The following is a 57,054-nucleotide window of genomic DNA, read 5'->3' on the forward strand; positions in this document are numbered from 1 at the left end:
GGTGGTGGTTGCGGTGGAGCATGCGGTGGCGGGGACGGTGTTGGTTGCTTATCTCACGCCGGGGTCGCTGGAGGTGTCTGGGGAGCAGTTGCGGGCCTGGTTGGGTGCGAGGTTGCCTGCTCATATGGTGCCTACGGCGTTTGTGTGGCTTGAGGTGTTGCCGGTGACGGCGAACGGCAAACTCGATCGCAAGGCACTGCCCGCTGCAGACTTGACGACCGGCGGCACCGGCCGCGGTCGCCCACCCGAAACCCACACCGAACGCACGATCGCCGACCTTGTGGTCGCGGCACTCGGACTCGATCCCGCGACCGACCTCGCCGCGGACGACTCCTGGTTCCGCGTCGGCGGGGACAGCATCACGGCGCTGACGTTGGTGCGGCTGGCCCACGGCGCGGGATTGAGCATCACGAACAGAGACGTGTTCGAATACCAAACCGTCGAACAGTTGGCCAGTCGCGCGGATTCGAACAATCGCGGTCGGGACGAGTCGTCGACGTTCATGACCCCGCTGATCGCGGCGGAGCTATCTGCGAACAAGGCGCCGAATACACTGCGACACAGTTACATCGTCGAGCTCCCCGGTGATGTGGACAGAGAAAGACTAGAGGCCGCGATCAACGCCGTGGTGGCCCGTCACAGCGCTTTCGGGTTGCGCCTGCACCGGGACACGACTTCAGGGGACAAACCTGTTCTGATCGACGTCGGCCTGATACCGCCAGAACCTCTCGACCACGTCGACGTCACCGACCTGCAGTCGATAGAGGACATACTGGAGCTCGAACGTCGCTACGCCGATGAGCTCGACATCACCGATGGCCCTGTGCACCGCTCGGGTCTGATCACGCGCGAGTCGGGACGGCCGCTTCTCGTGTGGACGATCCATCAGTTCGTGGTGGACCGACCGTCTCGAGCCATCCTGCTCGACGAACTCCGGGACACCTACGCGCGGGTGATCAGCGGGGACGCGCCCGCGAGTTCAGACGACACGGTCTTGTCCTGGATGCAGGACCTGTCCGGAGACGCGAGCGGCTCCGAAGTTACCGAAGACAGTTCGGATCGAGGATGTGCGCACGATGCCTACGACACCGTGCTCTGTGTTCCAACGGATCTGGGGACGACAATCGATGCGCTGTGCGGTCGCGCCGGCATCGACATCGGCGTGGCGCTCGGCGGTGCCGCGGCGACAGCCCTGCATCGGGCTCGCGAGGGTGGCGGGAGACCGGTCTCGCCGGACGTGTTGTTGGACGTCGAACGGGACGGTCGCAGAGCACAATCCGAGAATCAGCGCGCGGTGGGTGCGGTCGGTCAGTTCACCGAATTGCATCCCACGCTGATCGCGGTGCCCACCGATGCCGACAGTCGTGGGCTGGACATCGTCGCAGCGGCCTACGCAGGGTGGAACGCGCATCAGCCGGAGAGCGTCCACGCCGACGCGGCGTTCAGCTTCTCGGGCATCACACGGGAAGACAGTGCAACGTGGCCTGGTCTCCACGGCCTACCTGATGTGGTGGGTGCCGGTGACCATGCCGGCCGGTTGCGGCACCGGATCACGATGCGCGGCTCCGGTACGGCAGGAACAGACGGTGTCGCAATCGGTTTCACGATCACCGCGGCGCCGTCGGTCGACAGCCGTGAGATCGAGGCGTTGTGGTCGCGGTTCCTCGACAGTCTCCGCCGGATCGCGGACGATCTCGTAGCGCTGCCGGATGCGGCCGCCGCGGTGTCAGGCGTTGTTCCCGAATCACGCGCGATCGCCCCGCTGCCCACCCATCACCGCCTTCGCGGCCTGCAGGGTTCGGCGGCCGACTTCTCCTACAGCGCGGTCGCCTCGCTGGAGCGTCTGCCGGAACAGGATGTCCTCACCGGGGCGGTCTACGACCTGATGGTCTCGGTCGATGTTGCCCGTCTTCGGCTGACGGCCAAGAACCGCAGATTGTGGATCTGGGATGTACCGCTACCGCAGATCGGCGCCGCGGAGGCGGCTGCCCGGATCCGAGATCAGCTTCCGTCGTCCCGTCCCGAGGTCGATGTCGCCGCCGGGCGAGGGCTTGTGGCCACCGCCGGACACCTCGACGGTCGGCCGCACGTGATGGTGACCGCACACGCGGCGATCGCCGATCGCGCAACAGTTGCGGTGTGGGCCGGTCGACTACGGGACCACCTGAACAGCTCCCCGCAGCAGGCGCACAATTCACTCGCCGACGTCACCAAGGTGTTCGCGACGAAGGCCAAGGATGCCGATCATGCCGCCACGCTGCCGAACTGGGCCGCCGTCCACGCGCTGGCTGCAGCGGCGACAGTACCCACTGGCGCACTGGATCACCGCACACACAGTGCACCGGCCTCGGCTGCAGACGACGTGGTCGCCGGCTTTGCGGCGGCGAGCGCACGGTATTTCGGTGACATCCGATTCGATGTCGATCGTGATCTGCGGGCGGGTGGCGGACTCGTGGGTGCGCACGGCCCACTCACTGCTGCGGTCCCGCATGCAGTCGCGGCAGACACCGCTCCGGCCGCCACGGATGCGCTTGACTGGGCCGTCCTGCGGTATCTGAGTCCGGATGGTCGCAAGGCGCTGGCGCGTACCGCCGAAGCGAACCTCCTGATGACCAGATTGCACGCGCCCATGGTCGACCCGCGGGCCAAGGAGGGCTTCGAAGGTCGCTATGACCTGGTGTTCCGGTACTGGACGGATGATCGTACGACTCATCTCGAGTACGTCGGTCCAACCGGACTGCCCGACTCATTCTTGACTGAGTGGGCCGACTGTATCCACCGAAGTGGTCCACAAGATAGCCTAAGCTAAGGTCCCGGTATTGGGTCGTGCGTCCATGTCGGCGTGGCAGTGAACATCGAGGAGAGGGGCCATGGTGGCCGGGAACGTACGGGAGGCGTCGGTTTTTCCGATTTGCCTACGAGAGTTCGAAGTCGTGCGCGTGTGGGACGTGACGCCAGGGATGCGGCGGGTTGTCGTGGGAGGCCCCGCCATGCGCGAGCACGTGCGCGACGGGATAGCGCTTCCCGCTGTGAAGACGACCGGTTTCGACGACGACATCAAGGTCATGCCCACGGATCCGGTGACCGGCGGCTTCCCGTTCGAGGTTCCACGCAACACCGCCGGCGGCGTGGTGGATTGGACTCCCGGCAGCTTCGACTATCTGCGGACGTATACCGTCCGTGCGTTCGACGCCGATGCCGGTGAGATGACCATCGACTTCGCACTGCACGAGACGGGGCTCGCCTCGACCTGGGCGCGGCGAGTGCAGCCGGGCGACGGTGTGCTGATCGCCGGTCCGAAGCACTCTGCGGGGTTGCCCACTGCCGCTGACTGGATGCTGATCGGCGGCGATGAGACGGCGCTCCCGGCAATCGGGCACTGCCTCGAAAAGTTGCCCCCGTCTCTGCCCGCGACCGTGGTGATCGAGGTGGCCGAACCATCGCATCGACAAGAATTGACCAGCGCCGCGCCCGTGGACATCACCTGGCTCTACCGCAGCGACGTGGGTGGCCGGTCCCGGCTGGTCGAGACCATCCAGGCTGCCCAGTGGCGTGCCGGCCAACCCTTTCTGTGGGTGGGAGGCGAGACGCTGACCATCAAACCGCTGCGCCGGTGGGCGAAGCAGGAGAAGCAGATCCCGAAGGATTTCACCCAGATCATCGGCTACTGGCGTCGGCGCGAGGTGGCCACGGTGGAGGGTCATCCGGAACTCGTCGATGTCGCAGCCGAGGGTCCGGGGGCGTTCGATCGCATCCACGAGTTGTCGGAGTTGCTGCCGCCGTTCGCATTGCGTGTCGCGGTCACGTTGGGGGTGTTCGCGGAGATCGAAGGGGGCACGACGACGGTGGAGGCGATCGCGGCCGCCTGCGGTGCCCAGCCGGAACCCTTGCGTAAGCTACTGCGCCATCTGGCGGTGCTGGGTTTGGTGAACCGCGTCGACGGCGGCTTCTCGCTCACCGAGGACGGGAGTCTGCTCTCAGACCCGGACGGCTGGCTGGCGGAGACGCTGCATCTGGATGGGTTCGCATCTCAGGTGAACATGTCATTCGTGGGTCTGTTGGATGTGATCCGCACAGGGGTTCCCGCGGGTGTCGGTGGACTGCCGGTGGGCGAGTGGCTGAAGGATCCCGTGCGCCTCGGGCAGCTCCACGATGCTCAGGCCGGGGAGGCCTCGTACCTGGCACCTGCGCTCAAGGATGCGATCTCGTTCGACGGCGTGCAGACCGTCGCCATCGTCGGAGAGGGCGGTGGCGCGTATGCGGACGCGCTCCTGCGTGAGTTCGAGTCGCTGAACGTCAGTGTGGTGGGAATGCCCACCCTCACCGCCCGGATGCTCGGTGATGTGGCGCGCCAACGACAATCGCTGGTCAAGCGCATCGATCGCAGCCACACCGCGCCGCTCGGCGAACGGGTAGATCTGCTGATCGTGTCGAACATCGTCGACACATTGCCCGACGAGGACACCGCGGTTGCGCTCGCGGCCTATACGGAGTCGGCTGATCGGATCGTGATCGCGACGACGCTGCTGGACCCGGACACCACCGACGACCACCACACCGAAGACGACCTGAGTCGACTGTGCGTCTTCGGGTCGGGACGGCGCACAGAGGCCGAGCTGCGCGAGATGATCTCCTCGATCGGAGCCGAGGTCGTGCATGTGGGACCGCTCGGGTGGGGTGCCCACGTCGTCGAATACCGGGCCCGGACCTAGTGGTCGGGTTGCCGACCCGCCTGCGCCCGCCGTACTTCGCGGCGGGGGAGCATCCGTCCGCAGTCAAAGCCATCGAGGTCGACGAGCACACCACGCCTCGGAAGATGGTGATGCGCACCATCTTCGCCATGCCACGTCTGACACTGCCCGCCGCGGCATTGATGATCGGGCATCAGGTGGGCGAGGCGATGGTCCCCGTGGTGATGGGCGTGGCGATCGATCGGGCGGTCGCGACCGGTGACACGGGCTCGCTGCTGGTCTGGCTGCTCGTGCTGGCGGTCGTCTTCGCTGCGCTGTCACTGAGCTTCCGTTTCGGGTTGCGCATCGGCTTTCTCGGCATGAACACCATTCAGCACCACCTGCGCACGATGGTCACCGATCGGATCCTCGATCCGCGAGGCATCGGTGGCGCGTCACGTTCGCCGGGCATGCTCTTGTCGATCGCGACCGCCGACGTCACCCGCCTGGCCGGGACGGTCTGGCTCGGTGTCCTGCCGATCGGTGAGGTCGCGGCGATATTCTTCTGCGGCTTCGTCCTGCTGTGGGTGTCGTGGCCACTCGGACTGGCGGTTCTCATCGGCGCCCCGGTCATGTTGTGGCTCATAGACAAAGCGGGTGGGCCCTTGCGTCGGCGCAGCGGACACGAGCAGCAACTCGCGGGTGAGGCTGCCGGGTCGGCTACCGATCTGATGACCGGCTTCCGCGTCGTCAAGGGGATCGATGCGGGGCAGGAAGCGGCCCATCGCTATCAGGGCGCCAGCGGTCGTGCCCTGGTTGCGGTGATCAAAGCGCGCCGCACCGAAGGTGCGTTTGTCGGTGCGATGCAACTGACCTCGGCCATCCTGGTGATCGCGGTCGGTATCGCGGCCGGACTGATGGCTGTCGCGGGGTCGCTCACCATTGGTCAACTGATCTCTGTCGTCGGCGTGACCCAGTTCGTCATCCAACCACTCGGGGCCATGGGCAAGAACTTCGGCGCCGTGTGGGCGGCCGGATTGGCCTCTGCCGAAAGAGTTCTCACAGTTCTGCAGGCCCCGTCGGTCAACCCCGGTGGACAACGTACGGTCAATGGCGACTTCCAGACCTTGCCGCCGCTGCTGCGGATCGACGATCTCTCGGTAGGCCCGATCACCCATCTGTCGTTCACGCTGCCACCCGAAGGAGTCACCGTCCTGAAGGTCGATGGCGCGACCGCGGCCACGCTGGCGGCGGTGCTGTCCCGGGCCAAGAAGCCCGACTCGGGCACCGTGACCGTGGATGGCGTGGACGTGTTCACCCTCGATCAGCCCTCGATGACCCGCCTGGTTCGAGTGGCCCCGCATGGAGCCGACCTGTTCGAGGGCTCCCTCCTCGACAACGTGGTCGCCGCCGACACCACCTCCGCCGACGGCGCGCGCATCGACCAGGCACTGCTGGCGGCGGCGTGCGACGAGGTCATCGACGGCCTGCCCGAGGGCCGGGACACGCTCGTCGGTGAGGCCGGCAGGCTGCTCTCCGGCGGCCAGCGACAACGCGTCGCGCTGGCTCGTGCGCTCGCCTCGGATTCAGACATCTTGGTGTTGGTCGATCCCACCAACGCCGTCGATTCCGTCACCGAATCAGTCATCGCAGGACGAATGTCCCTCGCGCGCGCAGGACGGGCAACGCTCGTGATCTCTTCGTCCCCTGCCTTTCTCGCGGCCGCCGACCACATCATCGACATCGAAGTTCCGGTCCCCTCATGACAGATGCGATCCCGGTCACCACCATGCCCATCGCCGGCGCCCGTCGGGTGCTGGCGGTCATCGGCCAGCACCTGTCCGGCCGCACGTTCATGCTGATATCGGTGATCGGGGCGCTTGTCGCCGCCGCCGCCCTGAGCCTGGTCACGCCGTGGGGCCTGGGACGCATGGTCGATGTGGCAACAGGAGATGTCTCTGGTGGAAGCGGCACGGTGTGGGCGATTGGTGGCGTCATGTTCGGCGCGGCCGTGGGCCTGGCGATCTTCACCGGCCTCGGACTCGCCCTCGTCGGGCAGCTCATGGAAACCGTCCTTGCGCGTATTCGTGAGCGGATGATCACCGCCGGTCTGACGATGCCGCTCGGCCGGGTGGAGGCGGCCGGAACCGGTGACCTGGTGTCGCGGGCGACCGACGACGTCAGCCAGGTGAGCATCGCGATCGGCAGAGCCGTTCCGGCTTTGTCGACCTCGGTGTTCGCCGCGATCCTGACGGTGGCCGGCCTCGGCGTACTGGACTGGCGCTTTCTCGGTGTGGTCGCGGTGACGGTTCCCGTGTACATCGTGGGTGTGCGCATGTACCTGGCGTCGGCCCCGGAGATCTACGCGGCCGAACGTGCGGCGACCGCCGACCGAGCCCACCAATTGCTCGGTGCCATCCGGGGCCTCGAGACGGTCTACGCATTCGGATTGACCAGGCAGATGAGCCTCAAGATCGCCAGTCACTCATGGGCCGTGGTCCGGTGGTCGATGCGGGCCGTGATCGTGCAGAACAGGCTCTTCGGCCGGCTCAACTTTGCCGAATTCCTGGGGATGGCAACGATTCTGATCGTCGGGGTGTGGCTCGTCGACGCCGGTTCGCTCAGTGTCGGTGCCACCACCACGGCAATGCTGCTCTACCTGCAGCTGTTCGGGCCGATCAGGGCGTTGATGTTCGTCGTCGACGACCTGCAGTCGGCCACCGCGTCGATGGGCCGCATCGTCGGCGTCATCGACGAGGCCGAGACGTGTGGCATCGATGCCGAAAGACCTGTCGGTGCGCAGGTGTTGACACCGGAGAAGGGCGGGCCGATCGCAGTACGTGCGGAGAGGGTCGCGTTCGGCTACCGCGCCGATCGGCCGGTCCTCCAGGAGGTGTCGCTGCGTGTCGGGCGCGGAGAGCACGTCGCAGTCGTGGGTAGTTCAGGGGCGGGAAAAACGACGCTGGCATCGCTGATAGCCGGTGTGCATCAACCGGATTCCGGAGTGCTGGAGGTGGGCTCGGAGAGAGTCGCGCTGGTGACTCAGGAGGTACATGTTTTTTCGGGCACGCTGGCCGATGATCTACGGATGGCCGCCCCGGAAGCCGGTGACGACGCACTGAACGCGGCGCTCGACGCCGTTCACGCCGACGAGTGGGTGCGGATGTTGCCTGACGGTCTGCAGACCGCGGTTGGTGCCGAGGGCCGCGAACTGACTCCGATGCAGGCGCAGCAGTTGGCCTTGGCGAGGCTGGTCCTCATGGACCCCGACCTGGTGATACTCGACGAGGCGACTGCAGAAGCCGGCAGTACCGGGGCCGACGCGCTCGAACGCGGCGCCGAAAGCGCGTTGCGTGGACGTTCGGCAATTGTGGTGGCACATCGACTTTCGCAAGCAGCACGCGCGGACCGGGTGGTGGTCCTCGATCACGGCCGCATCGTGGAAGAAGGCACACACGAGGAATTGGTCCGACGTGGCGGGCGCTACGCGGAACTGTGGGAGGCCTGGGCCCGTTATCGGTAACACCTGAGAGTACTTGTCCCAGCTGAAATGTGTTACCGCGGAAGATCGCTGGCGCAGGTGAGTATCGCCATCGGCCGAGTGGTCCCGGCCCTGTCGACGTCGTTGTTCGCGACGATTCTCACCGTGGCCGGCCTTGGCGTTCTGGACTGGCGGTTTCTTGTCGTGGCCGTCGTCACGGTGCCGGTCTACGTCGTCGGGCTGCGGGGTTATCTGGCGAAGGCTCCTGCGATCTACGCTGCGGAACGTGCAGCGATGGCGGGGCGTGCGCACCAACTACTGGGTGCCATTCGCGGGCTCGAATCGGTGTACGCATTCGGTTTGACCGGAGCGCTCTGCAGCCGGATCGCCGACTACTCCTGGGCCGTGGTCCGGTGGTCCATGCGCGCCATGGTCGTCCAGAACCGGCTGTGGAGCAGACTCAACGTCGCCGAGTTCCTCGGTATGGCCGCGATTCTGCTCGTCGGCTTCTCCCTGGTGGGAAAAGGCGGGTTCACCGTGGGTGCCACCACGACCGCGATGCTGCTCTACCTGCAACTGTTCGGTCCCATCAGGTCGGTCTTGCTGGTGGTCGATGATCTGCAGTCTGCGGCGGCGTCGCTCGGACGCATCGTCGGCGTCATCGACGAGGCGGACCGATACGATCTCGACCCCACCGCGAACCGGTCGGTGAACGGCAGCAGCCCGAAGCGGGGCGCGTCATCGGTCGGCCTCGCGCTGCCTGTGCGTGTGGAGAAGCTCGGCTTCGGTTACCGCCCCGACCGCCCCGTGTTGCATGACGTCTCGCTCACCGTACGACAGGGTGAGCATGTTGCGGTCGTGGGAAGTTCCGGCGCCGGGAAGACAACGCTCGCATCGTTGATCGCCGGTGTCCACCAACCTGATTCGGGCGTTCTCGAGGTCAGTGCGCAACGCGTTGCCTTGGTGACGCAGGAGGTGCACGTGTTCTCCGGGACGCTCGCGAGCGATCTCCGTATGGCTGCTCCGGACGCCGTCGACGACGAACTGCTGGCGGTCCTTCGTGCCGTGCGTGCCGACGAGTGGGTGTCGCTGTTGCCGCAGGGGCTGGAGACAGAGGTCGGCGCCGAAGGGCACGAACTGACGCCGATGCGCGCGCAACAGTTGGCGTTGGCGCGGCTCATCTTGATGGATCCGGACCTGGTGATCCTGGACGAGGCGACTGCAGAGGCCGGCAGCGCTGGTGCCGATGCGCTTGAGTTCGGCGCCGAGGCGGCGCTGCGCGGGCGATCGGCGGTCATCGTCGCGCATCGCTTGTCACAGGCCGCCCTCGCCGATCGTGTGATCGTGCTCGAACACGGCCGCGTCGTCGAGGAAGGAACCCACGACGAATTGGCTCGCGGGGGTGGGCACTACGCGCGGTTGTGGGAGGCCTGGGCGCGGTATCGGTAGCTCTGTGCACGTGACGGTCACAGACTCTGGCCATAGAGCGATCGGAGTGTTAGGTTTGACTTACCTTACCTGCGAACCATATCGCGGGCGCACGACATCTCGACTCAGACGAGCACGCGGGGAAGCTAGAACGAGAAGGGGCCTGGCAATGGGTGCAGCGCAGCTGAACACCATGTTGGATGACACCGTCGATCGCCACTACTGCCGTCCGGCGGTGGTCTGCGGTGATCACGAGACCGATTTCGAACGCTTCGACGAGTCGGTGCAGTGGCTCTGCGACGATCTGGCCGCCCGGGGTGTGCAGTCTCATCAGCGCGTCGGGATCTGTCTGCACGGCGGATGGGAGTTCCTCCTCGCCTTCCACGCACTCTTGCGCCTGGGCTCTGTAGCCGTACCCATCGACCCGTTCGACGAGGCGGCTGCCTTCGCTGCCGGAGATCTGGACTTGCATTATCTGATCTCGCACTGCGCTGCGGACTGCTTCCTGGAAGAGACCGTCGAGGTGATCTGCGGCGACTGGGTGTGCCCGATGTTCGACGTCGCTGAGGAGTTCACGCTGATCGCGGTATCGGCGCAGTCGCCACTGCACGTCGAGAGTGGATTGTTCCTGAACGACCTCGGTTACCGCTTCTGGCCGGCGGGTGTGGTCGCCGATCGCGTTGGTGGCCTGCAACAAAACCTCGACCTCGACGCATCTGCATGCGCCGCCGTCTGTGGGCCGTGGAGCTCCCCGTCTGCGGTGCTTCTCGTATTGGCCTGTGCCGCATCCGGTTCCTGCGTGCAGGTCGTGCCTGTGTTCGGTGACTCTGCGATGGTGTGGGACGAGTTGATCGCGGGCGACATCTCGGTGGTGTTCGCCCCGCCGCTGCTCATGCACGACCTCCTGCGGGTCGCCGACTCCGGGGCGTGGGCCTCGGGTCGTCCCCGCATGGTGCTCCCCGACGGCGAGGTGCTGCCCGAGGTGGTCCTGCGACGTCGCGGACTGACGCGGCAGACCCCCGCCGATCCACCTGTCTACGAGTTCGCGTGGGACGACGACTACGCGCCGGCACAGCTGCGACCGGTCAGTTGAGAGCGGCGGTCACCAGAGCTTCGAGCTCGAGTTCCTTGCGGTGGCGCAGCGTGCCGATCACCGTGGCGGAATCGCTGCCCTGAGGCAGGAACAGCGAGCTGACCAGTACTTCGAGGAGTTCGTCCCGGCCGAGCGCGCCTTCGGGCGCCCGGCCGAGACGGGTGAAAATCGCCTCCACCGGGTCGGCGGACGGGTCGGGGTGTTGACGTTTGACGTCGAACCCGCCGGGGGTGAACTCCAGAAAGATCGGATCGCCCAAAGCCAGACCGAGATCTACCGCGAATCGCTTGATCGTTCCCACTCGTGCCTGCACCGACACCCACATCAGGGATTGCGGCCCCAGCCGCGACTGCAGCTTCACGGGATTGCCGGGGCCGACACCGACAAGACCCGCAAGCGCGGAGGGGATGTTGAATGCCGACCCCTTCAGGTGTGCGGCCCCGACGGTGGTCGCCCAGCGCAGGGTGTCGCCGTCGCGGTACAGGCATCGCGTCTTGGCGGGCGATTTCCGGTGGACGTAGCGTTCGTTGCGGCGGCTCACCACGTCGTCGCGCATGACGAACTCGCCGGCGCCCGCATAGGCGCGGATGCTCGATTCGGTCACGTCGTATTTGGCGCTGATCTGGGCCACCAGGTCGGCGATCTCGATCTTGCCGCCCGCGTCGTCGAGGATCCGTCCAATCTGGCGATGGACCGGGAGGTACTTGTCGCCACCCCATCGCCGCAGCCCGTAGGTGGTGCGGTCGGTCTTGACGATGCGATCGTCGGTGACAAGCGCGTTGCGCACGCTCGAGCGTGAGCGCGGTTCGCCGGCCAATCCGGCCAGGATCGCCTCGAAGGTGCGGGGCGCGCCTGCGATCGACAGAACGGCGCAGACCAGATCACCTGTCGACGTCGGGCCGTTGACCACGTGGTCGTCGAGCACGGTGAAGCCACTGTTGGTCAGCCACCGCACGGCCTCGGAATCCGAGAGGTTCAGTCGTGTGGCCACCACGTGGACCGGTACCACTGCTTCGTCGCCTGTGTGGGCGTCGAGGATCTCGCCGACCAGGTCGGCGATCTGTGAGGGCGGCCGGCTCATGATCCAGCCGTTGACACCTGCGAGGTCGTTGGACCCGGCGATCAGCAACTGGCCGACCGCGACGCCCAGTGCGGGAATGTCGGTGGCGAACGAGGGAAGTACTTCCGCGATACGCGCCGCGTCGGCCAGGGGGTCGGCGAGAGCCACGGCTTCGGCGAGCAACCGCCGCAGGTCGACCGAGCTGTCCACGGTCTCGGACAATCGCAGGCGCAGCGTGCGGTCGATCTGATTGACCCGTTCGCGCGAGAGCCCCATCTGTTTGGCCAGATCGGACTGTGTGCGCGGCTTGGCGGCAAAGATTCGCTCGTGCAGGATGATTCGGTCACGCTCATCGATCGATTCGATGAACTTGACCAGGTGCGGGTCCGCGAGAATGCGCTCGCCGCTGCGATCGTCGGCGCCCTGCGGGATCCTGGTGGCCTGGGCGACCAGCGCGGCGACGATGTCGACGACCGTGGCCCGGCCGATCTGCGGCAATCCGAGCAGATGGTTCGTAGATGTGGCGAGGATGTCGCCGACAGTGGATATGGTGTTGTCCTGCAAGGCTTTTTCGGTGTGCCGGCCCAGCGCGAGAGTCGACAGTCCAGATGCTGCCGAGACGGTCGGGAAGTCGTCGGCGAGGGTGGCGTCGCCGCGGTCCTGCAGGTGGCGAAGTGCCACCAATTCGCAGAATCGGCTGAAGTTCTCCGTATTCAGTGCATCCGCGGGGCTTCCGTCGAGCCAGGCATTGGGGATCAGCTCGCTGCTGGCCAGGATCGATGGGCCTGCTCGGTACTCGTCGAGCCACGGCAGCAGCATCGTCCACGCTGTTTTCGACAGCGGCGCGACCGTCTTCGATTCAGCCATGCACCGAGCCTTCCGTAAGCGTCAATGTCGAAAGATTAGCCTATCTGCACACCGAGACGGCTGTCTGACGTTCACCGTCCGAGCGCGGAGAGAATAGTCCGGAGTTTGGCCGATGTCTCCGCGAGTTCGAGCTGTGGGTCCGAGTCCGAGACGATTCCGCCGCCCGCCGATGCCCGGATCGTCAGACCGTCCGCGGAGAGCTCTGCGCAGCGGATGCCGACCATCCACTCGCCGTCACCTGCGCTGTCGCACCAACCGACGGCGCCTGCGTAAAACCCGCGGTCGCCCTCGTTGGCCAGGATGAACTCTCGCGCATCGGCGGTAGGGGTGCCACAGACGGCGGGGGTCGGGTGCAGCGCAACGGCGAGGTCGAGGGCCGTGGTGGCCGGCTCGCGAACGGTCCCCACGATGCGCGTGCCGAGATGCCACATGTTCGGGGTCTGGGTCAGGCCGGGTGTCGTAGGCACGTCGAGATCGCTACACAGCGGCGCGAGCGCGGCCGCCATCGCGTCGACGACAAAGGCGTGCTCGCGCTGATCCTTGGCCGACGCTGCCAGCATCTGACCGTTCGTCCGGTCGGCTGCGGGGTCTGAGGCTCGCGGTGCGGATCCGGCGAGAGGGTGACAGACGACCGTCGAACCAGACTTGCGCACAAGGAGTTCCGGGCTGGACCCGATCAGGTGCGTGCCGGTGTAGTGCGGGCCCGCAGACGAGAGGTCGACGAGCAGTCCATTGCTGCCCTGATCGGCCGCGACCAGACGCGTCAGCAGGTCGACGGGGGCGATTGCCGCGCTCGCTCGGAGTATCACGGTGCGGGCCAGGACCACCTTGACGAGCGCGGCACGCGGGTCGGACAGCACCCGGATCGCAGCGTCGACCCGGCGTACGTGCTCGTCGGGTTGCGGGTCGAAACCCTTGATCGCCGTTGTGGGCAGCGGCGGTGAATCTGGTTGCCACCGAACAGGTCTCCGTACGAACCGGGTAGGTGCGGTGAGGGCGGCGGGGCTGTCGAGATCGAACGGGAGAGCTCCGACGATGTACTCATGCGAGCGGTTGTGCAACACCGCCGCGGCGGCGTCGATGGTGTTGAATCGGACACCGGCGCCGTACGCGAATACGTGATCGGTGGGCCGCGACAATGCGAAGGTCGGCACTTCGATTCCGATGTAGGGAGAGACTCCGACGTCGGGAGAGGGGCGAGGAATGGTCGACTCCCTTCAGCGCGGACACCCGCTTGTGTGTCGAGGTTAGCAAGTGCTCAGACCCGCGCCCGGAGGTCGACGTGAGCTGCGAGCAATAGCCTAAACGCTCGCCACGAAGACGATCTGCTCCCGTGGGTGACGAGGCGGACATCGCCCTGACTAAGGTGAGCTATACCTACTACAGATCGGCAGAGGATGGACAACGTGCGCCGGGTTCGGCCGTGAGTGTCAGCGCCGCCCGCCGGACGCGGGTGAGCCTGGTCAAAGGTAGTGGTGCCGCCGCGGCCGAACCGACTTCCCAGGGGCTGGCGCGGACCAACGCCCGGCGCACACTCGGTTGGTGTGCCGGCGTCGCGATCCTGGCCCTCGTCTGCCTCCTGAGCATCGCCATCGGAGCCAAAGACATCCCGTTCGGGACGGTCTGGGACGCGCTGTGGTCCTACGACAACTCGGGCGACCACATCATCATCCGTGACCTGCGGATCCCGCGGACCGTGCTCGGCCTGCTCGTCGGGATGGCCCTGGGTGTCGGTGGTGCGCTCATCCAGGCGATGACCCGCAATCCGTTGGCCGACCCTGGAATTCTCGGCGTCAATGCCGGCGCGGCTTTCGCGGTGGCGCTCGCGGTGGGCGTCCTGGGATTCACCGGTATCTGGGCCTACATCTGGTTCGCCTTCGCCGGAGCCGTGGTGGTGACCGTGGTCGTCTACGCGCTCGGCTCGGTGGGTCGGGGCGGCGCCACACCCATTCGGCTGACCTTGGCCGGGGTGGCGATCGGCGCGGTGCTCTCCGGTGTCACCACCGGCCTGATCCTTCTCGACCCGCAGGCGTTCGATCAGATGCGTTTCTGGAACGCGGGCTCGATCGCCGGCCGCGGACTCGACGTCTCGGCCGCGGTGACGCCGTTCATCGTCGTCGGGTTGGTGCTCGCGTTCGTGATCGCACGGCCGCTCAACGCGGTGGCCATGGGGGACGATCTGGCGCGATCGCTCGGCGCGAATGTGACCCGCACCCGGGTCATCGGTGTGATCGCCGTGACGCTGCTCTGCGGCGCCGCCACCGCAGCAGCCGGGCCCATCGGGTTCGTCGGACTGATGGTCCCGCATATCGCCCGCTGGATCGTCGGTCCCGATCAACGTTGGATACTCGCGTACACGCTGGTGGGTGCACCGATCCTGGTTTTGCTCTCCGATGTGATCGGTCGGGTCATCATCCGGCCGGGCGAGATGCAGGTCGGGATCGTGACGGCCTTTGTGGGTGCGCCGGTCCTGATCTTCCTGGTCCGTCGGGGAAAGGCGAGTGGACTGTGAGCATCCGGACTCCAGGAAAAGTGCCGATGCCTGAGAAAGAGAAGCTGACGTCGCACTCGACCATCGACTTCGGTCGTCGCATCACGATCCTGCGTGGCCCCGGTGGCACGGTGTCGGGGAAGATCGACCTGCGCGCGGTCACGGTGGTCGCTGCGTTGGTCGTTCTCGCATGCGGTGTCGCGGTACTCGCGTTGGGGACCGGCGACTATCCGGTGTCGCCCGATCGAGTGTTGCAGGCGCTCCTAGGTCAGGGCACGCGGATCGAGGAGCTGGTGGTGACCGAGTGGCGGATGCCGCGCGTCCTGCTGGCTCTCGTCCTGGGCGCCGCGCTCGGTGTCAGCGGGGCGGTCTTCCAGTCGATCACCCGCAATCCGCTCGGCAGCCCCGACATCATCGGCTTCAACACCGGCGCCTATACGGGCGCACTGGTGGTGATCTTGGTCATCGGCGGGGGCGGGTACTACGGCACCGCGATCGGGGCTCTCGCAGGCGGGATCGTCACCGCACTGCTGGTGTACCTGCTGGCCTTCAAGCGCGGTGTTCAGGGCTTTCGGTTGATCATCGTCGGTATCGCGGTCAGTGCCGTGCTGGCGTCGGTCAACACCTGGCTGATTCTCAAAGCAGACCTCGAGGACGCGATGTCGGCGGCCGTGTGGGGAGCGGGGTCCCTCAACGGGCTGAGCTGGACGCAGGCGCGACCGGTGCTGATCATCTTGGCGGTTCTGGCACCCCTGCTGATCCTCGCGTCGTACCGGATGCCGATGCTCGACCTGGGTGACGACGCCGCGAAGGCCCTCGGGATCCGGGCCGAGCCGACTCGCCTCGCGTTGATCATCCTGGGGGTCGCGTTGACCGCAGTGGCCACGGCGGCGGCCGGACCGATCGCCTTCGTGTCGTTGGCTGCGCCGCAATTGGCACGCCGACTGACCAGGACTCCGGGTGTCGCGTTCGCACCCGCGGCCGCGATGGGGGCACTGCTGCTCGTCGCGAGCGACTTCATCGCCCAGCGTGCCTTTCAGCCGACGCAGCTGCCCGTCGGCGTCGTCACGGTGTCGATCGGCGGCCTCTACCTGGTGTGGCTGCTCGCCAGAGAGGCGCGCAGGCAATGACCACCCCACACCATTTTCACCGGACAAGGGCTGATGCATGGACATGAACAAGGTCGCCGACAATCCCACGGACAGCCGGGCGCAAATACCGACCGCGCGTTCTCGGCTGCAGGCCGAGAATGTGACGATCGGCTATGACAAACGCGTGATCAGCGAGTCGCTCAGTGTCGACATCCCTGACGGCGCGTTCACCGTGATCGTCGGACCGAACGCGTGCGGCAAATCGACCCTGCTGCGGGCGCTGTCCCGGTTGCTGGCCCCCAGTGCCGGTTCGGTGCTGCTCGACGGCAAGGCGATCAGCTCGTACCCGGCGAAAGAGGTCGCGCGCCGGCTCGGTCTGCTACCGCAGTCCTCGATCGCCCCTGACGGCATCAGGGTCGCCGATCTCGTCGCGCGCGGCCGCTACCCGCACCAGAAGCTGATCCGGCAGTGGTCCAAGGACGACGAGTCCGCGGTGGTCGAGGCGATGGACTCGACCGGGGTCACGGAATTGTCCGGCCGGCTGGTCGACGAATTGTCGGGCGGCCAGCGGCAGAGAGTCTGGGTGGCGATGGTGCTGGCGCAGCAGACTCCGCTGATGCTCCTGGACGAGCCGACGACGTTCCTCGACATCGCCTATCAGATCGACCTGCTCGAACTCTGCTCTGAGCTGAACAAGACCAAGGGGCGGACCCTTGTCGCCGTACTCCACGACCTCAACCATGCCTGCCGCTACGCCGACCACATCATCGCCATGAAAGATGGCGAGATCGTCGCGGAGGGCCGGCCCTCGGAGATCATCACCGCGGAATTGGTGCACGACGTGTTCGGCCTGCCCTGCCGGATCATCGACGACCCGGAATCGCATACGCCACTTGTCATCCCACTGGTGAGGAAGTAGGACGAGTCGAGGGGGTGTGAATCGTGTTCTCGGAGGATGACAACATGGCTCGGGTGATGAGACATCTCGGATTCGAGCAGTGGAATCAGCCGGCGGCGCTCCACCGGTTGCAGGGGCGGATAGATGGCTGAGCAGAGTTCGGCCGCAGACCCCCACGCGATCACCACACCCGCGGACTTGGAGGCGGTACTCGGCGCCGCTCATCCGAGGGTGCTCGACAAGCACACCACGTTCCTCACGCCCCTCATCGTCGAATTCCTCTCGCATGCGAGGTTCTTCGTATTGGCGACTGCGGACGCCGAGGGCAATTGCGATTCATCGCCACGCGGCGACCTCGACTCCGCGGTGCTCGTGAAGGATGACCGCACCCTGGTCCTGCCCGATCGGCCGGGTAACAAGCGGGTCGATTCGTACCGGAACATCCTCGCCAACCCGCATGTGGGCGTGCTGTTCTTGGTCCCGGGAATCGACGAGATCGTGCGGGTGAACGGCCGCGCGAGACTGCGTACGGATCCCGAGATGCTCGATGAGATGGCGATCAAGGGCAAACCGGCGACCCTGGCCGTGGTTGTCGAAATCGACGAGGTCTACGTCCACTGCGCCCGGGCCGTGCTCCGGTCCGATCTGTGGAATCCGCAGCGGTTCGCCGATCCGGATGTGGTGCCGACGGTCCGGGACATGATGTCGGAGCAGCACGCACTCCCGGTCGAGGACAACCAGCCTCGCCGCCAGGAGGCGTACCGCTCACATCTGTACTAGCGCAACCTAGGTGGTGCGCTCGGCGACCAGCGGGGGAACCGTGTCCAGTGCGTACCGAACCGACAGCACCGAGTTCGTCGAGTACGCACGCGAGATCGTCGTGTCATCGAAGACGAGGTAGCGCCCGTCGACCACCGCCGGTACTGCCTTGAACACGGGCTCGGCCTCCACCTCGGCAGCGGTACGCCCGATGGGGAAGACGACCAGCATGTCAGCGTCGAGTAGCTGCAGGTTTTCTTCGGCGACAGGGATCGAAAACCCTTTGGCGTCGGCGGGATCGATTGCGGGGTTGGCGACGAACCCGAGTTTGCGCATGAAGGCCACCCGCTCGGTGTCGGGAGCGTAGGCGCCCCAACCGTTCCCGGACCGGGCTGCCACGGTCACGGTCTTCCCGGCGAACTCGGGGTTCTGCGCTGCGACCTCGGCGAAACGGGAGTTCAGCTGGTCGATGAGTTCGGTGCCCTTGTCCGGGACGCCGAGTGCTTGCGAGACCATCGCCACCTGTTGCTCGAGGGTCGTCTTGTAGTTGTCGGCTCCTGCGGGTAGCGCGACGGTCGGTGCGATCTCCTTGAGGGTGTCGTACCGTTTCTGGTCCCCGGAGCTCTTCGTGTCGAGGATGAGGTCGGGTTCGAGGGCGAGGATCTGCTCGAACGAGGGCTCCCGGGTGGCGATGATCTCCGGGGGACTGTCGTAGAGTCCGGCTGCCCACGGGCCGACCCCTTCGCCCCCGAAGTCGAGCCAGTCGCTGGCTCCGACAGGCTGAACCCCCAGCGCCAGCGCGGTTTCTGCGTCTCCCCATCCGAGTGCGACGACTCGTTTCGGTGGCTCTTCGATGGTCACCGGTCCGAACTTCGTGTCGACGGTGACCGGGTACGAACCGGTGGTCGCCCCGCTCGGCGACCCCTCGTCGGTGTTCGAGCTGCCGGAGCAGCCGGCGACGACGAGGACTCCGAGGACGGTGAGACAGAGGATTGCGCGACGAAGCATGTGTAGAGGTTAGCCTGCGCTAAATCTCCGCCGCGAAGTCGGCCGCACACTTGAACCGAACAAGCGCTCGGCCATATGGTGCGGTGGTGGAAATCAATGGAGCAAGTGCAATCGTTACGGGTGGGGCCTCGGGAATCGGTGCTGCGGTGGCGCGACAACTGGCCGCACTGGGCGCCAAGGTCGTCATCGCTGACGTCCAGGCGGAGAAGGGGGAGGCGCTCGCCAAGGAAATCGGAGGCGCCTTCGTCAGTGTCGACGTGACCAAGACCGAGCAGATCGAGGCCGCCGTCAACAAGGCACTCGAACTCGGACCGGTTCGTGCGCTGGTGAACTCGGCCGGCATCGGATCGGCGCAGCGCACGATCGGCCGCGACGGGGAGTTCTCGTCAGCTCACGACCTCGACGCCTTCAAGAAGGTCATCAACATCAACCTGATCGGCAGCTTCGACGCCACGCGGCTGGCGGCAACCGCCATCAGTCGCAGCGAGCCCACCGAAACCGGTGAAAAGGGTGCGATCGTGTCGCTGGCCAGTGTGGCGGCGTTTGACGGACAGATCGGACAAGCCGCCTACTCGGCTTCCAAGGGCGGCATCGTCAGCCTGACCCTGACCGTGGCCCGCGATCTCGCAGCAGCGGGTATCCGCAACAACACGGTGGCCCCGGGTCTGATCGAGACCCCGATCTACGGCACCGGCCCGGAGTCGGAGGCATTCAAGGCGAAGCTGGGCGAGAGCGTGCTCTACCCGCGTCGCCTCGGTACCCCGGATGAGCTGGCGTCGATGGTCGTCGAGCTGATCACCAATTCGTACATGAACGGTGAGGTCGTCCGCGTCGACGGTGGCGTCCGGCTCCCTCCGAAGTAGCCCGTGCACGCACAGACCCACCCGTTCCGGTCACAACCACGAGGCGCAAACCCTTGGGTTTGCCTGGAACGGGTGGGCTTGGGTTTGCCCGGAACGGGTGGGTTGTCAGTTCAGCCGGCGACGACACCGAATTCATTGGCCAACTCCGCGATTCGTTCCGCACGCTTGAGCCGGGGCAGGTCGCTGCCGTCACGGACGACGCGGCCACGAGCTTCGAAGTCGGAGAGAAAGCCGGTGGCCCAGGCCGCGTCTTCGGGGCTCGGGCTGATGACGGTGTTGATCACGCCTGTGTGGGCCGGGTTCAGGCACAGCTTGCCGGTGAGTCCGAATGACACGCTGGTGGCGGTCTTTTCGCGGAGGACGGTGTGGTCGTCGGTGACGGCGGGCCCGTCGATCGGTCCGGTCAGGCCGGCCACGCGGCTGGCGACCACCAGGCGCGAGCGCGGGTAGGCCATCACCAGATCGTCTGCGTCGGTCGCGGTGTCACGCCGGTAGTCTCCGCTGCCGAAGGCCAGTCGCAGGACCCCGCGTCGGCGAGCGATGTCGACGGCGTTCTCGATCCCCATCGCCGACTCGATGAGCGGGATGACTGGAACGCGCCCGCCGAGTCGGTCATAGGTCTCGTCGACCTGGTCGGGGTATTCGGTCTTCGCCAGCATGACCCCGGCCAGTCCCGATGTCCCGCGGAGATGATCGACGTCCTCTGACCAGTACGGTGTGGTCCGGTCGTTGATGCGCACCCACGCGCCGGCGCCGCGTAGCCACTCGGCGACGCTCCCACGCGCGCTGCTCTTCGCGCCCGAATCCACCGCGTCTTCGATGTCGAGGATGATCTGGTCGGCCTGCGACTGCGCGGCGGCCATATAGGCCGGGCGCACAGACGCATTCACCAGCAGCCACGAGCGAGCGATGGTTGCTTCGATGTGCGGGCGAGACGGCAGCTCATGCGGTGACATGAGGTCAGTGTGATCTCGGCGGTGAGTCGCGTCACCGTTGCGTTCATTACGTTCACCGCCAACGAAAAAGTGGGCCGTCCCCCGACCGGGTCGACCCACTTCTTCGTCACATTGCTAGAACGAGGCTTCGTCCAACTCCATGACGTCGTTGTCGATCTTCTCGACGATGCCCCGCGTGGCGGTGAGCTCGGGCAGCACATTCTTCGCGAAGAAGCTGGCCACGGCGACCTTGCCGTTGTAGAACGCGGTGTCTGCTTCGGCCGGACCGGCGTCGAGGGCGGTCAGAGCCACCTCGGCCTGGCGCAGCAGGAGCCAACCGATCATCAGATCGCCGACGCCCATCAGGAAGCGCACGCTGCCGAGGCCCACCTTGTACAGCTCGCTCGGCTGTTCCTGGGCGCCCATGAGGAAGCCGGTCAGGGTCGCCGCCATGCCCTGGACGTCGTCGAGTGCGGTCTTGAGCAGCGCACGTTCGGTCTTGAGCCGGCCATTGCCCGCCTCGGACTCGATGAACGTGCTGATCTGACCGGCGACGTGTGCGAGTGCCTGACCCTTGTCGCGGATGATTTTGCGGAAGAAGAAGTCCTGAGCCTGGATCGCGGTGGTGCCCTCGTACAGCGAGTCGATCTTGGCGTCGCGGATGTACTGCTCGATGGGGTAGTCCTGCAGGAAGCCGGAGCCGCCGAGGGTCTGGAGCGAACCGATCAGCTGCTCGGATGCGCGCTCGGAACCGACGCCCTTGACGATGGGGAGCAATAGATCGTTGACGCGGAAGGCCATTTCCTTGTCGGCCCCCGACACCAGCTGCGCCGCAGCGAGATCCTGGTGCGATGCGGTGTACAGGTACACCGCACGCAGACCCTCGGAGTACGCCTTCTGCATCATCAGCGAGCGGCGTACGTCGGGGTGATGGGTGATCGAGACGCGAGGCGCTGCCTTGTCGGTCATCTGGGTCATGTCGGCACCCTGGATGCGCTCCTTCGCGTACTCGAGGGCGTTCAGGTAGCCGGTCGACAAGGTCGCGATGGCCTTGGTGCCCACCATCATCCGGGCGTGCTCGATGACGTCGAACATCTGCGCGATGCCGTCGTGGACCTCGCCGACGAGCCAGCCCTGGGCCGGGGTGCCGTGCTGGCCGAAGGTCAGCTCACAGGTGGCCGAGACCTTGAGGCCCATCTTGTGTTCGACGTTGGTGACGTAGACGCCGTTGCGCTCGCCGAGTTCACCGGTCTCGTGATCGAAGTGGAACTTGGGGACGAAGAACAGCGACAGTCCCTTGGTGCCGGGGCGCGCGCCCTCGGGGCGGGCCAGCACCAGGTGGATGATGTTCTCGGTCATGTCCTGGTCGGCGGAGGTGATGAAGCGCTTCACACCGTCGATGTGCCAGGTGCCGTCGTCCTGCTTGATGGCCTTGGTGCGGGCGGCGCCGACATCGGATCCGGCGTCGGGCTCGGTGAGGACCATGGTGGCGCCCCAGCCGCGCTCGGCGCTGATGGTGGCCCACTTCTTCTGCTCATCGGTGCCGTTGTTGTAGAAGATGTTGGAAAAGCCTGCACCTGCTGCGTACATGAACGCGGCGGGATTGGCGCCGAGCAGCAGTTCGCCGATTGCCCAGTAGAGCGACCGGGGGGCGGGCAGGCCACCGAGCTCTTCATCGATGCCCAGCTTGTCCCAGCCGCCGTCGACCATGGTCTTGTACGACTTCTTGAAGGACTCGGGGACCGTGACGCTGTGGTCCTCGGGGTTGAACACCGGGGGATTGCGGTCGGCGTCAGCGAAGGATTCGGCCAAGGGGCCCTCTGCGAGGTTCTTCACCTCGCGCAGCATGTCGATGGCGGTCTCTTTGTCGAGATCGCCGAAGTCACCGCTGGCCAGCACCTCTTCGAGCTGGAAGAGCTCGAACAGGTTGAAGTGGAGGTCGCGGAGATTGCTCTTGTAATGCCCCATTGCAGAATCCTTTGCAATCGTTGAACTGCTGTCTGAGTCGGGTGGCGAGTCGAGCGCGGTCAGACGCTCGGGCGCTATGTTACTCGCCAGTAACAACTCAAATATACATCCGGATATTCCGGGGCACAAACGCAATGTCGATAACTAAAGATGACGTGCACCACATGAAAGACTTCTCATGATGGTAGGTCACCGCCGGTTGCTCACCGCGAAAGCACAGGCCCCGACCGCCAGCACCACCACGGCGGCCACGACGGTGCCCAGGCTCAGGCTGAAACCGAGCGCCAGGCATCCGATGAATCCGAGGGCCGGCACGATGCGGGCCGCCGCGACACCGCGACGCGACTGTCCACGCCCGGCCAGCGACCACGCGCTGGCGTTGGCGACGGCGTAATAGATCAGCACGGAGAATGCGGAGAACCCGATCGCCCCGCGGACGTCCAGGGTGGCCACGAGCACGGCGACGATGACACCGACCACGACCTCGGCGTGCCGCGGTACCGCGTATCGCGGATGGACCGTGGCCAGCGCGGCGGGAAGATACCTGTCGCGGGCCATCGCCAGGGTTGTCCGGGACACCCCGAGGATGAGGGTCAACAGCGCTCCGAGCGCGGCCACCGCCGCGCCGATCCGCACCACGGGCGCAAGCCCGTCGTGGCCGGACAGCTCGACCACGTCGACGAGCGGTGCTGACGACTCGCTCAGCGCGGCATGCCCGACAACCAGCAACGCGGTGATCCCCACCAGTGCGTACAGCGTCACGACGATGGCGAACGCGATGGTGATGGCGCGTGAGATCTTGCGCTCGGGATCGCGGACCTCTTCGCCCAGGGTTGCGATGCGGGCGTACCCGGCGAACGCGAAGAACCACAGGGCGGCGCCGCCGAGGACACCGGTGACGCTCGAGCCGCCGAGGTCCAGGCGGTCGGCCGCGACGGCAGAGGACGTGAGTCCGGTGACCACCACGACCAGCAGAACGGTCACCACCACGGCGACGATGAGCCGAAGTGCCCAGGCGGATTTGGTGATCCCGAAACAGTTCAGTGCGGTGAAAGCGACGACCGCGGCGACCGCGACGGCGTGCGCCTGATCGGGCCAGAGGTAGTAGCCGGCCGTGAGCGCCATGGCGGCGCAGGACGCGGTCTTGCCGACCACAAAGCTCCAGCCGGCGAGGTGCCCCCAAAATGGACCGAGCTCTTCACGGCCGTAGACGTAGGTGCCACCCGCGGCCGGGTATACGGTGGCGAGCCGTGCGGACGAGCGTGCGTTGCAGTAGGCGACGGCGGCCGCGAGCGCGAGTGCCAGGAGCACCCCGGGGCCGGCTGTCGCGGCGACCGGCGCGAGCGTCACGAAGATGCCTGCACCGAGCATCGCGCCCAGGCCGGTGAGGACTGCATCGGTGACCCCGAGGCGGCGGCGCAGGGTCGGTTGTGAGGCAGCGTTTGTCACTGGTCGCCTGTCGGGTTCATGCGTTCATCGTTCCTACACGGACGCTGACGGACAAATGAACTTCTGGGGTCCGGGCGTCGGTCGGGCACGATGGAGGCCATGAGTGACATGGTCGACGACGCAACGGACAAACTGTCTCCGGATGGGCGATCTCCGGATGGGCCGCTGGTCCGCTGGATGGCGGCCGAGGGCGGCGACCGGGACCTCGCGCCCGCCGACCTCATCGAGATCGGCCACGGGCTCCGCAAGTTCATGCTGCCGTTCCAGTTCGCGATCAACGAGATCGTCACCAAGATCGAGATCCTGCGCGACGAGTTCGCCTACCTGAACGACTACAACCCGATCGAGCACATCAGTTCTCGAGTCAAGAGCCCGGAAAGTCTGCTCGCGAAGGCGAACCGGCGAGGCATACCGGTCGATCCGGCGTCCCTGCAGGATCAGCTCGACGACATCGCCGGTGTCCGGGTGACCTGCAGCTTCATCACCGACGCCTATCGGCTGACCGAGCTGCTGTGTGCTCAGCCCGATGTGCTGACCCTGCAGACCAAGGACTACATCGCCAACCCGAAGCCCAACGGCTATCGCGGGCTGCACACGATCGTCGAGACCCCGGTGAACCTGAGCACCGGCCAGATCCCGGTGAAGGTCGAACTGCAGGTCCGCACCATCGCGATGGACTTCTGGGCCAGTCTGGAACACAAGATCTACTACAAGTACGACCGGACCGTGCCCACCCACCTGCTCGATGAGTTGACGGTCGCGGCCGACACCGCGAACACCCTCGATGAGCGGATGCAGGCCATCCGCAACGAGATCCACGGCTCGCGACGCTGAGATCGTCCGATACAGAGTGTGCGGAGGGCATTACGCCCTTCGAGCCCCCTGAATCGGACGATCTCAGGGCGAAGAGACAAATCAGGTCAGGCGAGAGCCTTTTTCAGGTAGGCGATGTCGTCGGCGAGACCTTCTTCAGGGGTCTCGAGGATCACCGGCGCACCGGCGGCCTTGATCACGGCAACCAGAACCTCGGGATCGATGAGTCCCTTTTCGAGGTTGTCGTGCCGGTCGCGTCCCGAGTCGAACTCGTCGCGCGAGTTGTTCAGGTGGACCAGATCGATGCGGCCGGTGATGGCCTTGACCCGCTCGGCGATGTCGACGAGATCTTCACCGCCGGCCCACGCGTGGCAGGTGTCGAGACAGAACCCGGCGTTCTCGAATTCGCCGACCGCATCCCACAGCCGGGCGATGTTGTCGAGGCTGCGGGCCATGGCGTGATCGCCACCGGCGGTGTTCTCGATCAGGATCGGCACGGGGAAGCCGCCCTTCTCGTTGGCGCGCTCGAAGAGCTTGCGCCAGTTCTCGTATCCGTCCTTGGCGTCTTCGTCGTCGCGGAGGTGACCGCCATGGACGACGAGGCCGAACGCGCCGAGTTCTTTGGCGGCGAGAGCCTGGTTGATGACGGCCTGCCGGGAAGGCATCCGCAGCCTGTTGTTGAGGCTTGCGACGTTGATCCGGTACGAACTGTGGACGACCACGTCGATCGGGGAATCGCGGATCTCCGCGGCTTTGGGATGAGGTTTCGGCTTGCCCCACTCCTGTGGATCTGTGACGAACATCTGCAACAACTCGGCGCCGAGTTCCTCGGCCCTGCCGATCGGATCACTGTCTTGTCGTACGTGGGCACCAATGCGCATGTCACCAGCTTAGGACGTACTCACCCGGCCATTTGCCACACGGTGTTGTCAATTACCCTCACGGCGGCTCATTTATCGGGGTTCCTCAGGTAAATCTTGCCCGGTGAGCGCACAGTGGAGGCGTAACTGTCCCGGGGAGAAGGTGGTCTTAATGGAACGCTTGAGTGGGCTCGACGCATCGTTTCTCTACTTGGAGACGCGATCGCAGTTGATGCACATCGTAGGTCTGATCGAGCTCGACCCGACCACCGTCGAAGGCGGTTATTCGTTCGAGAAGATGCGAGACGAACTCTCGCGACGGATCGGGGCGCTGCCCACCTTTCGGCGCAAGGTGCGCGACTCGATCGTCAATCTCGATCATCCGGTCTGGGTGGAGGACCGGAAGTTCGACATCGAACGCCACGTGCATCGGGTCGCAGTGCCTGCGCCCGGTGGCCAGCACGAACTGGCCGAATTCTGCGCGCACATCGCGGGGGTGCCGCTCGACCGCAGCAAGCCGCTGTGGGAGATGTGGGTGATCGAAGGGCTCGCCGACGGCAAGATCGCGGTCTTGCTCCGCATGCACCATGCCGGGGTGGACGGCGTGACGGCATCGGATCTGCTCGCCCAGCTGTGCACACTCACACCTGAGCCACCCGAGCTCGACAAGGAGGTCCTGTCGCATACGGCCGGCGATGCGTCTTTCGCCGGACTCGCTCTCGATGGTGCCTGGCAGGTGGCCCGCCGGCCCCTCAGTTTCGTCCGGCTGTTGCCGAAGACCGCTCAGCTCCCGTTCGACTGGGTCTCCAGAGCGCTGCGCAATGAGGCGATGCCTGCGCCGTTCCGCGCACCCCGGACCTCGTTCAACAAATCGATCACCGCGCACCGCAGCATCGCGTACACGCAGGTCTCGTTGTCCGATCTCAAGCGCATCAAAGATCACTTCGACGTGAAGCTCAACGACGTGGTGCTCAGTGTGTGCTCGGGCGCGCTGCGAGATTATCTCGACAACAACGACGAACTGCCCGATCAGCCGCTCGTCGCGATGGTCCCGGTGTCGGTGCACGGCGACAACGACGACGACCTCGTCACGCAGGGCACGAACAAGGTGACCGGCATGTTCACCAATCTGCCCGTCGAGATCGCTGACCCGGTCGAGCGGATCAAGACCATCGGTTCGCAGGTCCGCACCGCGAAGGAGCATCACGGGTCCATGGACTCGAACCTGCTCCGTGGCTGGGCCCAGTTCGTACCGCCCGCGACCCTGGGCATGGCGATGAAGCTGTATTCGTCGCAAGAACTGGCCGAACGGCATCCGGTCATCTACAACCTGGTGATCTCGAACGTGCCGGGTCCGGACTTCCCGCTGTATTACCTGGGCGCCAAGATCGAGGCGATGTATCCGCTGGGGCCGGTCTTCCACGGGGCAGGCATGAACATCACCGTGTTCTCCCAGAACGGTTTGCTCAACATCGGCGTCATCGCATGCAAGGAACTGGTACCCGACCCGTGGCCGATCATGAGGGCGTTCGAGGCGGAGGTGAAGTCGCTGTTAGAGGCGTGCGATCCCTGATCTGTTCGCCTCGACCTGTCTGGTGGTGTGCCGGGCGGCGTCGAGGAACTTCGGGATGAACTGATCTGCCTCGAGGACGCAGCATGCGTGGCCACCATCGACCTCGTAGGTGGTCACGCCCGGGATGGTGTCGGTCAGGATGCGCTGTCTCCACAGCGGGATGACGCGGTCTTTGAGCGAGACCAGTACAGCGGTGGGGATGTCGATCTCGGCGAGCCAGGGCTGGGAGTCGAAGTGGCTCATGCCATCTCCGAGTGTTCCGAGACGTGAGACCGGCGTCGACAGGAATTGCCGCATCGCCCAGACGGTGTCGGGCACGGAGGTGTCGTCGAGTTTGGCGGCATTCGGTTGAATGTGCGGCGGGTGGATCAGTTTCATGACGCGGCCGATGTTCGACATGTTGGCCTGCCGTGTCGGGTCGTTGCTGCCGAAAAACGGTCCGGTGGAACACAAGATCATCGCGTCGACGCGGTCGGGGTGGCGTCGCCAAGCGAGCTGGGAGATGCCGCCGCCCATGGAGAAGCCTGCGGCGGTGAAGCTGTCGATGCCCAGCACGTCGGCGAGCGCGACGACGTCGTCGGCGCAGTCTTCGAGATCGAACGGGGCGTTGCGGATCCCGCGGCCGTGCCATCGCTGATCGAGGGTGATCACCCGGAACTCTTTGTTGAGAGCGGGGATCAATGGGTACCAGCACAACAGCCCGTTGGTCAGGACCGAGTGCAACAGGAAAATGGCCGGCTTGTCTCTGGGGCCCGAGTCGGTGACGTATGTCGATCCGCGTCCGGGCAGATGGACCATGTGGCCGCGGGGCAGGTCGCGGACCGGGTACGGCTCGATGAGGCGGTCGACCCGGCGCAGAACCTGATCGCGGGCCGTGGTGAGGACACTGTGCACCGAACCGAGGCTACTGATCACGCCGAATGTGCGCTCAGCGCATCCTCGCCGGAGTAAAATCAGGGGTTCGTCCGGTATTCCAGACGAACCTAGGAGTCATCATGCATTCAGGAACTGCACTGCACCTACGGAGAAGTCTCGTATGGCCCGCCGGCTGGTTGGCCTTCCTCACCACCTTGGCCGGAGCGGCCGCCACCGCGATGACGATCATCACCCTCGCAAGCGAACATTTTGTGGAGGCAGCTGTCGCGGGTGGCTGCGCGATCGGCTTGTTCGCGATCGCTGTCACGTCGTTCAAGTCGATGTCGCACATCGCGGATGCCCACACCCGCGAGGTCGAGGCCAGGCGCGACCACGCGGTCTACCGGGCGCGCTATCCGCTCTAGCCTCGACGCCGGGTCACTGGTCCGGCAGTGGGACGTTCTGGAGGCGTAGCTGCCCGCGAGCGAGTTCTTTGCCGCGCGACTCGTCGGTGATGGTGACGAGCCACAACTGCTGTGTGCGCCCTTGCTGAATCGGCTCGGCGAGTACCCGGGCCCGGGTGCCCCCTGTGCTCGACCGCAGGAAGTCGGTGCTGTTGTGCAGTCCCACCGCGAACTGGCCGCGGTCCAGGACTGCGGCGCTGGCGCCGATGCTGCCTGCGGATTCGACGATGGTGGTGTAGACGCCGCCATGGACAACGCCCCAGGGTGTCAGGTGATCTGCGCCGAGGTCGACGTACCCGGACACCCGGGTTCCGGATTGTTCCTCGATGACGAATCCGGTGACCTGAAGGAAGGCGCTCATGTCTGTCAGTGCGATGCTCGGTGTGTCAGCCATCATCTGACTTTAGGTACTAGAAGTCAGGCCTGCAAGTGGCTGTCCTCTAACGCCGTAGGGCGGCGGAGGCATCGAACTCCTCGGCCCGCCGACCGGACTGCCACAGGTGCCATCGCTGCCAGCGGCGCACCGACCCCTTCTGGAGGCGGTCATCGATCGCGGGTGAGAGTCGACGGGCGACCTCGCCGACCGCAATCAGGGGTGCGCGCAGCAGCAGAAGCACCACACCCGGCCAGGGCGAGGGCAATTCGTATCGCCGGCGGTTCCACGGCAGCATGAACAACTGGGTATAGCCGGCCTGCACGGTGAGGTGGTAGCGGGCGCGTGCCCGTGCGCGGCTGCTCATCGCTGGTTGCGGCGCGAACGCAGGTACGAAGGACTCGACGAGTTCGGCACCCAACGGACCCGAATCGTGTGCCCGGGTGGCGTCGAACAGGTACAGCAACCGGATGCCGTCGGCGGTGGTCCGTGGATAGATGTCGTCGACACGAACCCCGACAAGGTGTCCGAGATATCGGTTGAAATGCAGCAGGGCCTCGATCTCGCGGGGCGAGGTGAGGTAGCCGATGCTGTAGAGCCCGAGTCCCGGGCCCACGCTGCCGCCGAGCAGCGTCAGCATCATCTCCGCCTGGCTGATGGGCAAACCCCAACGTGCGCTGTCCCATTCGTCATGTCGAGCTACGCGGGCGCGCACGGACACGTGCATCACGCGGACCTTGAGTGAGATGTCCCGGGCAGGTGAGCCCGGGGTCAGTATCGCTCCGGGCTTGCAGACCTCGAGCCACCAACGGCTCGTTTCGAGGTATCTGTTCAACGCGCTGGCCCCGGCATAGCCGCCGGCCAGGGATAGCGGAACAGCCAGTGACCCCTCGGTATACGTGTCCATCGTGCCGGCGTTGCCAACCGACCCCAGTGCGTAGCCCCATCGCCGCCAACATGCTGCGCCCTGCTCGACCAGATCCGGGTCGACCCATTCCGGGATCGCCTCGAACTCGTCGAACAGTGCCCGCATCTCGGGCGGGGCGTTGTCGATGGTGTCGATCCCGTTGTGCAGCGCGGAGTCGAGGAGTTCACGCGCCGCGGCCGCACCCATCGGGCCGTGGTAGGTCGCCGCGACGAAGCGTTCGGCGACCGGGTCGCCCTCGCTCAGCAATTCGCCGTACCGGGCGACGACGGAATCGTCGGGCAGGAGGTCGAAACCGGTGAGCCGTTTGATCTGTCGACGGATGCGGGCATGTGGACCGCTGTCGAGGGCGCCGATCCGGTAGCAGCTGGGCGCCTGGGACGGTGTGCCCGTCATCGGTGACGGTCCACCAGGTACAGGTGTTCGGTGACGTGGGCACTTCGCCCCCGCAGGTTGCGGCTACCGCGGAAGGTGTTGTGGCGCTGCGTGAACTCGCTGACCGTACCTACCGCGCCGAGCATGTCCCGCATTTGCGCCGGTGGGATGAAACCCTCGTCGTTGAAGGAGATCAGCAGATAACGCGCGTCGAGATCGTTGATCAGCCGCCGCAGCAACGGTGCGGCACTGGACCGTACGTTGTAGCCCGAGCGGTTCCAGTCCTTGGGTATGCCCGAGATGGCGCTCATCGACGTGGGTTCCCGATTCTCGGCAATCAGGTTGAGCATGAAGTAGTTGGAGCCGTATGGGTGCTGGTTGTACGGCGGATCGAGGTATGCGACGTCCACTGGGCCGACAACGTCCGGGAGCGTCGCGGCGTCGGTCTGGAGTACCTGCCGCTCGCAGTGATGACTGCTCAGTACAGGTGCGGAGAGGACGATGGCGCCGGTGATTCGCCCTAGCGCGTCGGCGCCGCTGCCGCCGAATCGGCCGAGGCCGGTGGCGCGATCCTTGTAGAACCCCTTGAACACCCCCGAGGTGTTCGCGTGTACCGAGGCCTCGGACAGCAGTGGCCCGAGCAGCAGCGTCCGCAGTGGCTCCGGCTCGGCATGGATCAGTTCCACGTAGGCGTCGAGTCTGCGGGCGTTCTCGCAGGTGTAGAACACCCGCTCGCCCGGCTCGATGCAGGCATCATCGGCCGGTGCGTAGTGTTCGGAGATGAATCCTCTTGCCACATATCCGGATTCGACGATGCGGTTGATCGCGGCCACCTTGGCCGCCAGTGCCGCGTGGTCGACCTCGTCGGCGTTCGTGAGGAAGCATTCGCTGATCACCCGGGCGTAACTCTCGAGGTCGTTGGTGATCACGCGGTGCGAACGCGCTTTGGCGAGTCTGGATACGACCCCGCTGCCGGAGAAGGCATCGAGGAAGACCAGCGGCCGTTCGAGCTGCTGTTGAACATGGACGAGGGCGTCGTCGATCAATCCCAGTAGCTGACGCTTGTTGCCGATGTAGGTGATCAGCTGGCTGCCGCGATAGACGCGTTCGTCACTGCGGGTCATGGCCTCGGGCACAGATGTGACCCTATAGTTCATCTTCACCAGGCCGCCTCCAGGTCAATCATCCAGACACAGCTCGGTTTCGATCGAGATCGGCACCCCCGTCGCGATCAACAGGCGGCAGGGTGCCTCGGAATCCCGGTAGAGGTTGAGCCACTGATGCCCGCGGCTCCCGTCGGCGTACACGGCTTCGAGCGTGCGGTTCAGCCGTGCCTCGGCCTCGTTGTTGATGATGTATCGCTGGTCGCCGTATCGCAGGTACTTGTTGGGCACGGGCGCCTCCAGAGGTCGTATGGACTGCTTCCTATCAGTGTGACTCAGACCACTGCGCACGTTTGTGGCTTTCATCCGACGTGATGGTCGGTCGAACGCATAAGTTGTGAACGGGAATACTGGACGAACACAGCGCGAACAGTGGGTGACCGATGGGTACGGGGGTGGCATGAGCACGCAGGAGGCCGATCGCCCCGCTGTGTCGACACCCGTGGTCAGCGCAGGTTGGCGCCAGCGGCCGTGGCGCAGCCGGCTCACCGACCTGACTCTCTGGCGCTGGGTCGCGATCTCGGTGTGGTTGGGCGTGGTGATCTGGCATCTCGCGGTCCTCGGCCTCGCCTTCGACCGCACCCGACTGCTGCTTCTGCTGTGCACCGGATTGGCTGCTGCATGTATCGGCAAGCGGAACGTGTTGACCGTTGTCGTCGACTGGCTGCCGTTCGCAGCGATCCTGTTGCTCTACGACTTCACCCGCAATATCGCGCAGTGGATGGACATGCCGACCCAGTGGGCGCTGGCGATCGACTTCGATCAGGCGCTGTTCGGGGTGAACCCGACCGCGTGGTTGCAGAGTCAGCTCAAACAGGAGCAGCCGCCCTGGTGGGAGGTGATCACCAGCGTCGTCTACATGTCGTACTTCATCGTTCCGTATGCGGCGGCCGCGGTGCTGTGGCTTCGGAACCGGCACGTCTGGCGTCGTTATGCGGCCGGGTTCCTGCTCCTGACATTCTTGGCTCTGGTCGGATACACCCTGGTCCCGGCAGCGCCGCCCTGGGCGGCAGCGCAGTGCAACGCCGTGGAGGTGCAGGACCATCCGCGCCATCCGTCATGCATGGACCGTGCGCCGTACGAGGGTGGCGGGATGCTGGGCGAGGTGAATCCTCGTCACGACGGCGCGGAGCCGTACGTGCAGCGTATTTCGGCGCGCGGGTGGGAGGTCCTCGACATCCACGCCGCGTCGAGCCTGCTGAAGCTGGGTCAGGCGAAGGCGAATCTGGTCGCCGCCATCCCGTCCCTACATGCCGGGTTGACGATGTTCCTGGCGTTGTTCATGTGGCCCCGGGTGCGCGCTCTGGGTAAAACCCTGTTCATGGGCTACGCGCTCGCCATGGCGTTCACTCTGGTCTATACAGCCGAACACTATGTGTTCGACATCGTGTTGGGCTGGGGTCTGGCTGCGTTGGTGATCGTCGTCGTGAATGTGGTGGACCGCCGCATGCTGGCCCGCCGAATCCGACCTCATGCACCGGAGACGGTGTCCCTCTGACCGAGCTCGTCAGCAGGGACGGGTCAGCCGCCCTGGCTACGTTGGCTCTCCGGGTCTCGTCGAGGGGGCAGATCGCTGGTTTCGGTGTCGACGCCGGCAGCGGCCGCCGAACGGTTCTTGGTGCCCAATCGCCAGCCACCGACCGACGGTTCGGCCTCACCGAAGTGGTCGGCGTCGACCGAGCTGTAGAGCGCAACCAGCACCGCGCCGACGACCGCACCGATGAAGCCGATGACGGCCAGCCAGGCGAGTCCGGGTTTTGCGCTGTCGTCGAGGAATACGACGCCGATGATTCCGGGGCCTGCGGTTTCTCCGACGACCAACACTGCAGTGATGCCGTTGACCTGGCCCAGTTGCAGGGCGACCGTTTGGACATAGAAACCGACGGCGCCGGCGATCGCGATGGTCCAGGCGGCCGGGTCGGTGAGCAGGGTGCCGATGTCGAACGGGTCGACACCACGCAGGATCCGGACCGCGATGGCGATCACTCCGAAGAGCAGGCCGGCCGCTGCGCCTCCGACGATGGCGCCACGCTTGCCGAGTTTGTACACCGCCAACAGTGCCAGGGTCGCCAGCACGCAGGTGGCGCCGAGTAGACCCCAGTGGAAGCTGATCTGTTCGCCGCCGCCGCGCAGGTGTGATGACGACATCCCCAGTGCGCACAGCGAGAAGACGACTGTGCACATCGCGACCCAGTCGCGTCCGTGCAGGCGGATGCCGAGTACCGCGGTGCCGATGAGGGCGGTGACGATCAGGTTCGCCGAGACGATGGTCTGGGACAGGAACAGGGGTAGGAAGCGGGCGGCGACAGCACCGGCACCGAAACCGATCACGACCAGGGAGGTGCCGATGATGAAGTCGGGGGTTTTGAAGGTATCGATGGTGGACGACACGGATGGGCCGCCGGCAGCCGTGAGTTGGCCGTCTTTGTGAGCGTTGCGGGCCTCGACAGCAGCTTTACGCGCGCCGAGGGCACGCAGGACCGTCGACACGCCATAGGCGACTGCCGCCGCGCTGGCGAACAAGACCCCGATCAGAAACACCCGGACACCTCCGTCGCCGTCTTTCGACGGCCAGCACACCCCGCGCCCGTCCGAGGGGCGGTCATTAAGCTACCATGCTGCAGGTGTTAGCCATTCTTCTGCTCGGTGGTGGGGCCTGATGTCAACTCGTTCGGGCAAGAACGTGCTCATCACATTCGGCAGATCATTTTTGACCCTCGAACTCGCACGCCTGATGAATGCCGGTGGACACAATGTGTTCATCGCGGATTCGATGCGGTTTCCGATCTCACGGTTCTCCAATTCGGTGCAGAAGGTTTTTCGGGTGCCGCGGCCGAAGTTCGAGCCACGTGAATATGTCGACGAAATAGCAAGATTGGTCCACGCCGAATCGATCGATCTGGTGATTCCGATCCATGAAGAGACCGACATTCTGGCGATGGCGCAGGACCAGTTCCCGCCTGAATGCGAGCTGCTGCTCTCTGATTTCTTGACCGAGAACCGCCTGCACAACAAGTTCGAGTATCAGGTGTTGCTCGACGGTCTGGGTATTCCGACGCTGAAGTACGCCCAAGTGCGTTCGGAAGAAGAGTTGACCGCGCTTGATTTCGATCGGCCTTTTGCGCTCAAGCAAGTTTATTCACGGGGTTCGCAAGAGGTGTACAAAGTCAACCCGGGTGAGGTGCCTGAGGGCCTCGCGTTCGACCCGCTTAATCCCTGGCTGGCGCAGGAGTGGCTCAAAGGCGAGAAGTACTGCACGTATTCGGTATGCCACCGCGGCAAGATCTATGCTCATACCGTTTATCCGGTGCGATACGCGATCAATGGGCAGTCGTGTCTGACCTTCGAGCCGATTATCCATCCCGGTATTGATGAATGGGTGGCGCAGCGCGTGAAAGAAATCGATTTCACCGGCCAGATAGGTTTCGATTTCATCGAGCATCCTGATCGCGGCCTGTACACCATCGAATGCAATCCGCGATCGACCAGCGGAATCTTGATGTTCGAACCACACAACCGCGTCGATCGCGCGTTCTTCGGTGACAACGACGAGGTGATCCGGCCGGATCCGGACGCGCGGAAGATGCTCGGCCCCGGGATGTTGCTCTACGGCTGGCGCAAATCGGCGCTGGAAGGTAACACCTTGCGGGGCTTTGCCCGAGACTACCGGCGCACCGATGAGGTCATCAGCCAACGCGACGACATCGGTCCGCTCGCCGGCATCCCGCTGGCCATGGGAAACATTCTGCTGAACTCGATGCGCTACAAAGTCGGGCTCGCCGAGGGTTTCATGCACGATCACGAGTGGGACGGCCAGCAGATCTGAGGGTGGCTGGATACTCGCCTGCCCACGCTGCCAGCGCGAGCACGCCTTTCCGTGCCCCGACTGGGTTCGCCGGATGGTGTTGCCGCCCAGCCTATCTGGGGGGCAACACCGTGCGTTTTTCGCACTATGGCGCACTGGGACTCGGCGGCGGTTCGCACACCGTCCCGCTCGCGAAACTTGGCGCCGCTCGCTCCGTAACGCGAGCGGGACCAAGATCTGTGAGCGAGAGAGTGCTTCTTGACTGTCGACACCCAACTTCACGCGGTGTTCAGCGGGTCAGGCCCGGTTCTCGATACAGAAAGCGACGATTCGCTCGATGCTGTCGCCGGGCCCGGTGAAGAGGCCGCCATGACCTGCTCCATCGATCTGCGCGAAGGCTGAATGCGGTATCAGTGCCGCTGTCTCTCGTGACGAGGTGGGCGGGAAGAACAGATCGTGCTCGAAAGCCAGTACCAGAGTGGGGATGTCGATGTGCGCGAGATGCTCGGGCAGAGGTTCGCCGGCGCTGATCCAGGCGTAGGAGGCCGTGAGCTGACCCTTGAAGCCGTCGGGACTCGCCCAGCCGCCGTCGGACGCGCTCAAGAGGTCGCGCCAGCCGGCGACGGTGGCGGGGTCCTGGAGCAGGGTGGTGTGCAGGGTTGTCATCAATTGCTCGAAAACCAGTACGGCCTGCGGGATCTCGCCGATCTGCTCGATCAATCCGATTTCCATCTCGCCGACCAGGGCTCCGATGGGTGACGGTTGTAGACCGGCGAAAAGTACTGTGGCCTTGATCAAGTCGGGTCGGGTGCGCAGCATGGACTGGGTGACGTAGCAGCCCATCGAGTAGCCGATCACGATCGCCTCGGTGATGCCGAGATGGTCGAGCAGCGCCTCGGCGTCGCCGGCCATGTCGGCGATAGAATAAGGCGCAGGCGGGGCCGAGGACGGAGACAAACCCCTTGCGTTGTAGGAGATCACAGAGAAACCCGCGTCGACCAGAGAAGTGGTCAGTCCGCACAGCTCCCAGACCAGTGCCGGCATCCCGAGTCCGCCGTTGAGCAGGACAGCAGGTCCTGCGCCGACTCGACTGACGCCCAGCGTGATTCCGCTCGCGAGCTCTACGTTCTCCATCGCCCCTCGGTGTCTAGACCAGACCGGTTCTGTTGGTGAAATCGATTTGTGCTGCTGCATTGCTGACAGCGGTGACCATACCGGTCCCGTAGGGCCCCTTGCGGTCGTATAGCGTCGCTGTTCCCACGGAGATACCGTCCGCCGTGAGGTGGGTGTCGGCCTCGATCCCGAGCTGCGGGCCTTCTGGGAGGCGGGAGAGCGCCATCGTCAGGTCGCAGTTGATGTAGCCGATGCCTTCGGTGCCGAGATTGGTGACCAGGCTTGTCGACTCCGCGGACTGGACCGCATGGATGAACGGCGACGCGGGCTCATCCGGTACCACCGCCATGGCGGTGCTCCACGCACGCTTACGGGCGACGTTCTGGTGGTTGCCGATGCCCCGAGTCCAGTCGGTGTCGTCGGTCTGCATCCAGGGGTGGCGCGACCGGGAACCCTCGGCGGCTGCTTCCTCCGGCGGCGTAAACGTCGTTGACGGATGCCATTCGCTCCCTGGAGGTGGCCCTGACCTACGGAGGAATACGCTGGTCGCGCGTGCAACGATGACGTCTTCTTGCATGACCTCGACATCGGCGACCCTGATGCGCCGGCCGGAACGGACCATGCGGGTGTGCAGCGTCATCGGCTGGTTCTTCGCGGCCTTGAACAGGTCGAACGTCAACCGCGCCGGGACGAAGTCGGGGTCCGCGAACTCTTGCTCGAGAGCGCGCGCCGCCGCGGAACACACGGCCGGTCCGTTGAGCGAATCCGAACTCCAGGCGCTCATCGACCACTTGGTGGGAAGCAGCGCATCGTCGCCCGGCCGGATGATGAAGAAGCTGAGTGGTTCGGACACCAATCGATAGTGTCAGAGGCTCGCCGACATCGCCGGATCGGGTGTGATCACCGCGCCAGAGGGATGCCGTCGGGACATTCGGGTGATGAACAGCAAGGTTGCCGCGGCAGCGACCGCGCCGAACCCGAACATCCACGGGTAGGTCACGGCCGGCAGGTACTCGTTCAGGTAGGCCAGGGTCGCGGGAACGGCGAACCCGAGATAGGTCAAGGCGTAGTAAACCGCGGTGAGGCCGGCTAGGTCCCCTGGTCCCGCGATCCGCTGCACCTCTGACAGGCCCGCCACCAGCGCGATCCCGTACCCCGCGCCCAGAACCACCGCCGCGAGCAACACCGCCCAGATCGTCAACAGCGCAGAAGCCAGTGCGGCTGCGGCCATCCCGAGGATCAGCAACGCCAGTGCCACTTGGCTGGCTCGTGCAGAACCCGGTCGGTCGATTCGCCGTGCCACCGTTTGGATGGCGAAACCACAACTGAGCGTGACGACGGATATCAGCGCCGCGAACGCCATCGGCGCGGCTTCGACTTCTGGCGCGATCAGCGACGGGAGAATCGCCTGACACCCGATGGCCGCCCCGAACACCCAGGGCGCCAACGGTACGACCACCAGCAGAAACCTCGCGTGTCCTGCCGACGGGATCTTCAGGTCAGCGAACAGCCCGGCACGCGCCTTCGGCTTCGTCTCCGGCACATTCCACACCCACACCGCACCGACCAGGCAGATCGCCGCATTGAGTACGTATGAGAACGCATGCGGCCAGGGGCCCCACTCCGCGAGTACACCCGCTGTGCCTGCGCCGATGCCAAAGCCTGCTGTGAGGCTCATGGCGGCGCGCTTCGCACCGCTGCCCACCCTGTCGCGAGAAAACGGCGGACTGGACAACTCCTTGAGCCAACTGGTGCCCACTGCCATCGCGAGCCCGATGGCGATGCCGCAGAGGATCCGCCCGATGGCCAGCAGCGCAACGTCATCGGTGGCAACCGCCAGCACCATTGATCCGGCCGCAGCGATGAACGCGGCCGGACGCATGAGCGGACGGCGGCCATAGCGGTCCGACAGCGGACCGCCGATCAACAGTGCCGGGATCATGCCGAGTACATAGGCGAACAGCAGAACGTCGACCGTCGGGCCGGACATGTCGTACTCGTGCTTGTAGAACACCAGCAGTGGAGTGAACTCGTTGCCACCCCAGGCGATCGCGAACATCGCCGCGCAGACGCCGTACCAGTTGCGTCTCATGTCCTCGCTCTTCACGATGGTGGCCTCCGCAGGTCGTGGACCGCGGTCAGGTGTGCGGACAGTGTCTCAGCGAAGGCGTCGACGTCACCGGCTTCGATCAGGTCGGTCAATTCGGTGTGGTGTTTGATGATCCGCTGCATCTGCGCGCGGTCACGCTGCACGGAGGCGCTCGTCATCCTGAGCTGGCGATCGCGAAGGGTGTCGTAGAACGCCGCCAGCAGGGGATTGCCTGCGGCCTGGACGAAGATGCGGTGAAAAGTAGCGTCTTCCCTGGTGAACGCATCGACGTCACCGGATTCGGCGTGGGTGACGTGCCGTTCGATGCCGGCCCGCAGCTCACGTACGACGGCGGAGCGGTCGGTGCCGGCCAAGATGCGGACAGCTCCCGTCTCCACGATGAACCGTGCGCCGATCACGTGTTCTGCCTCATCAGGTGGCACCGGGACGATCAGCGCCCCACGTTTTGGGTACAGCTTCATCCAGCCCTCGGCTTCGAGGCGCAGAAAGGCCTCGCGTACCGGGGTGCGCGACATCTCCAGTGAGGTGGCGACCTCGCCTTCGCTGATCAGCTCACCACCGGCCAGAGACCCGGACAGGATCCGGTCCTTGACCCGGCGGTAGGCGCGCTCGGCGGCAGACAAAGCGATAGACACAACTTGTATCTAAGCACAGTGGACCGACGTGCAGAATTCGCGCCACCTGCACGCGTACGCGACAGGTGCAACTGGCGCGTATGCGCGCACGTGGCGCGAACTTGGGGAAAGTAGCGCTCAGCGCCCGGTGGGTTCGGGGGATTGCTGCAGGTGGCGGGCGGCAGCATCGCGGAAGACGACCGATTTGCGGTGCTGTCCGGCGGCTGCGAGGACGTCGGCGGTCCGGTTGCACAGGTCTGCGGCCTCGTCGTGGCGGCCCAAGCCATCGAGGGTGGCGATCATGTGCTCGGTGACGTCGAGGGTGTCGGGGTCTGTCGGGCCATGGGTGAAGGTGTACTTGGCGAGTAGATCGCGGCACATCGGTTCGCAGTCGGCCCATAATTTCAGCCGCACCTGACAGCGGATCACGTCGTGCAGATTGGACAGGCACATGAGCGAGTAAGGGCCTTCGCGGCGGCATCGGATCTCGCGAAGAACCGAGAACTCGGCAAGCGCGTGGGTGTACTCGCCGGCTGCGAACAGCTCGGTCGCCTCGCGCTGCATCTCGTCGAGCACGTCACCATCATCGCGTACCGGCGCGCTGCGCTGTGGTGATTCACCGAAATCTGCCTAAGGTGACCGGGTGAGCCGAGCATCTGGATCTGACGAGTCGCATTCGACCCACAGTCACGGTCACGGCGACGCAGCGAAGCGGAGCTCGCCCCACAGCCATGGCCTGGTCGACGTGGATTTGCATCCGGTGGTGGCGAAGGCTGTGGTCGGCCTGCTGGTGACCAGTGCTCTCGCGGTGATCGCGGGGCTGATCCTGCTCTGGCCGAGCGACCGGGAGCATGACGTACCCGTCATCTTCCAGTCGGCGGGTGGTGGTTCGGTTCAGATCGAATCCGGCCAGGTGGTGGCCCAGGCGACGGCTGACTGCTTGAACCCGCAAGCGGGCAAAGTATTTGCGGGCGACCCTGCGGTGCTGACCGTCAAGAACGGACCCTGCATCCAGAACACGGTGGCGCTGTCCAGTGGTCCGAACGAGGGCGCCAACACCCTCCTCGAGGTCCCGACCAACCGGGTGCAGGCAGGCGTCCAGCAGGACACCGGTAGCGACGAGCTCACGCCCGAACAACTGGCCAAACCGCAAGCCGGTCAACCTGACCTGAGCATCGGCGACGAGATAAAGCTGTCGCGTTCGGCCGGTGTCGACGGCGGCGACACGTACTCGTACTTCGACCACAAACGGTCGACGTCTGTCCTGGTCTGGGCGCTGGTGTTCGTCGCAGCGATCGTGCTGGTGGCGTCGTGGCGCGGATTGCGGTCGGTGATCGGGCTGGTCTTCGCGTTCGTGGTGCTGTTCGGGTTCACCTTGCCTGCGATGCTCGACGGTGAATCGCCGGTGGCTGTGGCGATCGTGTCGTCCGCAGCGATCCTCTTCGTCGTGATCTATCTGGCGCACGGGGTGAGCCTGAGAACCAGTGCAGCACTGCTCGGGACTCTGGTTTCGCTCTTGCTGGCCGGCTTTCTGTCCTGGCTGTCGATCGAGACGATGCACATTTCGGGGCTCGGCCAAGATCAGACGACCAATCTGCAAATTTACAACAACGCGATATCGGTGGACGGTATCTTGTTGGCCGGGTTCATCATCGGCGCTCTCGGTGTGCTCAACGACGTGACGATCACCCAGGCGTCGGCGGTCTTCGAACTCTCCGAGGCAGACGGAGGAAACCGCCTGCAAACCTTCACGGCGGCGATGCGCGTGGGCCGTGACCACATCGCCAGCACCGTGTACACGTTGGTGTTCGCCTATGCAGGCAGCACGTTGCCGCTGCTGCTGCTGTTCTCCGTGTCGGGGCAGTCGTTCTCGACGCTGATCACCACCGACCTGGTGGCGGTCGAACTCGCGCGGTCATTTGTCGGCGGTATAGCGATCGCGTTGTCGGTGCCGTTGACCACTGCAGTGGCAGTGATGTTGACCAGCACGGGCAAGGCAGCTGCGCCGACGCAACGCGAGCCCAGTCCCGGAACTGAGTCTCCCAAGCTCGTATCTCCCCAACCGTCTCCCCAGCCCCGGTCTCCCCAGCCACGGTCCGGTGGCAGGCACTCGCTCCCGGAGTAACTGGTGTTCAGCTCGGATCAGCGACCGTGTTCGTGACCGAACCGATCGAATCGATCGACAGGGTCACCTCGTCGCCCGGTGAGATCCAGCGATTCAGTTCGAGACCGCAACCCATCGGCAAAGTCCCCGAGGTGATCAGTTCACCCGAATGCAAATTCTCGGACTGGCTGGCGTACGCCACCACTTCGCCTGGGGTGTAACGCAGTCCGCGTGTACTCGTCGACGACCAGCGGGTGCCGTTCACGTGTACAGCAGCGCCGAGCTGGTCGATCTTCGGCAGGATCTCATCGGCGGTGACGACCACCGAACCGATGGAGCTGCCGAACGTCTTGGCTTTGACGACGGGCCCGAAAACCCCGCGGCGCTGCTCGTCCCACTGCACGTCGCGGGCGCTGAAATCGTTGAAGACCACGAATCCGCCGATGGCCGCAGCGGCCTTTTCCGGGGTCGCATCGCGCACCGGATGGGCAAGGATCATGCCGAACTCGAGCTCGAAATCCAGTTCGGTGGTGTAGGCCGGCCAGGGCATCGGCTCGCCGTCGCCGATGACGGTCAGGTGGTTTCCCGTGTAGTAGACGGGGTGATCGTAGAACGCGGGTTTTGGGCGTAGCGGTGGAAACACCTTGCGCGTCAGACGTTCATAGGCCCACGCGGGTGGTCGGGCCGCCGGGAGATTGCGATCGAGGAGTCTGTGCGCCGCTTTCACCCAGTGTTCTTCCCAACCGAGAGAGCACCGCAGCGAACTCGGGTAGTAGGGAATCGCGGGGGCGGGCTCATTCGCCACACCGATCCCTTCGGCGGCCGCCCACTCGACCAGCTCGATGATCCGAGCCCGCGAATGGTCGCCGGTCGCGAGCAGGGCCAACAGATTTGCAGGCAGGTGCGACAGTTCGTCGAGCCCACTACGGGCGTCGAGTGCGGCTCGCAGACTGATCCAGCTCTGGGTCGGCTCGTGCAGGATGGCCAATGATGCGGGTTCGGTGAGCCGCCGGATCTTCACCGCGCGAGCTCGCGTTGCAGGGTGCCCGCGTCGGCGAACGCGCGGGCACGTCGGGTGAAGGTCGGCGCGGCGGGCTGCTGCCCGTCCCACAGCCGGAACAGGGTGCTCAGGTTCACCACGATGCGCTCGGGCGATCCCCACTGCGAAAACGGCGCGAAATCTGAACTACGCACCATTTCCCGGGCGGCACGCAATGGTGGTGTCCCGGCAGCGAAGTGTGTTCGGCCTCCCTCTGCGACCCAATGCCAGTAGTCGCGGAGCAACTCGATCTCGGCCCGGCCGCAGATGGGTCCGTGTCCGGGTACGTAGGTCTGCGCGTCGAGGCCCAGCATGTGATCGAGGGCGTCGGTCCAATTCCGCAGGGGCCCATGCCAGATGATCGGGGTGGACCCGATGAACAACAGGTCTCCGCTGAACACCACTCCGGCGTCGGGGAGGTGGATGATGAGGTCTCCCGGGGTGTGAGCGGGACCGAGCGTGCGCAGATGGGTGTCGCGACCACCGACGATGATCGTCTCGGTGATCTCGAAGGTGTGGTCTGGCAGGCGGGGGAGTGTGCGAGGCAGCTCGGCTCCGCCGGTCACCTGACGCATGTAGTGGCCGAGCGCCCCGACCGGTCCGGGCAGAACCCTGGCGGCGGCACCCAGTGCGGAGAATCGCGCCACCGCGCCGGGTGGCGTTTCTTCGGTCATTGCCTCCAGGGACGCGGCGGAGGTGGTGATGCGCGCAGACTGCGGCAGGGTGTCGTTGCCCCACCAGTGGTCACCGTCGGAATGGGTGTTCACCGCTTCGGTGATGGGGACCCCCGCGGTCAGTTCGCTCGCCGCCTGCGCCAAGGTCTCGGCCCGCCGCCGGTCCCACACGGTGTCGATGACCATCGCGGCATCGTCGCCCACCACAAATCCCGTGTTGGCCTGGCCCCAACCGCCGGGGAGATCGATGAAAGCGTATGTATTGCTGTCGATTTGAGTGACCGTGTCGTGCCGAACTGGCATGGGTTCGTCCTTGCGTGAGTTCTACTCGACCCGCCGATCGCATGCGGTGCGATGGGTGGCCGCGGCAACTGCTCACTCTACCGATTGCGGGGCCGGCGCACGCCTGTGTCGGCTACTGCCGGAGCTGCGTACCGCGATCGTGGTGATCAGGCGCTCGAGCGGGCCCCGACCGAACCGATGGATCCAGAACGAGGAGAAGGAGACGGCGACCGCGGTGAACAACAGCCAGGTCCAGAAGTTTTGCCAGGGGTATCCGCCGGAGGTGCCGCGTTCGGTCACCGAACACAGCGCGAAGATGGCGACGACATGGGCGCTGTACACGGTCAGTGCCATGGTGCCGGTCGCTTGCAGTGGGTAGTTCCACGGCGCCGGCCGAGGGCACACGATCAGGCAGAGTCCGATGACGACCATGCTGATACCGGCGGAACCGAACACATCGAACGGAGTGCCCGAATGGGCGTCCGCTCCGAGGAGTCCGAGCAGATCCGACCAGGTCCAGCGGAAACCTCTGCCCGGATTGTCGTAGGGCGCGAAGAACTTGGACGGCGGGTCGAACTGCCGATCCGGGTCGACGGTGTTCTGCAGCCCGACCAGCGCGGCGGACAGCAGATACGCCGCGGCGGCAAGACCCGCACCGACCCCGACCATCCGCCGAGCGACCGTGGGGGAGCGTAGGTCGAGTCGGCCGAGGCCGAGGCCGAGCAGCAGATACGCGGACCAGATCAGCGCCGGGTAGCCGCCGTTGATGAGGATGTCGGACAGCGCGTTGTACGGAGACCCCCAGGCGCCGATCGCGGCGTGCAGGGGTGGGACGGCAACGGGCATCACAACGGCCAGCACTCCGGCCGCGATGAACAGGGTTCGCGGTGGCACCTGGAGCAGCGGCAGTGCGAGTACGAACAGGAAGCTGTACATCACCAGGATCACCAGGATCGGGGTACCGAGCATCTGCAGGAGTCCGCCGAGAAGAAAGATGCAGCAGGCCCGCACGAGGAGTTGATGTCTGGCGATCACCAGTTGATCCGGTGTCTGCGGCCGGGTGCCGCCGGTGACGAGTGCGATCGAGACGCCGGCCAGCACTGCGAACGTGACGGCGGAATGCCCCTGGACCAGTGATCCATAGGTGGAGGGCTCGGTCCAGCGCAGGTCGTCGAGGTCGAAGATGTGCGCCGCGAACATGCCGAGGACCGCAAGTGCCCTGGCGATGTCGACGCCTGGGATCCGTGTCGTTCGATCGACCTTCATCGGTTCATCTTCGCTCAAGCACCTGTTAGCGTCCGAACCACAGTGATCGGCGACGAACAACGCGAACGGAAACCGATGAGTACCAGCGACGCCCAGGACATCGCCGACCTCAAACGAGAGGTGCGGCGGCAAGGCGAACTGATCGACGATCTCTACCGCAGGCTCGGTGCTGCGGCGCCGACTGCTGGGCCTTCTGCGGCTGTTCCCGATGAGATCACCGATGCGCTGCGTGCGGGGAAGCTCCCGATCGCGATGAAGTTGTGGCACGAGCGCAACGGTGGAAGTCTCTCGGACGCCAAGAAGCAGGTCGAGGAGTACGCCCGCTCCCTGGGGCTCTAGAGCACCGCGGCCGTCATGACACCGCGACGGACTCGTCCACTGTCGACGATGGCTCGGCGGCGCCGGCCGGTGTACGCCGCGACGCCGCGAACGACAGCGCGACCCCGATCGCAGCCCAGCAGATGAGCACGATCAGTGCTGCTCCGCCGCCGTGTCCGCCGAAGAATGCCAGCGACCGGAGCAGCGTCCCGGACGCGCCGGGAGGCAACAGTTGTCCGAGTTCAGCCCATCCTGACGGCAGCCAGTAGGCGCTGGAGGCGATGCCCGACAGCGGGTTGCCGACGATCATCATGGTCAGCACCCCGACTCCGAACCCCGCCATCCCGAGCAGTCCGGTCAGGCCGATGAGCGTGAGGCTGATCGCGGACATCCCCAGCGCGATCCCGAGTGACACCAGGACGATGTTGTCGTCGATGGTCCCGAGCCCGAAGTGCAGCACCGCGCCGAGGGCGAAGCCGGTGATGATCGCGAATCCGAGCGCGGCGCCGGCCTGCTGAAGTGGCTTACGCGGCAGCAGTCGGGCAAGAACCACCGCCGGGATGATGCCGCCGATCACCAGCGGCAGTGCGAGTCCGGAAATACCAGCGGCCTGCGGGTCGGCGGCGGTGGTCGGAACCACGTCTTCGACCGAGACCTCCGTTCCGGTCTGCGCCGACATGGCGGTCGCGATGCCGCGCAGGGTCTGGGCGATCGGTGCGCCGCCCGCCGAGGTCACCATCACGGTGGATCCCTCGGCGGTGGTGGAGAAGGCGCCGACGATCTCGCGGTTCTCGATCGCCGTCCGCAGTTCGCCGGCTGAGCCGTAGCTGCGGAACTCGAAGTCGCCGGGCGCAGCGGTTGCCAGGGTCTGCTGGATCGAAGCCGAGGCCTGCGGTGGACCTGCGATTCCGACGGGCAGGTCGTGGGCCCCCGAATGCTTGGCAGGCAGCACGAAGGCGAGGGAGATCAGCACCACCACAGCGGCGAGGCCGAACAGGGCGCCGAGAACTTTGCGGTTCATGGAAGTCTCCTGGTGACTATAAGTGGAGGATTATCCTCCATATCTATGTGGAGGATAATCCTCCGTATAGTGTGTGCTGTCAAGTGCAGGAGCCACGCAACGGAAGGACGTACGAGTGAGGGCTGATGCCGAGGAACGGCGCACGCGACTGATCGTCGCCGGCCGTGATCTGTTCGCAGATCGAGGCTACGACGTCCCACTCGAAGCAGTGGCCGAGGCTGCCGGCGTCGGGATCGCGACGCTGTACCGCAACTTTCCGACCCGACTCGACCTCAAACTCGCCATCCTCGCCGACGGCCTCCAGCGCAGTCGCAAGATCCTGGACGAACTGCTGGTGCAGGTCGATGACGATCCGGACGATGCGATGGCTCGCTTGACCCGGATGTTCGTGTCGCTGCAACTCGGCGCCCTGATCCCGATCATCGTCCGAGATCAGGAGCTGATCCCCCGAGAGCTGATCGACGCACGCAGAGGCAACCTCGCCAGCGTTGGCCAGATCCTGGATCGGGCGAAGGCGAAAGGTGTTGTTCGTGAGTCTGTTACCGCACGCGACTTCTTCGCCGGGGTCGCACTCATCACCCGTCCGATGCCCGCCCTGATCGCTGACCCGATGATGGACGGGACCGTCACGGGAGACGAACTCACCGACCGGGTGCTGTCCATCTTCGTGGCAGGTCTGCGGCCGTCACGGTAGTCGATAGCCCATGCCGCGGACGGTTTCGAACCGCTGGGCCCCGAGCTTGCGGCGCAGCGAGCGCACGTTCACGTCGACGACGTTGGAGCCCGGGTCGAAGTCGTACCCCCACACGCCGGACAGGATCTGCTCCCTGGACAGAACTTGTCCTCGATGTCGCAAGAACAACTCGAGCAGGACGAACTCCCGGGCGGTGAGGTCCACCGGTCCACCGGCGGTACTCACCCGGCGGGTGTGGATGTCGAGGGAGAGGTCGCCGGCGGTGAGGACGGTGACCTCGGTGTGACGCTCCTCGGTGCGCAGGCGCAGCCGGATGCGGGCGAGTAACTCCTCGAACCGAAACGGCTTGGTCATGTAGTCGTCGGCGCCACCCTCGAGTCCGGTCACCGTGTCCCGCACCGAGTCACGAGCCGTGAGGATGATGACCGGGGTGCGGACACCGGAGCCGCGCAATTCGTCCAAGACCGAGAAACCGTCGCGGTCGGGCAAGCCGATGTCGAGGATGATCATGTCGAACTCCGCCCCGGCGGCGTAGTCGATGGCCGATGCCCCGTCGCCCACGACCGTGGTGGTGAAGCCTTTCGCCCGTAGTCCCTTCTGGATGAACGAGGCGATGCGTTCAGAATCCTCGACGATCAGGATGCGGTTCATCGTGGCAACTCGATTCCGAAAGTAGATCCGGCACCTTGCTTGTCCATCAGGATGGCGCGTCCGCCGTGGGCTTCGGCGATGGCTTTCACGATGGCCAAACCCAGCCCCGCGCCCTCGCCCGTGTAGCCCGATCCGCGTGAGAAGCGCTCCCAGATCTTCTCGGCGTCGGCGGGGCTGACGCCGGACCCGGTGTCAGCGACCCAGAAGGTCACCACGTGGTCGTCGACCGCCGATCCCAGTTCGATCCGGTCACCGTCGCGAGTGTGCCGAACGGCGTTGTGCGCCAATTGCACCAGCGCTTGGGTGACTCGTTGTGCGTCGACCCGGACGATATCGGTACTGGTCGAGTCGACACTCCAGGATCGGTTGCCCAACTGTTCGACCTTCCGATAGATGTCGCTGGTGAGGTCGGCGAGCGCCACCGGCCCTGGCCGGACGAAGTCCGGTCTACGCGCTTTGGCGAGCAACAGCAGATCGTCGACCATCCGGGTCATCCTCGCCAGCTCGTCGGTGACCAGGCGCAGTGTCTCATCCCGATCGGCGGGGTCGTCGCCCATCACATCGAGGTGACCTTGGACGATGGTGATCGGGGTGCGCAATTCGTGGCCTGCGTCGTCGAGAAATTGCCGTTGGGTGGCGAATGCGTCGTCGAGTCGGTCCAGCATCGAGTTGAATGTCTCTGCCAGTTCGCCGATGTCGTCCCGGCGCTGCACCGGGATGCGCTGGGTCAGGTCATGCGCGCTGATCTCGGCGGCGGCCTTGCGGACCGTACGGACCGGGGCGAGGATCTGACCGGCGACGACCCAGCCGACACCCGCGATCAGCAGCAGTGCCAGCAGCGCCGCCCAGGCGGCCGTCGTCATGATCGACGCCACCTCGTCGCGAGCCGGTTGGGTGAAGTACCCGATGAGTAGGTGGCCGCTACTGCCGTTGGTCGAGGTCACGGGAACTTTCGCCCAGCGCATCTCGCCGGCGGGAGTACCGGTGTTGCCCCACGACGATGCCGATGCGTTGACACCTGCGAGCAAACCGGCGTCATCCTGCACTGCGTAGGGAGGACGCGCTTCTGCTTTGTAGAACGGGAACTCGGAACGGGCGTTGTCGACACCGAGCAGGATCTCGTCCTCATCGGGCACCTGACGCGAGAGATACACCTCGAACAACTCGGCGACGTTGTCGAACTTCCGTCCGGTCGCCGGATCGATCCCTGTTCTGGCGAACTCGCCGAACTCTTCGGTTTCTTGGGTGAGTGCTGCATTGGTGTCTGTGTCGACGTTCTCCAGCAAGATGGTGCGCACCAGGACCCCGACGAACAGCAGGGTCAGCACGGTCAGCAACAGCAACCACCCGAGGATCCGGACGCGCGCAGAGACGCGGCCCGGTCGACGCGGTGTGCTGCTGCGGGAGAAGAGCTTCGGCACAGGAGAGATCACTCAGTCGTCGAGATCGGTGTCGTCCGGCCCATTGTCATCGAGATCATCATCCCAGTCGTTGTCGTCGACGCCGTCATCCTGGTCGTTCCAGTCGTCGTCGTGGTTGTCACCGACGTGGTCGTCCCAGTCATCGTCGTCGGTGACACCCGGCGCCGGGGGAACCGGGTTGCCGGGCTGAGGGGGCGGCGGTGCGATCGTTGTCGGTGGTTCGGCGGGTGCGGTGGTGGCGACCTCGCCGATCTGGATACGGCTGGGCACGTCAGGCCCCTGGGAGGAGTCGGCGAACCCGTAGCTGGCGGTGAAGACGAGCGCGGAGCCAGCGACTGCGGCGGCGGCCATTCCGATCTTTGTTTTCGTGTTCATGCGTCAACTATCGGAGCCCATACCTACGCTGGTGATGAAGGCAAGATGAAGGATTTTTCATCTTCTTGTCACCGTCGCCGAGGCGCCGAAAGTTGTAAGTTCATCCCATGACGAACATCGTTGTCCCTCAGTCTTTCCCCGATCAGCTGCGTAATGCGGTGCGCGCCGGGCTCATCGCGAGCGCGATCGTCGGCATCATCATCGGCATCGTGGCCCTGATCTGGCCGGAGCCGACGCTTGTGGTGGTCGCCGTCCTCTTCGGAATCACGTTGATCTTCACCGGTATCTACCGCCTGACCATGGCTTTCTCGGCGAAGCTGCTGCCGACCGGGATCAGGGTTTTTCTCGGTCTGATGGGTGCGATCATCCTGATCGCCGGCATCGTGTGCCTGTTCAACCCGGGTGAGTCGCTGGTCCTGCTGGCGATCCTGATCGGTGTCGGCTGGATCTTCCAGGGCATCCAAGAGGTCGCTGCCGGGCTGGCAGGCGCGCACTACGCGCCGAAGTGGTTCCTCATCGGATCAGGCGCGTTCTCGATCGTCGCAGGCATCATCGTGCTGTTCCTGCCGGGCGCTGCGATCGCCACCTTCCTGATCGTGGGAGCGATCCTGCTGGTGGTTGTCAGCGTCATCACGCTGTTCACCCTGCCGCGGGCGGCAGAGGTACCTCAGTAACCCTGCGCCCAACCACGCACGTTGGACACGTACTCCATCGAGTTGTTGTAGCGGAGTACTGCGGTGACCTGCTGAGCGGGATCGCGGAGGTCGAGGTTGCCGTCGCAGAGGTAGCGGCCGGTGGTCAGTGCGGCGTCGAAGAGGTTCTGCGGATCGGCGACACCGTCGCCGTTACCGTCTTCGGCGTAGTGCTTCCAGGTCGAGGGCAGAAACTGCATCGGGCCGACAGCGCGGTCGAAGTTGGGGTCGCCGTCGAGAGCGCCACCGTCGGTGTCGTGGATGACGTTGTTGCCCGCCAGGCTGCCGTCGAGGACGGGTCCGAGAATCGGGATCTCGAGCTCGCCCGTGCCATCGGCCTTGCCATTGTTGGCGTGCGTCGACTCGACGCGGCCGATGCCCGCGATCAGTTGCCACGAGATGCCGCAGCCGGGGAGTTCCTGGGCCAGCTTGGAGCCGGCGGCGTGATAGGCCTCCCAGTTGATCTTGGGGATCGCGCCGGTGGCGACGCTTGCCGGCACTGCCTCAGGGGCTGCCGACGGTGCCGGTACGGCCGGTGCGGGGGCGGCGACGACGGGCTGCGCGGTGACCGGCGCGGCGGCGGGCGCGGGCTCGGGGGAGGCGTCCGTGGTCGCGGGCGCGCGGTCTGCGACCTGACTGGTCGGGCTCTCGGTCAGCTGATGACCGGCTTCCGCGGTGGCTGCCGCCGCTACGAGCCCGATGGGGACGAGCGCGACCAGTGCGAACGGTGAGCGCGACTTTCTCTTGGGGGCTGAGTGCTTACCCACGGCGGATACCTCCTGTTTCAGGGCATGGTGCCCCTGTGATCGGCGCCGACGCTACACGAAATCCGGACGCGACCGTTACCGTTCCGTGACCAGCCGGGGCACTCTCCTCGGGGCCGCCTTCGGGCCGTGCAGGTCAGTGGTTCGCAGAGCTAAAAGTGTGATCTCAGCCATACCGATGCACGGCAGGCTCATCGACCGTCGTCGCCCGACGTCGATTTCTGTACCCGCAGTATGGGGAGCCCACGTAGATTCATGACGGTGAAGAGCTACCCGGAGCCGGCGCCAGGGCTCACGTTGCGCATGCTGGAGTCGAATGACGACATCGTTTCGCTCGTTGGGCTGTTCGACCAGATCTGGCGACCAGATCCCGGCAATCGGCCGGTCAGCACCGACATGGTGCGGGCGCTGATTCACGCAGGCAACTATGTCAGCGGTGCCTACCTCGATGATGTGCTGGTGGGTGGCAGCGTCGCATTCTTCGCAGCCCCGGCCGGTCGGGTACTGCACAGCCACATCACGGGAGTGGGAGATCGCGGCCGTGGACGGAGCGTGGGTTTCGCGCTGAAGCTCCATCAGCGGGATTGGGCTCTGGCGCAGGGGCTTTCGGAGATCACATGGACGTTTGACCCGTTGGTTGCCCGCAACGCCCATTTCAACCTGGCGAAACTGGGTGCGGCTCCCGTCGCCTACCACGTCGACTTCTACGGAGACGTCGGCGACGAGATCGGAGGCGGTGATGAGAGCGATCGGTTGCTGGTGTCGTGGTCACTCGGTGATCTACGGTCCCCGGCGGCCCCCGATGCCGGATCGGTCAGCGACGCGGTGACCGCAATCGATACCTCTGATCCGGCAGACCCGCGCGCGACTATCGGAGACCTAGGGGACGCGGAGGTGGTGCTGGTACCCGTCCCCCATGACATCGAGGCCATGCGCCGCGACGATCCTGCGGCGGCCTCACGGTGGCGAATTGCACTGCGCGAGGCGATGTCAGAGCTCGTCGGCGAAGGTGGCAGGCGGGTGGCGTTCGATCGATCGGGTCACTACGTCTTCACGACGGCGAAACGATCATGAAGATCACCGGAGTCGAGTTGCGGCTCGTCGACCTGCCGCTGGTCTCACCGTTTCAGACCTCCTTCGGCGTCGAACTTTCCAGGAACGCATTGCTGGTGCGCGTGGCGACCGCGGATGCCGAGGGATGGGGTGAGTGCGTCGCCATCGACGATCCGATCTACTCGTCCGAATACGCCGGTGGCGCAATCGATGTCCTCAAGAAGTTCCTTGTTCCAGCGATACTGTCGCCCGGTGAGGTGATGGCGGTCGAGGTGGCGCCACTGGTCGAGAAGTTCAAAGGTCATCGAATGGCCAAGGCTGCCTTGGAGACCGCGGTCCTCGACGCCGAGCTGAGAAGTGCGGGCTTGCCCTTGTCGGGGTATCTGGGCGGAGTGCGCACCACGGTGCCAGTCGGTGTGTCGGTAGGGATCACCGACAGCGTCGGTGGGCTCCTCGACACAGTGCAGGCTTATCTCGACGAGGGGTACGGGCGCATCAAGCTCAAGATCCAACCGGGCTGGGACCTCGAGCCGACGCGGGCGGTCCGCGAGCGTTACGGCGACGACCTCATGTTGCAGGTGGACGCGAACACCGCCTACGGGCCGACAGACCTGCCACACCTGGCCAAGCTCGACCCCTTCGACCTGCTCCTCATCGAGCAGCCGTTCGACGAGGAAGACCTGCGTACGCATGCCCGTCTGCGGGAGATGTCCACCACGCCCGTGTGCCTCGATGAGTCGATCCTGTCCGCACGATCCACCGTCGACGCCCTGGCTGTCGGGGCCTGCGACATCGTCAACATCAAACCCGGAAGGGTCGGCGGATATCTCGAAGCCCGCCGGATCCACGACGTCTGTGTGGCCCATGGCATCCCGGTGTGGTGTGGCGGCATGCTCGAAACCGGTCTCGGTCGCGCCGCAAACCTCGCTCTCGCAGCGTTGCCGGGATTCACCCTCCCGGGGGACATCTCGTCGTCCGCGCGCTACTTCGACCGCGATCTGACCGAGCAGTTTGTGGCCGAGGGCGGGATGATGGCGGTGCCCACCGGTCCTGGGATCGGGATAGACCCCGATCCGCAGGCCCTCGCCGACCTGACGACCTGGAGTGAGTGGATCACATCGTGATCCACTCTGCGCCCGCGGTGGCTGCGTCAGGCAGCAGGTGGGCCGCTGGGTACCAACAAGTGGATGGATGATCGAAGGCATTGCAGCAGAGATGTTTCCGGGTGCGATACCCAGTACTCATGACCGGTCATGATGGCGGCGGTGGTCGAGTGCGCGAAAGCGATTGCGAACAATTCGTCGTCGCGCCAGAGACCTCGACAGCGGATGAAATCGGCAACGGCCTCGCGCCACTGCCGGTACAGCACCGACGCATGGGACTGCACCGCGGGCACGGTCAGGACCAATTGCGTTCGGTGCCGGGCCCATTCCTCGTCGCCGGGTCTGAAGGCGAGGGCGGAGATGATCGCGGCCTCGACGACGTCGCGCGCCGGGGCGGTCCCGTCGTCGGCGGCCAGAAATGCGGTGAGCCGGCGAAACTCGGCGTCTGACTCGACCCACAGCACGTCGGCCTTTGTCGCGAAATAGCGAAAGAATGTGCGGCGACTGACTCCGACCGCCGTGGCGATGTCCTCCACGCTCGTCTCCTCGAACCCCCGCTCGACGAACAACTTCTGGGCCGCGGCGGCCAGTTGGTGCGCGCTCGTCGCAGCGGGACGGCCGCCTCGATCAACTGTATCGGTCACCCCGGCGTGGACCTCCCCGTCTGCCATCTGGCTATCGTCCCACCTTCGCCGGTCGTTGTGCAGGTTCGCCCGAAAATCGACCCTGGTGTTCTGGCACTAGGTGACATAACCTCGGAGGTGAGAGCTGGGTCACAATGAACAGGAGTGGTCGACATGGGAAAACTGGAGGGCAAAGTCGCCTTCATCACCGGTGCCGCACGAGGTCAGGGGCGTAGTCACGCCATTCGGCTCGCGCAGGAGGGCGCCGACATCATTGCGGTGGACACCGCCAAGCAAGTCGCAACCGTGCCCTACGACACCGCCACCGCCGCGGACCTTGAGCAGACGGTGAAAGAGGTGGAGGCACTCGATCGCAGGATCGTGGCGTCAGAGGTCGACGTCCGTGATCTGGCTGGCCTGAAGAAGGCAGCCGATGACGGAGTCGCCCAACTCGGCCGCCTCGACATCGTGCTCGCGAACGCCGGCATCAGCACCATGTGTCCGACGCTCGAGATGGAAGAAGAGCAATGGCAGACGATGATCGACATCAACCTCACGGGAGTCTGGAAAACGGTTCGGGCCGCCGCCCCGCATATCGTCTCGGGTGGTCGTGGAGGCGCGATCGTGCTCACGAGCTCGTTGGCCTCGATGTGGGCGAATGAGAACATCGCCCACTATTCCGCTGCCAAGGCCGGATTGGTCGGCTTCATGCAGGTGCTGGCTAAAGAGCTCGCACCTGCGAGCATTCGCGTCAACACCGTGCATCCGACCACTGTCGCGACGCCGATGATCCTCAATGACGCCACGTATCAACTGTTCCGTCCCGACCTCGAAAAACCGACCCGAGAAGAGTTCGAGGTCGCCGCTAGAGAACTCAACGCCCTGCCCATCCCGATGGTCGAAGCGGTCGACATCTCCAACGCGGTGCTCTACCTGGTTTCTGATGACGGTCGTTATGTGACCGGGACCACGCATGTCGTCGACGCGGGTGGAAGACTCTAGGGCGTGCAGAACAACGGCTCGGTGGTCGAAGCAACGTCATTGTCGGAAGTGCGGTCTCGGATCGCGCACAAGGTGGTCGGTCGTGAGCGGGAGACCGATCTCCTGCTCGCGGCGGTTGCTGCGGGCCGCGACCTGATGCTCGAGGGACCGCCGGGTACGTCCAAGTCGACGCTCCTCGGTGCCATCACCTCCGAATGGGACATCCCTCTGGTGTTCGTCGAGGGCAATGCGGACCTGACTCCGAGCCGTCTTGTGGGCCATCACAATCCGGCCCGAGTTCTCAAGGAGGACTACACGGCGAACAATTTCGTCGAAGGTCCGTTGATCGAGGCGATGCGCACCGGTGGCTTTCTCTACATAGAGGAGTTCAACCGGGCGCCCGAGGATACCCTGAACACGCTGCTCACCGCGATGGCTGAGCGCGTGATCACCGTGCCGCGGGTCGGCAGCGTCACGGCTCTGCCGACCTTTCGCATCGTGGCGTCGATGAACCCGTACGACAACATCGGCACGACCAGATTGTCGACGTCCGTGCATGACCGGATGTGCAGACTCGTCATCACCTACCAGGACGCGGCGGCCGAACGGGAAATCGTCACCCGCCGAACCGGAGTCATGTCGGCCCGGGTCGTCGCCGATGCCGTCGCGGTGACCAGGGCGACGCGCCAACGAGACGATATCCGCCAAGGCAGTAGCGTCCGGGGTGCGATCGATGTCGCGCTGATGGTGGCGCAGCTCGCTCAGATGCGCGGGGTGCAGTTGCCTGCCGCGGATTCGGTGGAGCCGCCGCGTGGATTGCCAGAGGAGTACACGGCGGTGGTGCTCGACGCCATGCTGGTGGCCCTGTCCGGCCGAATACACCTCGACGACACGGCATTCGAGACGCCCGAAGCGGTGTTGCACCAAATCTGGCAAGACCACTTCATCCTGCTGCCCGCCGCTGCCGAGCCCGGTTGAAGAGCAGTTCCGGCTGACGGTCCGCTGTCGAGGCCGGGGAAGGGCGCCGGTCACGATCGGGCGCACATGAAGCCGCTGCGGCGTAAACCCAAGCAGTTGGACGAAGAACCGGAACTGCTCAAGCCTGCGTCCGGTGGCAGCGGCGGGTTCACACTGATTCCCAAAGGAGGACCATCGGGTAAGCCGATGCAACTCCCGGGGTCATCGGCGCCGGGGGAGACCGACGATGAAGGTGATCTGACGGCCGCGGGTGGCACCCTTGTCGTCGACGAGGCCGGGCGCCGGCGCGCGCGGCAGATCGCGCGCAGACTCGCGCTCGCGCAACCGATGCGGCAACGTCGTGCGCGGCGCGCCAGTGCAGGCACCCTCACCACGATGCGCTGGCGCGGTGGGACCGACGAACTCGATCTCGACGCGACGCTGGAGGCGATCGCCGGTAATCCGGTGCCGACCGACGACGACATCCTCGTGCGAGAGCGAGTCCGCAACCGCCGATCCATCGTCCTCGTCGTCGACATCTCCGGCTCGACCAAGGGTGAGCAGGTACGGACCGCTGCTGCCACGGTCGGCGCCATGGTCGGCGAACTGGCGCGCGACGACGTTGCTGTGGTGGCCTTCTGGTCGGATGCAGCGCTATTGGTCCGGCTGGGAGAACGGGTCGGCCCCGAGACCGTGCTGGATCAGCTGCTGACCCTGCCGACGCAGGGACTGACCAACGTCGCGTTCGCGCTGGAGGTCGCGGCGCGTGAGCTGGCCGGCGTGCCACCCGCAGACGCGAGGGTGCTGCTTCTCAGCGACTGCGTGCACAACGCCGGGCCGGATCCCCGTGGGGTCGCGGCGCGGTTGCCGCGACTGGACGTGCTGCTCGACACCTCAGGCGAAAATGACCTGGACCTGGGCCGGGATCTGGGAATCGTCGGTCGCGGGCGTTGCCGGGTGATCCGGGATCACCACGATGTGGCGCCGGCCCTGACCTCCATCTTCGGCTGAGGGCTTCAAAAACCCCCGAAATCTCCACCACCGAAATCCCCACCACCGAAATCTCCACCGCCGAAGTCCCCGCCCTGGTCACCCCCGAAGTCACCGCCCTGGTCCCCGCCGCCGAAGTCTCCGCCCTGGTCACCACCGACGTCGCCGCCCGGGTCACCACCGGCGCCCAGACCGTCCTGATAGCCGTCGCCGTACCCGCTCTCGAAGGCCGTGCTGTCGTAACCGACGCCTGCCATCCCGCCGAACATCGCGCTGAACAGGAAGACCGATCCGACGCCCCAGGCACCGGCGACCAACGCGGGTTTCCACCAAGGCTCGGAGTACCAGCCGGCCGGCACGGGTCGTCCTGCGACACGGCCGCCGGGGTAGTAGTTCGGGGTCTTGTCGGACGGGTTCGGTGACGCGGACACCTGGCGGCCCTCGAACTCGATGTCGCGGTTCTCGGTGACCTCGCCGGACGACTTCTGTCCCTCGAGCGTCGCGATCCCGGGGCCAGGATCCATGTCCATCGCGAGTCGCGCAGCGCGAATGTAGTAAAGGCCCTCCAGCGCAGTTTGTTTGGCCAGCTGTGCCTGTTTCGGTGTGGAGGCCTGCTCGATCTGTGAACCGGCCGCGTTGAATCGCTCCGAGGCATCGGACAAAGCAGATTTGGCCGGTTCGTTGGAGCCGATCAGGGCGTATACCTGTCCGCCGAGTCGTTCTATGGATTGGCGGGCATCGGCTTTCGCGTCAGCCAGCACCGACTCTTCGTGGCGGCGGTTCGTGCCCTGGCCGCGGGCCAGCACGACGATTCCTACGACCACAGCGATGACGGCAAAGATCAGTAGCAGCTCCACGATCGGCACCTTTCGATTCGCACCCCCGGTGAAATCGGACATCTTCCACCCTACCTGGGCGCCGAGTACCTCGAACGGCATCATT

53 protein-coding genes are annotated in these 57,054 nt (G+C 65.3%); 25 read left to right on the plus strand and 28 right to left on the minus strand.

Annotated features, from left to right (window positions below; translation table 11 throughout):
- The 6 genes from DFR67_RS27585 to DFR67_RS27610 all read left to right on the plus strand — a co-directional run.
- The coding region (locus tag DFR67_RS27585) for a condensation domain-containing protein (protein ID WP_146240554.1) at nucleotides 1-2,809 on the plus strand (2,809 nt) is incomplete at its 5' end.
- Between the two features lie 61 nt (nucleotides 2,810-2,870).
- Nucleotides 2,871-4,712, plus strand: a complete 1,842-nt coding sequence (locus DFR67_RS27590; protein ID WP_245938205.1) for a siderophore-interacting protein — start codon at nucleotides 2,871-2,873, stop codon at nucleotides 4,710-4,712.
- Nucleotides 4,712-6,436, plus strand: a complete 1,725-nt coding sequence (locus DFR67_RS27595; RefSeq protein WP_425451353.1) for an ABC transporter ATP-binding protein — start codon at nucleotides 4,712-4,714, stop codon at nucleotides 6,434-6,436. Before DFR67_RS27590 ends, DFR67_RS27595 begins: the two co-directional genes overlap by 1 nt.
- Nucleotides 6,433-8,193 (plus strand): ABC transporter ATP-binding protein, encoded by a 1,761-nt coding sequence (locus DFR67_RS27600; RefSeq protein ID WP_245938206.1) that lies wholly within the window; start codon nucleotides 6,433-6,435, stop codon nucleotides 8,191-8,193. Before DFR67_RS27595 ends, DFR67_RS27600 begins: the two co-directional genes overlap by 4 nt.
- Nucleotides 8,194-8,250: 57 nt before the next feature.
- A complete protein-coding gene (locus DFR67_RS27605) occupies nucleotides 8,251-9,600 on the plus strand; it encodes an ABC transporter ATP-binding protein (RefSeq protein ID WP_245938207.1) in 1,350 nt (449 codons plus the stop codon).
- A 148-nt stretch (nucleotides 9,601-9,748) separates the two neighbouring features.
- Nucleotides 9,749-10,672: an AMP-binding protein gene (locus DFR67_RS27610; protein WP_110472665.1), complete on the plus strand. Its 924-nt coding sequence runs from the start codon at nucleotides 9,749-9,751 to the stop codon at nucleotides 10,670-10,672.
- Here the strand turns inward: DFR67_RS27610 and DFR67_RS27615 are convergent.
- Both DFR67_RS27615 and DFR67_RS27620 read right to left on the minus strand, forming a co-directional pair.
- A complete protein-coding gene (locus DFR67_RS27615; RefSeq protein WP_110472666.1) occupies nucleotides 10,665-12,599 on the minus strand; it encodes a sigma factor-like helix-turn-helix DNA-binding protein in 1,935 nt (644 codons plus the stop codon). The two genes, DFR67_RS27610 and DFR67_RS27615, sit on opposite strands and share 8 nt — an antisense overlap.
- Before the next feature lie 71 nt (nucleotides 12,600-12,670).
- Nucleotides 12,671-13,753: an isochorismate synthase gene (locus tag DFR67_RS27620; RefSeq protein ID WP_245938208.1), complete on the minus strand. Its 1,083-nt coding sequence runs from the start codon at nucleotides 13,751-13,753 to the stop codon at nucleotides 12,671-12,673.
- Between the two features lie 353 nt (nucleotides 13,754-14,106).
- On the opposite strand from DFR67_RS27620, the gene DFR67_RS27625 reads away from it, so the two are divergent.
- The 4 genes from DFR67_RS27625 (at nucleotide 14,107) to DFR67_RS27640 (ending at nucleotide 17,859) form a co-directional block, all read left to right on the plus strand.
- The gene (locus DFR67_RS27625; protein ID WP_245938212.1) at nucleotides 14,107-15,111 is read left to right on the plus strand and encodes an iron chelate uptake ABC transporter family permease subunit; all 1,005 of its coding nucleotides are present in this window, start codon (nucleotides 14,107-14,109) and stop codon (nucleotides 15,109-15,111) included.
- Nucleotides 15,112-15,137: 26 nt separating this feature from the next.
- Complete coding sequence (locus DFR67_RS27630) at nucleotides 15,138-16,220, plus strand: FecCD family ABC transporter permease (RefSeq protein WP_110472668.1); 1,083 nt, start codon at nucleotides 15,138-15,140, stop codon at nucleotides 16,218-16,220.
- Nucleotides 16,221-16,263: 43 nt separating this feature from the next.
- Entirely contained in the window at nucleotides 16,264-17,100 is an 837-nt protein-coding gene (locus DFR67_RS27635; RefSeq protein ID WP_110472709.1) for an ABC transporter ATP-binding protein, read from the plus strand.
- A gap of 123 nt (nucleotides 17,101-17,223) precedes the next feature.
- Nucleotides 17,224-17,859, plus strand: coding sequence for an MSMEG_1061 family FMN-dependent PPOX-type flavoprotein (locus DFR67_RS27640; protein WP_110472669.1), 636 nt, complete (start codon nucleotides 17,224-17,226; stop codon nucleotides 17,857-17,859).
- A gap of 6 nt (nucleotides 17,860-17,865) precedes the next feature.
- On the opposite strand, the gene DFR67_RS27645 is transcribed toward DFR67_RS27640, so the two are convergent.
- Complete coding sequence (locus DFR67_RS27645) at nucleotides 17,866-18,846, minus strand: ABC transporter substrate-binding protein (RefSeq protein WP_110472670.1); 981 nt, start codon at nucleotides 18,844-18,846, stop codon at nucleotides 17,866-17,868.
- 86 nt (nucleotides 18,847-18,932) lie between these two features.
- Between DFR67_RS27645 and DFR67_RS27650 the strand changes: the two genes are divergently transcribed.
- A complete protein-coding gene (locus DFR67_RS27650) occupies nucleotides 18,933-19,709 on the plus strand; it encodes an SDR family oxidoreductase (protein ID WP_110472710.1) in 777 nt (258 codons plus the stop codon).
- A gap of 110 nt (nucleotides 19,710-19,819) precedes the next feature.
- Here the strand turns inward: DFR67_RS27650 and DFR67_RS27655 are convergent, their stop codons facing one another.
- From DFR67_RS27655 to DFR67_RS27665, 3 genes are all read right to left on the minus strand, one after another.
- The gene (locus DFR67_RS27655; RefSeq protein WP_110472671.1) at nucleotides 19,820-20,665 is read right to left on the minus strand and encodes an HpcH/HpaI aldolase/citrate lyase family protein; all 846 of its coding nucleotides are present in this window, start codon (nucleotides 20,663-20,665) and stop codon (nucleotides 19,820-19,822) included.
- A gap of 114 nt (nucleotides 20,666-20,779) precedes the next feature.
- Nucleotides 20,780-22,612, minus strand: a complete 1,833-nt coding sequence (locus DFR67_RS27660) for an acyl-CoA dehydrogenase (protein WP_110472672.1) — start codon at nucleotides 22,610-22,612, stop codon at nucleotides 20,780-20,782.
- Between the two features lie 189 nt (nucleotides 22,613-22,801).
- Complete coding sequence (locus DFR67_RS27665; RefSeq protein ID WP_110472673.1) at nucleotides 22,802-24,061, minus strand: APC family permease; 1,260 nt, start codon at nucleotides 24,059-24,061, stop codon at nucleotides 22,802-22,804.
- 99 nt (nucleotides 24,062-24,160) lie between these two features.
- Here DFR67_RS27665 and DFR67_RS27670 point away from each other — a divergent pair, with 99 nt between their 5' ends.
- Nucleotides 24,161-24,895: a GTP pyrophosphokinase gene (locus tag DFR67_RS27670; RefSeq protein ID WP_211325178.1), complete on the plus strand. Its 735-nt coding sequence runs from the start codon at nucleotides 24,161-24,163 to the stop codon at nucleotides 24,893-24,895.
- A gap of 86 nt (nucleotides 24,896-24,981) precedes the next feature.
- Here DFR67_RS27670 and DFR67_RS27675 read toward each other — a convergent pair whose 3' ends face one another.
- Nucleotides 24,982-25,755, minus strand: coding sequence for a deoxyribonuclease IV (locus DFR67_RS27675; protein WP_110472674.1), 774 nt, complete (start codon nucleotides 25,753-25,755; stop codon nucleotides 24,982-24,984).
- Nucleotides 25,756-25,906: 151 nt separating this feature from the next.
- On the opposite strand from DFR67_RS27675, the gene DFR67_RS27680 reads away from it, so the two are divergent.
- Entirely contained in the window at nucleotides 25,907-27,307 is a 1,401-nt protein-coding gene (locus DFR67_RS27680; protein WP_110472675.1) for a WS/DGAT/MGAT family O-acyltransferase, read from the plus strand.
- Here DFR67_RS27680 and DFR67_RS27685 read toward each other — a convergent pair.
- Nucleotides 27,287-28,105 (minus strand): alpha/beta fold hydrolase, encoded by an 819-nt coding sequence (locus tag DFR67_RS27685; RefSeq protein WP_110472712.1) that lies wholly within the window; start codon nucleotides 28,103-28,105, stop codon nucleotides 27,287-27,289. The genes DFR67_RS27680 and DFR67_RS27685 overlap by 21 nt on opposite strands.
- 197 nt (nucleotides 28,106-28,302) lie before the next feature.
- Here DFR67_RS27685 and DFR67_RS27690 point away from each other — a divergent pair, with 197 nt between their 5' ends.
- Nucleotides 28,303-28,587: a hypothetical protein gene (locus DFR67_RS27690; RefSeq protein WP_110472676.1), complete on the plus strand. Its 285-nt coding sequence runs from the start codon at nucleotides 28,303-28,305 to the stop codon at nucleotides 28,585-28,587.
- A 13-nt stretch (nucleotides 28,588-28,600) separates the two neighbouring features.
- Here DFR67_RS27690 and DFR67_RS27695 read toward each other — a convergent pair whose 3' ends face one another.
- From DFR67_RS27695 to DFR67_RS27710, 4 genes are read right to left on the minus strand one after another with little or no spacing between them, the layout of a single operon-like run.
- On the minus strand, nucleotides 28,601-29,020 hold the full coding sequence (locus tag DFR67_RS27695) for a PaaI family thioesterase (RefSeq protein WP_110472713.1): 420 nt from the start codon (nucleotides 29,018-29,020) through the stop codon (nucleotides 28,601-28,603).
- Between the two features lie 46 nt (nucleotides 29,021-29,066).
- On the minus strand, nucleotides 29,067-30,320 hold the full coding sequence (locus DFR67_RS27700) for an oxygenase MpaB family protein (RefSeq protein ID WP_110472677.1): 1,254 nt from the start codon (nucleotides 30,318-30,320) through the stop codon (nucleotides 29,067-29,069).
- Nucleotides 30,317-31,456, minus strand: a complete 1,140-nt coding sequence (locus DFR67_RS27705) for a DNA adenine methylase (protein ID WP_245938213.1) — start codon at nucleotides 31,454-31,456, stop codon at nucleotides 30,317-30,319. Before DFR67_RS27705 ends, DFR67_RS27700 begins: the two co-directional genes overlap by 4 nt.
- A gap of 21 nt (nucleotides 31,457-31,477) precedes the next feature.
- Nucleotides 31,478-31,693 (minus strand): hypothetical protein, encoded by a 216-nt coding sequence (locus DFR67_RS27710; RefSeq protein WP_023960130.1) that lies wholly within the window; start codon nucleotides 31,691-31,693, stop codon nucleotides 31,478-31,480.
- Nucleotides 31,694-31,862: 169 nt separating this feature from the next.
- Here DFR67_RS27710 and DFR67_RS27715 point away from each other — a divergent pair, with 169 nt between their 5' ends.
- Entirely contained in the window at nucleotides 31,863-32,960 is a 1,098-nt protein-coding gene (locus DFR67_RS27715) for a phosphatase PAP2 family protein (RefSeq protein WP_110472678.1), read from the plus strand.
- A gap of 23 nt (nucleotides 32,961-32,983) precedes the next feature.
- On the opposite strand, the gene DFR67_RS27720 is transcribed toward DFR67_RS27715, so the two are convergent.
- Nucleotides 32,984-34,003: an EamA/RhaT family transporter gene (locus DFR67_RS27720; RefSeq protein WP_245938209.1), complete on the minus strand. Its 1,020-nt coding sequence runs from the start codon at nucleotides 34,001-34,003 to the stop codon at nucleotides 32,984-32,986.
- Between the two features lie 118 nt (nucleotides 34,004-34,121).
- Here DFR67_RS27720 and DFR67_RS27725 point away from each other — a divergent pair, with 118 nt between their 5' ends.
- On the plus strand, nucleotides 34,122-35,288 hold the full coding sequence (locus tag DFR67_RS27725; RefSeq protein WP_110472679.1) for an ATP-grasp domain-containing protein: 1,167 nt from the start codon (nucleotides 34,122-34,124) through the stop codon (nucleotides 35,286-35,288).
- 276 nt (nucleotides 35,289-35,564) lie between these two features.
- Here DFR67_RS27725 and DFR67_RS27730 read toward each other — a convergent pair whose 3' ends face one another.
- From DFR67_RS27730 to DFR67_RS27750, 5 genes are all read right to left on the minus strand, one after another.
- Nucleotides 35,565-36,401: an alpha/beta fold hydrolase gene (locus DFR67_RS27730; protein WP_110472680.1), complete on the minus strand. Its 837-nt coding sequence runs from the start codon at nucleotides 36,399-36,401 to the stop codon at nucleotides 35,565-35,567.
- 13 nt (nucleotides 36,402-36,414) lie between these two features.
- Entirely contained in the window at nucleotides 36,415-37,233 is an 819-nt protein-coding gene (locus tag DFR67_RS27735; RefSeq protein ID WP_245938210.1) for an acyl-CoA thioesterase domain-containing protein, read from the minus strand.
- Between the two features lie 12 nt (nucleotides 37,234-37,245).
- Nucleotides 37,246-38,472: an MFS transporter gene (locus tag DFR67_RS27740; protein ID WP_110472716.1), complete on the minus strand. Its 1,227-nt coding sequence runs from the start codon at nucleotides 38,470-38,472 to the stop codon at nucleotides 37,246-37,248.
- A gap of 11 nt (nucleotides 38,473-38,483) precedes the next feature.
- Nucleotides 38,484-39,119, minus strand: a complete 636-nt coding sequence (locus DFR67_RS27745; protein ID WP_110472717.1) for a GntR family transcriptional regulator — start codon at nucleotides 39,117-39,119, stop codon at nucleotides 38,484-38,486.
- Between the two features lie 123 nt (nucleotides 39,120-39,242).
- On the minus strand, nucleotides 39,243-39,680 hold the full coding sequence (locus DFR67_RS27750; RefSeq protein ID WP_110472681.1) for a hypothetical protein: 438 nt from the start codon (nucleotides 39,678-39,680) through the stop codon (nucleotides 39,243-39,245).
- A 67-nt stretch (nucleotides 39,681-39,747) separates the two neighbouring features.
- Between DFR67_RS27750 and DFR67_RS27755 the strand changes: the two genes are divergently transcribed.
- Nucleotides 39,748-41,229, plus strand: coding sequence for a YibE/F family protein (locus tag DFR67_RS27755; RefSeq protein WP_170135292.1), 1,482 nt, complete (start codon nucleotides 39,748-39,750; stop codon nucleotides 41,227-41,229).
- A gap of 7 nt (nucleotides 41,230-41,236) precedes the next feature.
- Here the strand turns inward: DFR67_RS27755 and DFR67_RS27760 are convergent, their stop codons facing one another.
- The 3 genes from DFR67_RS27760 to DFR67_RS27770 all read right to left on the minus strand — a co-directional run bounded on the left by DFR67_RS27760 (nucleotide 41,237) and on the right by DFR67_RS27770 (nucleotide 44,469).
- A complete protein-coding gene (locus tag DFR67_RS27760; RefSeq protein WP_158540055.1) occupies nucleotides 41,237-42,229 on the minus strand; it encodes a fumarylacetoacetate hydrolase family protein in 993 nt (330 codons plus the stop codon).
- The gene (locus DFR67_RS27765; RefSeq protein WP_110472684.1) at nucleotides 42,226-43,224 is read right to left on the minus strand and encodes an MBL fold metallo-hydrolase; all 999 of its coding nucleotides are present in this window, start codon (nucleotides 43,222-43,224) and stop codon (nucleotides 42,226-42,228) included. The genes DFR67_RS27760 and DFR67_RS27765 overlap by 4 nt, the downstream gene beginning before the upstream one ends.
- Nucleotides 43,225-43,296: 72 nt before the next feature.
- Nucleotides 43,297-44,469, minus strand: a complete 1,173-nt coding sequence (locus tag DFR67_RS27770) for a DUF418 domain-containing protein (RefSeq protein ID WP_146240555.1) — start codon at nucleotides 44,467-44,469, stop codon at nucleotides 43,297-43,299.
- Between the two features lie 75 nt (nucleotides 44,470-44,544).
- Between DFR67_RS27770 and DFR67_RS27775 the strand changes: the two genes are divergently transcribed.
- Entirely contained in the window at nucleotides 44,545-44,808 is a 264-nt protein-coding gene (locus DFR67_RS27775) for a hypothetical protein (RefSeq protein ID WP_146240556.1), read from the plus strand.
- 13 nt (nucleotides 44,809-44,821) lie between these two features.
- Here the strand turns inward: DFR67_RS27775 and DFR67_RS27780 are convergent, their stop codons facing one another.
- The gene (locus tag DFR67_RS27780; protein ID WP_110472687.1) at nucleotides 44,822-45,808 is read right to left on the minus strand and encodes an ABC transporter permease; all 987 of its coding nucleotides are present in this window, start codon (nucleotides 45,806-45,808) and stop codon (nucleotides 44,822-44,824) included.
- A gap of 115 nt (nucleotides 45,809-45,923) precedes the next feature.
- Here DFR67_RS27780 and DFR67_RS27785 point away from each other — a divergent pair, with 115 nt between their 5' ends.
- The gene (locus DFR67_RS27785) at nucleotides 45,924-46,502 is read left to right on the plus strand and encodes a TetR/AcrR family transcriptional regulator (RefSeq protein ID WP_158540056.1); all 579 of its coding nucleotides are present in this window, start codon (nucleotides 45,924-45,926) and stop codon (nucleotides 46,500-46,502) included.
- Here DFR67_RS27785 and DFR67_RS27790 read toward each other — a convergent pair.
- Genes DFR67_RS27790 through DFR67_RS27800 form a run of 3 tightly spaced genes read right to left on the minus strand, consistent with a single transcriptional unit; the run spans nucleotide 46,494 to nucleotide 48,949 of the window.
- Nucleotides 46,494-47,153 carry a response regulator transcription factor gene (locus DFR67_RS27790; RefSeq protein WP_110472689.1) on the minus strand — a complete coding sequence of 220 codons (660 nt, stop codon included), beginning with the start codon at nucleotides 47,151-47,153 and terminating at the stop codon, nucleotides 46,494-46,496. The two genes, DFR67_RS27785 and DFR67_RS27790, sit on opposite strands and share 9 nt — an antisense overlap.
- Nucleotides 47,150-48,574 (minus strand): sensor histidine kinase, encoded by a 1,425-nt coding sequence (locus DFR67_RS27795; protein WP_110472718.1) that lies wholly within the window; start codon nucleotides 48,572-48,574, stop codon nucleotides 47,150-47,152. The genes DFR67_RS27790 and DFR67_RS27795 overlap by 4 nt, the downstream gene beginning before the upstream one ends.
- A gap of 12 nt (nucleotides 48,575-48,586) precedes the next feature.
- Complete coding sequence (locus tag DFR67_RS27800; protein ID WP_110472690.1) at nucleotides 48,587-48,949, minus strand: hypothetical protein; 363 nt, start codon at nucleotides 48,947-48,949, stop codon at nucleotides 48,587-48,589.
- A gap of 107 nt (nucleotides 48,950-49,056) precedes the next feature.
- On the opposite strand from DFR67_RS27800, the gene DFR67_RS27805 reads away from it, so the two are divergent.
- On the plus strand, nucleotides 49,057-49,623 hold the full coding sequence (locus tag DFR67_RS27805) for an HdeD family acid-resistance protein (protein ID WP_110472691.1): 567 nt from the start codon (nucleotides 49,057-49,059) through the stop codon (nucleotides 49,621-49,623).
- Here DFR67_RS27805 and DFR67_RS27810 read toward each other — a convergent pair.
- Nucleotides 49,617-50,408, minus strand: a complete 792-nt coding sequence (locus DFR67_RS27810) for a lytic transglycosylase domain-containing protein (RefSeq protein WP_110472692.1) — start codon at nucleotides 50,406-50,408, stop codon at nucleotides 49,617-49,619. The two genes, DFR67_RS27805 and DFR67_RS27810, sit on opposite strands and share 7 nt — an antisense overlap.
- A gap of 252 nt (nucleotides 50,409-50,660) precedes the next feature.
- Here DFR67_RS27810 and DFR67_RS27815 point away from each other — a divergent pair, with 252 nt between their 5' ends.
- Both DFR67_RS27815 and menC read left to right on the plus strand, forming a co-directional pair.
- Nucleotides 50,661-51,479 carry a GNAT family N-acetyltransferase gene (locus DFR67_RS27815; protein ID WP_110472693.1) on the plus strand — a complete coding sequence of 273 codons (819 nt, stop codon included), beginning with the start codon at nucleotides 50,661-50,663 and terminating at the stop codon, nucleotides 51,477-51,479.
- Complete coding sequence (gene menC / locus DFR67_RS27820; protein WP_110472694.1) at nucleotides 51,476-52,582, plus strand: o-succinylbenzoate synthase; 1,107 nt, start codon at nucleotides 51,476-51,478, stop codon at nucleotides 52,580-52,582. Before DFR67_RS27815 ends, menC begins: the two co-directional genes overlap by 4 nt.
- Before the next feature lie 26 nt (nucleotides 52,583-52,608).
- Here the strand turns inward: menC and DFR67_RS27825 are convergent, their stop codons facing one another.
- Nucleotides 52,609-53,232 (minus strand): acyl-CoA-like ligand-binding transcription factor, encoded by a 624-nt coding sequence (locus tag DFR67_RS27825; RefSeq protein WP_110472695.1) that lies wholly within the window; start codon nucleotides 53,230-53,232, stop codon nucleotides 52,609-52,611.
- A gap of 126 nt (nucleotides 53,233-53,358) precedes the next feature.
- Here DFR67_RS27825 and DFR67_RS27830 point away from each other — a divergent pair, with 126 nt between their 5' ends.
- The 3 genes from DFR67_RS27830 (at nucleotide 53,359) to DFR67_RS27840 (ending at nucleotide 56,133) form a co-directional block, all read left to right on the plus strand.
- Nucleotides 53,359-54,186 (plus strand): mycofactocin-coupled SDR family oxidoreductase, encoded by an 828-nt coding sequence (locus DFR67_RS27830; protein ID WP_110472696.1) that lies wholly within the window; start codon nucleotides 53,359-53,361, stop codon nucleotides 54,184-54,186.
- Between the two features lie 3 nt (nucleotides 54,187-54,189).
- A complete protein-coding gene (locus DFR67_RS27835; protein ID WP_425451354.1) occupies nucleotides 54,190-55,143 on the plus strand; it encodes an AAA family ATPase in 954 nt (317 codons plus the stop codon).
- Between the two features lie 66 nt (nucleotides 55,144-55,209).
- Nucleotides 55,210-56,133: a vWA domain-containing protein gene (locus DFR67_RS27840; protein ID WP_110472697.1), complete on the plus strand. Its 924-nt coding sequence runs from the start codon at nucleotides 55,210-55,212 to the stop codon at nucleotides 56,131-56,133.
- Between the two features lie 5 nt (nucleotides 56,134-56,138).
- Here the strand turns inward: DFR67_RS27840 and DFR67_RS27845 are convergent, their stop codons facing one another.
- On the minus strand, nucleotides 56,139-56,969 hold the full coding sequence (locus tag DFR67_RS27845) for a DUF1542 domain-containing protein (RefSeq protein ID WP_110472720.1): 831 nt from the start codon (nucleotides 56,967-56,969) through the stop codon (nucleotides 56,139-56,141).
- Between the last annotated feature and the right edge of the window lie 85 nt (nucleotides 56,970-57,054).

Source organism: Williamsia limnetica (assembly GCF_003217475.1).
Taxonomy (GTDB): domain Bacteria; phylum Actinomycetota; class Actinomycetes; order Mycobacteriales; family Mycobacteriaceae; genus Williamsia; species Williamsia limnetica.

Coding starts and splice junctions, on each gene's coding strand:
- DFR67_RS27590 (WP_245938205.1), top strand. CDS start 2,871: ATGGTGGCCGGGAACGTACGGGAGGCGTCGGTTTTTCCGATTTGCCTA.
- DFR67_RS27600 (WP_245938206.1), top strand. CDS start 6,433: ATGACAGATGCGATCCCGGTCACCACCATGCCCATCGCCGGCGCCCGT.
- DFR67_RS27610 (WP_110472665.1), top strand. CDS start 9,749: ATGGGTGCAGCGCAGCTGAACACCATGTTGGATGACACCGTCGATCGC.
- DFR67_RS27615 (WP_110472666.1), bottom strand. CDS start 12,599: ATGGCTGAATCGAAGACGGTCGCGCCGCTGTCGAAAACAGCGTGGACG.
- DFR67_RS27630 (WP_110472668.1), top strand. CDS start 15,138: ATGCCTGAGAAAGAGAAGCTGACGTCGCACTCGACCATCGACTTCGGT.
- DFR67_RS27635 (WP_110472709.1), top strand. CDS start 16,264: ATGAACAAGGTCGCCGACAATCCCACGGACAGCCGGGCGCAAATACCG.
- DFR67_RS27640 (WP_110472669.1), top strand. CDS start 17,224: ATGGCTGAGCAGAGTTCGGCCGCAGACCCCCACGCGATCACCACACCC.
- DFR67_RS27645 (WP_110472670.1), bottom strand. CDS start 18,846: ATGCTTCGTCGCGCAATCCTCTGTCTCACCGTCCTCGGAGTCCTCGTC.
- DFR67_RS27655 (WP_110472671.1), bottom strand. CDS start 20,665: ATGTCACCGCATGAGCTGCCGTCTCGCCCGCACATCGAAGCAACCATC.
- DFR67_RS27660 (WP_110472672.1), bottom strand. CDS start 22,612: ATGGGGCATTACAAGAGCAATCTCCGCGACCTCCACTTCAACCTGTTC.
- DFR67_RS27670 (WP_211325178.1), top strand. CDS start 24,161: ATGAGTGACATGGTCGACGACGCAACGGACAAACTGTCTCCGGATGGG.
- DFR67_RS27675 (WP_110472674.1), bottom strand. CDS start 25,755: ATGCGCATTGGTGCCCACGTACGACAAGACAGTGATCCGATCGGCAGG.
- DFR67_RS27680 (WP_110472675.1), top strand. CDS start 25,907: ATGGAACGCTTGAGTGGGCTCGACGCATCGTTTCTCTACTTGGAGACG.
- DFR67_RS27685 (WP_110472712.1), bottom strand. CDS start 28,105: ATGGTCCATCTGCCCGGACGCGGATCGACATACGTCACCGACTCGGGC.
- DFR67_RS27690 (WP_110472676.1), top strand. CDS start 28,303: ATGCATTCAGGAACTGCACTGCACCTACGGAGAAGTCTCGTATGGCCC.
- DFR67_RS27695 (WP_110472713.1), bottom strand. CDS start 29,020: ATGGCTGACACACCGAGCATCGCACTGACAGACATGAGCGCCTTCCTT.
- DFR67_RS27700 (WP_110472677.1), bottom strand. CDS start 30,320: ATGACGGGCACACCGTCCCAGGCGCCCAGCTGCTACCGGATCGGCGCC.
- DFR67_RS27705 (WP_245938213.1), bottom strand. CDS start 31,456: ATGAACTATAGGGTCACATCTGTGCCCGAGGCCATGACCCGCAGTGAC.
- DFR67_RS27715 (WP_110472678.1), top strand. CDS start 31,863: ATGAGCACGCAGGAGGCCGATCGCCCCGCTGTGTCGACACCCGTGGTC.
- DFR67_RS27725 (WP_110472679.1), top strand. CDS start 34,122: ATGTCAACTCGTTCGGGCAAGAACGTGCTCATCACATTCGGCAGATCA.
- DFR67_RS27730 (WP_110472680.1), bottom strand. CDS start 36,401: ATGGAGAACGTAGAGCTCGCGAGCGGAATCACGCTGGGCGTCAGTCGA.
- DFR67_RS27740 (WP_110472716.1), bottom strand. CDS start 38,472: ATGAGACGCAACTGGTACGGCGTCTGCGCGGCGATGTTCGCGATCGCC.
- DFR67_RS27765 (WP_110472684.1), bottom strand. CDS start 43,224: ATGCCAGTTCGGCACGACACGGTCACTCAAATCGACAGCAATACATAC.
- DFR67_RS27770 (WP_146240555.1), bottom strand. CDS start 44,469: ATGAAGGTCGATCGAACGACACGGATCCCAGGCGTCGACATCGCCAGG.
- DFR67_RS27775 (WP_146240556.1), top strand. CDS start 44,545: ATGAGTACCAGCGACGCCCAGGACATCGCCGACCTCAAACGAGAGGTG.
- DFR67_RS27780 (WP_110472687.1), bottom strand. CDS start 45,808: ATGAACCGCAAAGTTCTCGGCGCCCTGTTCGGCCTCGCCGCTGTGGTG.
- DFR67_RS27790 (WP_110472689.1), bottom strand. CDS start 47,153: ATGAACCGCATCCTGATCGTCGAGGATTCTGAACGCATCGCCTCGTTC.
- DFR67_RS27800 (WP_110472690.1), bottom strand. CDS start 48,949: ATGAACACGAAAACAAAGATCGGAATGGCCGCCGCCGCAGTCGCTGGC.
- DFR67_RS27805 (WP_110472691.1), top strand. CDS start 49,057: ATGACGAACATCGTTGTCCCTCAGTCTTTCCCCGATCAGCTGCGTAAT.
- DFR67_RS27815 (WP_110472693.1), top strand. CDS start 50,661: ATGACGGTGAAGAGCTACCCGGAGCCGGCGCCAGGGCTCACGTTGCGC.
- menC (WP_110472694.1), top strand. CDS start 51,476: ATGAAGATCACCGGAGTCGAGTTGCGGCTCGTCGACCTGCCGCTGGTC.
- DFR67_RS27825 (WP_110472695.1), bottom strand. CDS start 53,232: ATGGCAGACGGGGAGGTCCACGCCGGGGTGACCGATACAGTTGATCGA.
- DFR67_RS27830 (WP_110472696.1), top strand. CDS start 53,359: ATGGGAAAACTGGAGGGCAAAGTCGCCTTCATCACCGGTGCCGCACGA.
- DFR67_RS27840 (WP_110472697.1), top strand. CDS start 55,210: ATGAAGCCGCTGCGGCGTAAACCCAAGCAGTTGGACGAAGAACCGGAA.